The following is a 56,430-nucleotide window of genomic DNA, read 5'->3' on the forward strand; positions in this document are numbered from 1 at the left end:
GCTATCCCTGAACCCGGGCGCGGTTGGTGTCGACCAAGCAGATGTGCTTGTTTGCGTGGACGTCAATGGGCGGATTTGTCATGAGATCAGTGCTTTCGGCAACCTTGATGGTCGCAGCCATGGCCGGTCCCTTGGGCACTGCGCAAGCCCAGACGACCCCGCCCGCGGCCGGGATCAAGCCGAAGACGGTGACCACCGTGCCGATCCGCCCGGCGGTGCAGAAGCCGGAGGATACCGCTGGCGGCATGACGCAGGCCGAGCGGCTGGCGCTGCAATCAGATCTCGCCTGGGTCGGCGAATATAACGGCGCGATTACCGGCGACGTCAGCGAGCGCATGGTCAATGCGATCAAGGAATTCCAGAAGAAGCGCGGCGGCAAGCCGACCGGCGTGCTGAACCCGCAGGAGCGCGGCGCGCTCGCCGACGCCGCGCGCAAGCGGCAGGACAATGTCGGCTGGAAGATCGTCACCGAGCCCGCCACCGGCGCGCGGTTGGGCGTTCCGACCAAGCTGGTGCCGCAGCTCACCAGCGACGCCTCAGGCGCGAAATGGACGTCGCCGACGGGAACCGTCCAGGTGCTGCTAACGCGGCGCAAGGAAGCGGGCCCCGTCACCGCAAAGCTCGCCGAGCAGGAGAAGAAGGAGCCGGCCGGCCGCACCGTCGACTACACCGTGGTGAAGCCGGATTTCTTCGTGCTGTCGGGCACGCAGGGGCTGAAGAAGTTCTATCTGCGCGGCACCTTCAAGGGTGACGAGGTGCGCATCCTGACCATCCTCTACGACCAGGCGATGCAGACCAGCGTCGAGCCAATCGTGATCGCGATGTCGAGCGCGTTCAACGCGTTTCCATCGGGCGTGGTGGCCGGCCCGCCGCCGCGCAAGACGGTGGAATACGGCACCGGCGTCGTGGTCAGCGATGACGGCGCGATCGTCACCGATCGCGTGGCGACCGCGGACTGCATCGCGCTGACGATCCCACCCTACGGCAATGCCGACCGCATCGCCGAGGACAAGGAGCACGATCTTGCGCTGCTGCGCATCTACGGCGCGCGCGGACTGAAGCCGCTCAACATCGCCGGCACTGCGACGCAGACCGCGCTCGACATCACCGGCATCGCCGATCCGCAGAGCCAGGGCGGCGGCGCCGCCGCGAGCAGTGTGAAGGCCGCAGTCGCGCAGCTCGGCGGCGGAGGAGATTCGGCATTGTCACCAGCGCCGGCGGTCGGCTTCTCCGGCGCGGCAGCCCTCGACGGCGGCGGCAAGTTCGCCGGGATCGCGGTGCTCAAACCGGTACTCGTCGCAGGCCCCGCGGGTGCGACGCCGCCGGCGCAGGCCGCGCTGGTGCCGGCCGATACGGTGCGCGGCTTTCTGAAAGCCCACGGCGTCGACGCGTCGGGCGGATCGGCCGACGCCAAGGCCGCGGTGGTACGAGTGATCTGCGTCAGGAAGTAAGAATTCCGTAGCCCGGATGGAGCGAAGCGCAATCCGGGGCAGCTCTCACGAGTGGCAGGACCGGTCCCGGATTTCGCTTCGCTCCATCCGGGCTACGAAGGCTCACTTCACCTCGCCCCGCTTGCGGGGAGAGGTCGGATTGCATCACCAGATGCAATCCGGGTGAGGGGGTACAGGTCTCACCACGCTCACAACTCGCGGAAACAGCCCCTCACCCCACCCTCTCCCCGCATCCGCCTTCGCCCGAAGGCGGGCTTCGGCGGACAAGAGCGCGGGGCGAGGGAGCCCGACCAGCTTTGCTCACCGCAACGCGAACCTGACCCCGGCGCGCGCCAGACCGCCCGCGATGCCGACCGGCGTGCCGTCGGCGCGCCAGCAGGCTGCGCCGGACATCGTGCCGTCGGCGTGGAACTGGATCGCATTCATGCCGCCGGCGACCGTCGCCACCACCTGCACCTTGTGGCCCTTCGCAGCGAGCGCGGCGCGGACCGCCTCCGGCACCGCCTGCTCGACCTCGAGCGCGTTGCCTTCGGTCCAGACCCGCGGCGCCTCGACCGCTTCCTGCAGGCTCATGCCGTGATCGATCAGGTTGATCAGCGCCTGCATCGCACTCGGGAAGATGCGCTTTCCACCCGGCAGGCCGAGCGCATAGACGAGCTTGCCGTCGCGCAGCGCCATCATCGGTGACATCGAGGTGGTGACGCGCTTGCCGGCGGCGAGCGACAGCGCGTGCCCCGGCCGCGGATCGAACAGGTTCATGTAATTGTTCGGCACCGTACCGAGACCCGGGATCAAGATCTTGGCGCCGAACAGGTTGTTGATGGTCTGCGTGGTCGCGACCACATTGCCGAACGCATCCGCCGCGGTCATGTGCGTGGTGTGCGCGCTTTCGAGCTGCGCGACGCCGGCGCCCCAGGCCTGCGCGCGGTCAGCATCGATCGCACTACGACGCTCTTCGGCATAGGCCTTCGAGGTCAGCCGCTCGACCGGCACGTTGATGTAGGCGGGATCGCCGCTCGCCGCCTCGCGATCGGCAAAGGCGATCTTCAGCACCTCGGCAAGGTAATGGATCGTCTCAGTCGTGCCGAAGCCGAGCTGCGCGACGTCGTAGCCTTCGAGGATGTTGAGCATCTGCGTGATGTGCACGCCTGACGCGGCCGGCGGCGGCGGCCCGAGGATTTCCCAGCCGCGATAATCGGCGCGGATCGGCGCGCGCTCGACGGTCTTGTAGCTGGTGAGATCCTCGCGCGCGATGAAACCGCCATTCTTTTTCATGTAGTCGACGAGGATATCGCCGAGCGGCCCTTCATAGAGCGCGTTATCGCCATGGTCGGCGATGTATTTCAGCGTCTCGGCATATTCCGACTGCACCACGCGCTCGCCGGGCTTCAGCGGTGTGCCGTTGGGCAGGTAAATCGCCGAGATCGGCTTGTCCTTGCGCATCTCCTCGGCGCCGTCGGTGATGCATTCATGCAGGTAAGGCGTCGCTGCATAGCCGCGCGCGGCATGCTTGATCGCGGGCTGCATCACGTCGGCGAGACTCATGGTACCGAAGCGGCGCAGCGTCTCACACCAGGCTTTCAGCGAGCCCGGCACGGCAACCGCTTTCGGCCCGTTCAGATTCTCGTTGCCGACCGTGTCGAACACGTCATGCGCCGAACCAGGCTTCGACGTGTAGGTATCGGGCCGCACCGCCTTCGGCACCGTGCTCTGCCCGTCGATGAAGCGATGGCTGCCGTCGGCGAGGCGGATATGCGCCATGCCGCCGCCGATGATTCCGACCATCATCGGCTCGACCACCGTCAGCGCGAACAACGTCGCAATCGCCGCATCGATGGCGTTGCCGCCGGCCGCGAGCATTTCCGCGCCCGCAGCCGAGGCCAGCGGATGATTGCTCACCACCATGCCGCGGCTGCCGGACGCCGTTTGCTTCTGGCACTCGAAACTCGTCGCCGCGCGATCCCGCCAGTCGCCGCTCATGGTTCGATCTCCCTTGTTGTTGTTATTGTTGTTGCAACGAACCTACTTCTGGCACTTCGGGCACCAGAACGTCGAACGGCCGTTCTGAACGAAGCGCTTGACGATGCCTTCGCAGCCCTTGCTTCGGCACGTCTCGCCCTCGCGGTCGTAGACCTGGAACGAATGCTGGAAATAACCGAGATCGCCGTTGGTCAATCGATGGTCGCTGATCGAGGAGCCGCCGGCCTTGATCGCCTGGTTCAGCACCGCATGGATCGCGTCGACCAGCCGCTTGGCGTGGTCGGTGGGCTCGGCCTTCTTCGTTGCCAACGTCGCGGCCAATCGACGCGGCGACAGGTGAGCGCGAAACAGCGCCTCGCAGACATAGATGTTGCCAAGTCCCGCCACCACGCGCTGGTCGAGCAGCGCCGCCTTCAGGCTGGTCTTCTTGTTGTGGCAGGAGCGCGCCAGCATCGCGGCGTCGAATTCATTGCCGAGCGGCTCGGGGCCGAGCCCCTTCAGCAGCGGCTCGTCCTCGATCGCGTTGCGGGCGATGATCTTCATGTAGCCGAAGCGGCGCGGATCGTTGAACACGATGGCCGCGCCCGACGACATGTGGAACACGACGTGATCATGCGCGCGATCGTCGCTGCGCGGATGATGGAATTGCCCCGGCGTCGCGCCGGCGTCTTCCTTATGCACGCGGAACGAGCCGGACATGCCCAGATGCATCAGCAGCACGTCGCCGGAGGTCAGGTCCGCCATCAGGTATTTGGCGCGGCGGCCGAGCCCGGTGACGGTCTGGCCCTCGAGGCGGGCGATAAAGTCTTTTTGAAAGGGAAACCGCAAATCCTTGCGGCGGGCCTCGGCCTTGACGATTTTTGCGCCTTCCATGGCCGGTTGCAGGCCGCGGCGGACAGTCTCGACTTCGGGTAATTCCGGCATGGAGGCATTCACCTTTTGGAAGTGACGTGATAGCGCCATTGCGGCCGCCGCGCTATGGTTTGGCTGGAGCGTTTTCGAGCGAAGTGGACACCGGTTCGCGTGAAGAAAACGCGACCAAAAAGGTAAGAGTAAAGCGTTGATGGATCGGCCGGATCAAACCACCCATTTTGGCTTCAGGGACGTGCCCCTGGGCGAGAAGCAGACGCTGGTGAACGACGTGTTTCACAGCGTGGCGTCGCGCTACGACCTGATGAACGACTTGATGTCGGCAGGCCTGCACCGGGTCTGGAAGGACATCATGATCACGGCGCTCGATCCGCCGAAGGGCGACCGGCCATTTGCGCTGCTCGACGTCGCCGGCGGCACCGGGGATATTTCGTTCCGCGCCGCCAAGGCGGCGGGCGCCGGCTTCCGCGCCACGGTCTGCGACATCAATGGCGACATGCTCGCGGTCGGCCGCGAGCGCGCCGCCAAGCGGCATCTCGACGACCGCGTGTCGTTCGTCGAAGGCAACGCCGAGCAGCTCGGCTTTGCCGACCGCTCGTTCGACGCCTACACCATCGCCTTCGGCATCCGCAACGTGCCGCAGATCGACCTCGCCCTGCGCGAGGCCTATCGCGTGCTGAAGCCGGGCAGCCGCTTCCTGTGCCTTGAATTCTCCACCGTCGACGTGCCCGGTCTCGACCGGATCTACGATCTGTTCTCCTTCAAGGTGATCCCGCCGCTCGGCCGCGCCGTCACCGGCGATGCCGAGTCCTACCAATATCTCGTCGAGTCGATCCGCAAATTCCCGCGGCCGAGCGCGTTTGCCGAGATGATCGGCGCCGCCGGCTTCGCCCGCGTGAAGTGGCAGAGCCTCTCCGGCGGCATCGTGGCGCTGCATTCGGGCTGGCGTTTGTGATCTCCGCACTGACCCACATTACGCGCCTCGCCCGCGCCGGTTTCGTGTTTGCGCGCGAGGGCGTGTTCGGTGTCGTCGATCCCTCGCTGGTGCCGCCGCCCGGCCAGCTCGCGCTGAAGCTCGCGCGGCTGGTGGAGCGCCGCACCGCCAAGTCCGGCCCGCGGCTGACGCGCGCGCTGACCCGGCTCGGGCCCGCCTATCTCAAGCTCGGACAATTCCTCGCCACCCGCCCCGACGTCGTCGGCGTCGCGATGGCGCGCGACCTCGAAGCGCTGCAGGACCGGCTGCCGCCGTTCTCCCAGGCCGAGGCGGAAGCCGTCGTGACGCAATCGCTGGAACGGCCGCTGTCGCAGGTGTTCGTTCATCTCGGCCCGGCGGTGGCTGCCGCCTCGATCGCTCAGGTGCATCGTGGCGAGGTCGAGCGTAACGGCGTCCGGCACCAGGTCGCGGTCAAGGTGCTCCGGCCCAACGTTGCCTCGCGCTTCCGCCGCGACCTCAGCGATTTCTTCTTCGTCGCACACAATGCCGAGGCGCATTCCGCCGAGGCACGGCGGCTGCGGCTGATCGAGGTCATCAACACGATGTCGCGATCGGTCGCGATGGAGATGGACCTGCGGCTCGAAGCGGCCGCGCTGTCCGAGATGGCCGAGAACACGCGCGACGATCCGGACTTCCGCGTGCCGACGGTGGACTGGGACCGCACCAGCCACAACGTGCTGACGATGGAGTGGATCGACGGCATCGCGCTGAACGACCACGCCCGGCTTGCCGAGGCCCGGGTCGACCTGCCCGATCTCGGCCGCAAGGTGATCCAGAGCTTCCTGCGCCACGCGCTGCGCGACGGCTTCTTCCACGCCGACATGCATCCGGGCAATCTGTTCCTCGACGACTCCGGCCGGCTCGTTGCGGTCGATTTCGGCATCATGGGCCGGCTCGGCGCCAAGGAGCGGCGCTTCCTTGCGGAAATCCTGCTCGGCTTCATCACCCGCGACTATCGCCGCGTCGCCGAGGTGCATTTCGAGGCCGGCTACGTCCCGGGCCATCATTCGGTGGAGAATTTCGCGCAGGCCATCCGCGCCATCGGCGAGCCGATCCACAACCGCACCGCCGAGGAAATCTCGATGGCGAAGCTGCTGACGCTTCTGCTCGAGGTCACCGGCCTGTTCGACATGCAGACGCGGCCCGAGCTGATCCTGCTGCAGAAGACCATGGTGGTGGTCGAGGGCGTGGCGCGCGGCTTCGATCCCAAGCTCGACATCTGGAAGATCGCCGATCCGGTGGTGCGGGAATGGATCGCACAGAATCTCGGCCCGCTCGGCCGCATCCAGGGCGCGATGGCGGGCGCGGGCGAACTCGGCCGGGTGGCAGCGAGCCTGCCGTCAATCGCGACCCGCGCCATGACGGTGCTCGAGCAGCTCGAGACCATGACCCGCGAGGGTCACATGCTGTCGTCGGATACGATCGACGAGATGGCCCGCGCCGAGGCGCGCAAGGCACGGCTGCAGACCGTCGGCCTGTGGGTCATTGCGGTCGCCCTGATCGGCATCTTCTTTGCGATCCGCGGCCACTAAGATCTGATTGCATTGCATGCATACCGTGCTAGCATCGCTAGCACATCTGAGGGCGCATGCCATGGCCAGCCTGACCATCCGCAAACTCGACGACGAGCTGAAGGCCTATCTGCGGCTGCGCTCCGCCAGAAACGGCCGTTCGGTCGAGGAAGAGGTCCGGGTCATCCTCCGCGACCTTGCGGATGGCCGCGTCGAGCCCGCTGAGGGCATTCCCGCCGTAAGTACTGCCCCAGCGCCACGGCCCGCCAGCTCGGCCGGGGAACCCCGCATCACCCTGATCATCGGCGGCGGCATCGCGGCCTACAAGGCGCTGGACCTGATCCGGCGGCTCAAGGAGCGGCACATCGAGGTCCGCTGCGTGCTGACCAAGGCGGCCCAGCAATTCGTCACGCCGCTGGCGGCCAGCGCGCTGTCGCATGAGCGCGTCTACACCGACCTGTTCGATGCCGAGAGCGAGTTCGACGCCGGCCATATCCGCCTAGCGCGGGAGTGCGACCTGATCGTGGTGGCGCCGGCGACTGCCGACCTGATGGCCAAGATGGCGCAGGGCCATGCCGACGATCTCGCCAGTGCGATCCTGCTCGCCGCCAACCGGCCGATCCTGCTGGCGCCGGCGATGAACCCGCTGATGTGGAATAACCCGGCGACACGCCGCAACGTGCTGCAGCTGCGCCGCGACGACGTCCACACCGTCGGCCCCAATGCCGGCGAGATGGCGGAGGCTGGCGAGGCTGGCGTCGGGCGGATGGCTGAGCCGACCGAGATCGCCGCCGCTGCCGACCGCATGCTGCGGCCACCGAAGGCACAGCCGCTCTCCGGCAAGCGCGTGCTGGTCACGGCAGGCCCGACCCATGAGGCGATCGACCCGGTGCGCTACATCGCCAACCGCTCCTCCGGCAAGCAGGGCTTTGCCATCGCCGCCGCGGCACACGCCGCCGGCGCCGACGTCGTGCTGGTCGCCGGCCCGGTCGAGCTCGACGATCCCTCCGGTATCGCGGTGATGCGGGTGGAATCGGCGCGCGACATGCTGCACCGGGTCGAGGCGGCGCTGCCGGTCGACGTCGCGATCTTCGCCGCCGCGGTCGCCGACTGGCGCGTCGCCAGCGAGGGCAGCCAGAAGCTGAAGAAGACCACCGCCGGCATGCCGCCGCTGCAGCTGGTGGAAAATCCCGACATCCTCGCCACCATCTCGAAGCTGAAGGAGAAGCGGCCGCCGCTCGTGATCGGCTTCGCCGCCGAGACCGAGCACCTGATCGAGAACGCCAAGGCGAAGTTCGCGCGCAAGGGCTGCGACTGGATCGTCGCCAACGACGTCTCGCCCGCCACCGGCGTGATGGGCGGCGACCGCAACACCGTCCATCTGCTGGCGCGTGAGGGCAAGGAGGTCACCGTCGACTCCTGGCCAGTGATGACCAAGGAAGAAGTCGCGGCCGCGTTGGTGTCGCGGATCGCAAGAAGCGTGGGGACCGCATCGTGAGCGCCATCGTCAAGGTCGAGGTCCACCAGCTGCCGCACGGCTACGATCTGTTGCTGCCGGCCTACCAGACCGCCGACGCAGCCGGGCTCGACCTGCTCGCCGCGGTACCGCAATCGGCGCCGCTGATCCTCTTGCCCGGACGCTACGAGATGGTTCCGACCGGGCTGACCATCGCGTTGCCGCCCGGTTACGAGGCGCAGGTGCGGCCGCGCTCCGGGCTTGCCGCCAAGCACGGCATCACCGTGCTGAACTCGCCCGGCACCATCGACGCCGACTATCGCGGCGAGATCAATGTGATCCTGATCAATCACGGCCAGGCGGCGTTCTCGATCCGGCGCGGCGAGCGCATCGCGCAGATGGTGATCGCGCCGGTGACCCGTGCCGAGCTGGTTCCGGTCGACGTGCTGTCCGCAACCGCGCGCGGCAGCGGCGGCTTCGGCTCGACCGGGCGCTAGCGCAGGCCGACTCCGCGCAAATACGGAGTCAATTCGCGTAAAATTTGCGCCGCGATGCGCATTTTTTCACAGCCGATTCTGCGTTCACGGTCTGGACTCTTACTCGCCGAGTCCGCTTGGGACTATTCTGGTTTGATTCGAGCACGACGGGGGGTCTTCGTCGGGTTATTTGGGTCCTGCCTGGGCACGATCCTCGCACAAGCGCTACGCGCTGGTCGTGCGGGAATACCGGTCTCTCTTTTCCGGATCGTGCCAGGGAATTGTGCGTCTGGGGCAACATATGTCGGGCGTAGTCGCGGCGATGCGTCGAACCCTGCTGTCATGCACCTCACTGGCGCGCGACGGCATGATCGGGCTCGCCACCGCCGCATTGCTGCCGGTCACATCGGCCTACGCCGCCGATGACGCCGCGCAGGGGTTTTTGACCCAGGCGATGTCGAACTATTTCGGGCTCAACCACCAGGAGGTCGCGGTGCTCGCGACCTCGTTCGCGCTGGTCGGCTTCTCCGCGGTCGCCGCGATCCTGCTGATGCGCACCCGGGTACGCGCCACCCGCAGCGACGAGCGGCTGCGCTCCGAGATCTCGGACCTGCAGGCGCAGACCGACCGGCTGCGCGCGCTGCTGTTCGTCGAACCGCAGGTGCTGATCTCCTGGGCCGCCGGCGACAACCGCCCGCAGATCTCGGGCGACATCTCGCTGGTGATGTCGCAGGAGAGCTCGCCGCAACGCATCCTCGCCTTCGGAACCTGGCTGCCGCCGGAGCCGGCGCTGCAGATGGACCACGCCGTCGACGCGCTGCGCGACAAGGGCGAGGCGTTCCTGCTCAACCTCTCCACGTCCGCCGGCCGCGCCATCGAGGCGATGGGCCGCGCCATCGGCGGCCAGGCCATCGTCCGGATCCGCGAGCTCGGCGGCCTGCGCCGCGACCTCGCCGAATCCAACCTGCGCTACAAGACGCTGCAGGAAGAGACCGAGCTGCTGCGCGACTTCGCCGCCGCCGCGCCGTGGCCGATCTGGGCCAGGAGCCTCGAAGGCCAACTGCGCTACGCCAACACCGCCTATGTCCGCGCCACCGAGGGCAAGAGCGTCAGCGACGCGCTGCAGCGCAATCTCGAACTGCTCGAAAGCGAGCAGCGCACCGAGCTGGCGCGCGCGCTCAACGACAATGCGAGCTATGCCGCGCGGCTGCCGATCGTCGTCAAGGGCGAGCGGCGGATCTACGACGTGCAGGCGCTCAAGCTTGGCGGCGGCAGCGCCGGCATCGCCATCGACGCCAGCGAGGCGGCGGCGCTGCGCGCGGCGATCGTGCGGATGGTCGAGGCGCACCGCCGCACGCTCGACCAGCTGTCGTCGGGCGTTGCGGTATTCGACGCCGACCGGCGGCTCACCTTCTACAACGAATCCTACCGGCGGCTGTGGGGGCTCGACCAGGCCTTCCTTGACAGCAACCCCGACGATTCCAGCATCCTCGACCGGCTGCGCGCCAACCGCAAACTGCCGGAGCAGCCGGACTTCCGCGCCTGGAAGGCCAAGTTGCACGAGGCCTATCGCGCGGTCGAATCCGAGACCTACACCTGGTTCCTGCCGGACGGCCGCGCGCTCAGCGTCGTCACCACGCCGAACCTCGAGGGCGGCGTCACCTATCTGTTCGACAACGTCACCGAGAGCCTCGACCTCGCCCGCCGCTTCGACCGCCTGACGCGGGTACAGCGCGAGACCCTCGACAATTTGGCCGAAGCCGTCGCGGTGTTCGGCAGCAACGGCCGTGCCGAGCTGTTCAACCCCGCCTTCGCCAAGATGTGGAAGCTGTCGGCCGACGCGCTGAACGGCGAGCCGCATATCGATGCGGTGGAAGCGCTGTGCAGGCCGATGTTCGACGACATGCTGGCCTGGCGGACGCTGCGCGAATCGGTGACCACGATCGAGAACCGTGCCCAGGTCGCGCTCAAGCTGGAGCGCAAGGACGGCAGCGTCGTCGACTGCATGACGATTCCGCTGCCCGACGGCAAGACGCTGCTCACCTTCCAGGACATCACCGACACCGAGAATGTCGAGCGCGCGCTGCGCGAGCGCAACGAGGCGCTGGAGGCGGCCGACCAGATGAAGGTGGATTTCGTCCACCACGTCTCCTACGAGCTACGCGCCCCGCTCACCACCATCATCGGTTTCGCCCACTTCCTCAGCGATCCCTCGACCGGGCCGCTGACGCCGAAACAGGCGGAATATCTCGACTACGTCACCAAATCGACCAACGCGCTGCTGGCGCTGACCAACAACATCCTCGACCTCGCCACCATCGACGCCGGGGCGATGAAGCTCGAGCTCGGCCCGGTCAATATCGCCCAGGCGATCGAGGCCGCTGCCGAAGGCATCCAGGACCGGCTCGCGACCGATCGCATCGCGCTCAAGGTCGATGTTGATCCGAATATCGGCGGCTTCGTCGGCGACGAGCGGCGCGTGGTGCAGGTGCTCTATAACCTGCTCGCCAACGCGGTCGGCTTCTCGCCGCACGATGCCACCGTCACGATCAGCGCGCGGCGCACCGAGCACCGCGTGACGTTCTCGGTGACCGATGCCGGCCCCGGCATCCCGCCCGAGATGAAGGACAAGGTGTTCAACTGGTTCGAGAGCCATTCGCACGGCTCGCGGCATCGCGGCGCCGGGCTCGGGCTGTCGCTGGTGCGCTCCTTCGTCGAACTGCATGGAGGGCGTGTGCGCGTCGATTCCATCGTCGGCAAGGGCACCACCGTGACCTGCGACTTCCCGGTCGACCAGACCGCGCACCGCAACGCCGCGGAATGATCGCGACCTCGACATTCTCGGTGCCGCTCGCGAACGAAACCGCGACCGCCGACCTGATGGCCGATCTCGCGCTCCTGATCGGCGCCGGGGACGTCATCACGCTGTCCGGCGATCTCGGCGCCGGCAAGACCGCCGCGGCCCGCGCGCTGATCCGCTATCTCGCCGACGACGCGACGCTGGAGGTGCCGAGCCCGACCTTCACGCTGGCGCAGAGCTACGAGCTGCCGTCATTCGCGCTGCTTCATGCCGACCTCTACCGCATCAACGATGCCAGCGAGCTCGACGAGATCGGGCTGTCGCCGCTGCCCGACGACATCGTGGCGCTGATCGAATGGCCGGAGCGCGCGCCTGACGCGATGCCCGATGACCGTATCGACATCGCGTTGACCCATCGTCCGGCGCTCGGATCGACCGCCCGCGCGGCCGAGATCACCGGATACGGCAAGGCGGCGACCAAGGTTGCGCGGCTCCAGGCACTGCGCCAGTTCATGGATCAAGCGGGGTTTCTTGCCGCCCGCCGCGAACGCATGCCGGGCGACGCCTCGACCCGCTCCTATGCGCGGCTGCGCACCGGGGACGGCAGCGTCATCCTGATGAACTCGCCGCGCCGTCCGGATGGCGCGGCGATCTACAACGGCAGGTCCTATAGCGCCGCAGTGCATCTCGCCGAGGACGTCACGCCGTTCGTCGCGATCGGAAACGGGCTGCGCAAGCATGGCTTCTCCGCGCCCGCGATCCGGCACACCGATCTCGACTCCGGCTTCCTCATCACCGAGGATTTCGGCCGCGAGGGCGTGATCGAGGGCGAGCCGCCGCAGCCGATCGCCGAGCGCTACGAGGCCGCGACCGACATGCTGGCGGCGCTGCATCGCGAGGCGTTGCCGGACACGCTGCCGGTAACATCGGAGGCGAGCTACGACATCCCGGTGTTCGACATCGATGCCTGGCTGATCGAGATCGGCTTGATGCTGGAATGGTACCTGCCCGACCGCGGCGTCGAGCCGACCGAGGAGCTGCGTGCCGAATTCCTCGGGATGTGGCGCGGGCTGCTGGAAAAGCCCGCCACAGCGGTGCAGACCTGGGTGATCAGGGATTTCCACTCGCCGAACATCATCTGGCTCGCCGAACGCACCGGCATCCTGCGCGTCGGCATCATCGACTTCCAGGACGCGGTGCTGGGCCCGGCCGCCTATGACGTGGTGTCGCTGCTGCAGGACGCGCGGATCGACGTGCCCGAACACCTCGAGCTGCAGCTCCTGACCCGCTACATCAAGACGCGGCGCGCCACCGACGACCGCTTCGACCCGGCGGGGTTCGCCGAGCTCTATGCGATCATGTCGGCGCAGCGCAACACCCGCCTGCTCGGCACCTTCGCCCGCCTCAACCGGCGCGACGGCAAGCCGCAATACCTCAAGCACCAGCCGCGGATCTGGACCTACCTCAACCGCTCGTTGGCGCATCCGGCACTGGCCACATTCCGCGACTGGTACGAGGCCAACGTCCCTCCCCCGTTACCATAGGTTTACCGGTTGTTAGCCGCCCGCCGCCTAAGCTCGGAACTGGCACTTGCCATGGCAACGGGGCCAGATCTGGAGCGGGACCAAATGGCGGCGGAACGACGCAGGGGCGATCGTGTCACGTTCGAGCGTGGCATTCCGGCGCACATGATGGCCATCGACGGCACCTGGCGCCGCGACTGCATCATGGAAGACGTGTCCGAGACCGGCGCCAAGCTCTCCGTCGATGGCTCGATCGAGGGTTTGAACCTGAAGGAGTTTTTCCTGCTGCTGTCGTCCACAGGATTGGCCTATCGCCGCTGCGAGCTGGCATGGGTCAATGGCGACCAGATCGGGGTCAATTTTCTGAAACAAGGCGATAAGAAGAAAAAACCTGCCAGACGCGGCGCACAAGCCGTCGACGTCTAGGCATCTCGCCGGCCGGCGTCTTACTGACGTCACGTCCGGTGACTATGGCGTCGGGTTATGTGTTTGCCGAATCGCCGTGATATGATCGGCGCCGAGAGATGATGACCGAGAATATCCGGAAGATGCCCGTTACACCCCATAAAGCCATGGTGCTCGCTGCGGGCCTCGGCGTGCGCATGCGCCCGCTGACCAACACGATGCCCAAGCCGCTGGTGAGCGTGGCCGGCCAGCCGCTGCTCGACCATGTGCTCGACAAGCTCGCGGGGGCCGGTGTGAGCGAGGCCGTCGTCAACGTCCACTACCTGCCCGACCAGATCATCGAGCACGTCAAGCCGCGCAACCACCCGCGCGTGATCATCTCCGACGAACGCGACCAGGTGCTCGGCACCGGCGGCGCGGTCGTGAAGGCGCTGCCGCTGCTCGGCGAGGCGCCGTTCTTCCATCTCAACGCCGACACGATGTGGATCGACGGCGTGCGCTCCAACCTGGCACGGCTCGCGGAAGCCTTCGATCCGGAGCGGATGGACATCCTGCTGCTGATGGCGCCGACCGCCTCGAGCATCGGCTATAGCGGCCGCGGCGACTATTCGATGTTGCCGGACGGCGCGCTGCGCAAGCGGCGGGAACACCAGGTGGTGCCGTTCGTCTATGCAGGTGCCGCGATCATGTCGCCCGCGCTGTTCGCCGATGCCCCGGCCGGCGAGTTCTCGCTGACCAAGATGTTCGACCGCGCCAATGAGCAGGAACGGCTGTTCGGCCTGCGCCTCGACGGCGTCTGGATGCATGTCGGAACCCCCGACGCGATCCAGGCCGCGGAAGAGGCGTTCCTGGAAAGCGTGGCCTAGCCAATCCGCCGCCACGCCGGCGACGACAGTGGGGAACGGGGATGGCGCGTCCCTCACCCATGACGGGGAACGGGGATGGCGCGTCCCTCACCCATGACCTTCCCTCCATCGCTCCCTATATTGGCGCCTGATTCCGAATCAGGTTGTCATGCGCGTCTTCAGCGTTCCGCTCTCTGCACCGTTCCTGCGTACCGTCATCGCCGCTTTGGTCGATGGCCGGCTGGTCGCGGGCTTCGATGCCCGGAACGATCCCGCGAAACTCGCCAGCGCCACGCTCTATCTGCCGACCCGCCGCGCCGGGCGGCTGGCGCGCGAGATATTCCTCGACGTGCTCGACAGCGACGCCGCGGTGCTGCCGCGCATCGTCGCGCTCGGCGACATCGATGAGGACGAACTCGCTTTCGCCGATCAATCCGACGAGGTCGGCGGCGCCGCACCGCTGGAGATTCCGCCGAAGCTCGGCGAGCTCGAACGCCGGCTGACGCTGGCGCATCTGGTCGCGGCCTGGGCCAAGACGCCGGTGTCGGCGCCGCTGGTGGTCGGCGGACCGGCCTCGACGCTGCAACTCGCCGGCGATCTGGCGCGGCTGATGGACGACATGGTGACGCGCGGTGTCGACTGGCGTCAACTCGACCGCCTGGTGCCGGACCAGCTCGACAAATACTGGCAGCACTCGCTCGACTTCCTGCGCATCGCGCGCGACGCCTGGCCGAACTATCTGAAGGAGATCGGCAAGATCGAGCCGGCGGCGCGCCGCGATCAACTGATCGAGGCGGAGGCGGCACGGCTGACCAAACACCATGCCGGCCCGGTGATCGCGGCCGGCTCGACCGGTTCGATGCCGGCCACCGCAAAATTCCTGCATGCGGTGGCGAAGCTGTCGAATGGCGCGGTGGTGCTGCCGGGGCTCGACACCGATCTCGACGAAGAGTCCTGGAACACGATCGGCGGCGAACGCGGTGACGATGGCAGGTTCACCACGCCACCATCCTCGAACCATCCGCAATACGCGATGCATGCTCTGTTGCATGACCGCTTCGGAATCAGGCGCCGGGATGTCGAGAGTCTCGCAGCGCCGGCACCGCTCGGCCGCGAGGTGCTGGTGTCGGAGACGATGCGCCCCTCGACCGCGACCGCGCAATGGCATGACCGGCTGGAGCGGCCCGAGATCGTCGCCCGTATTTCCGCCGGGATGACCAATCTCGTCGTGGTCGAGGCGCCCAATCCGGAGATGGAGGCGCTGGCGATTGCGGTGGCGATGCGCGAGGCGCGGCATCTCGGCAAATCGGCAGCGCTGGTGACGCCGGACCGCGCGCTGGCGCGCCGCGTGATGGCCTCGCTGACGCGCTGGAAGCTGGAGTTCGACGATTCCGGCGGCGATGCGCTGATGGAGACCGCGGCTGGCGTGTTCGCCCGCCTCACCGCCGAAGCCGCAGCCCGGGGACTGGAGCCGCCGACCTTGCTGGCGCTGCTCAAACATCCGCTGTTTCGTCTGGGCGGCGCGCACGGCGCGCTGAAGCGCGCGATCGAGGTGCTGGAGATCGCGCTGCTGCGCGGCACCCGGCCGCAGCCGGGAACGGCCGGCATCGCCCGTGACTTCGCACGCTTCCGCGCCGAACTCGTCAAGCTCAACAGCGGCGAGACTTCGTCGCTGCACAAGGCCGAGCAGCGCGCGCGGTTGCGCGACAGCGATCTCAATCTGGCCGAGGTGCTGATCACAAAGCTGCAGACGGCGCTGGCGCCGCTCGAGGGCATGTCCTCGTCCAGGCCGTATGATTTCGCCGAGCTGGCTTCGCGTCACCGCGAGGCGGTGATGGCGCTGTCCAGCGACCAGCACGGCGTCGCCGCCGTGTTCGAGGAGCGCGCCGGCGCCGTGCTGGCATCGGCGTTCGATGAGCTGCTGAACAAGCAGCAGCCGAGCGGACTGATGACGCCGCTCGCTGACTATCCCGACGTGTTCCAGACCGCATTCGCCGACCGCATGGTGCGGCGGCCGGAATCGGCACGGGCGCAGCTCAACATCTTCGGCCAGCTTGAAGCGCGCCTCACCGAATCCGATCGCATCATCCTCGGCGGGCTTGTCGAGGGCGTCTGGCCGCCGGCGCCGCGGATCGATCCGTGGTTGAGCCGGCCGATGCGGCACGAGCTCGGGCTCGATCTGCCTGAACGGCGCATCGGCCTCTCCGCGCATGACTTTGCGCAGCTACTCGGCAACGACGAGGTGATCCTCACCCACGCCGCCAAGGTCGGCGGCGCGCCGGCGGTCGCCTCGCGCTTCCTGCACCGGCTGGAGGCCGTCGCCGGCGAGGCGCGCTGGAAGACGGCGACGGCGGCCGGCGACATCTATGTCAAGTATGCCGCGGAGCTCGACCGACCCGACAAGGTCGAGCCGATCCCGCAGCCGGAGCCCCGGCCGCCGCGCGAGGCGCGGCCGCTGAAGATGTCGGTCACCGCGATCGAGGACTGGCTGCGCGATCCCTACACGATCTATGCCCGCTACATCCTGCGGCTCGATCCGCTCGATCCCGTCGACATGCCGCTGTCGGCGGCCGATCGCGGCTCGGCGATCCACGAGGCGCTCGGTGAATTCACGCAAACCTATGCCGACGCGCTGCCGGCAGACACGGTACGCACGCTGCGCGAGATCGGCGGCAAGTACTTTGCGCCGCTGATGGAGCGGCCCGAGGCGCGCGCGCTGTGGTGGCCGCGTTTCCAGCGCATCGCGACATGGTTCGCCGAGTGGGAGCAGGCCCGGCGCGGCCAGATTGCCGCGATCAAGGCGGAGATCCAGGGCGATCTCACCATCCATCTCGACGAGAACAGGGCCTTCACCCTCTCCGCCCGCGCCGACCGCATCGAGCGGCGCGATGACGGCAGCTTTGCGATCCTCGACTACAAGACCGGCCAGCCGCCGACCGGCAAGCAGGTGCGCATGGGCCTGTCGCCGCAGCTCACGCTGGAGGCCGCGATCCTGCGCGACGGCGGCTTCACCGGCGTTCCGGCAAACTCCTCGGTCGGCGAACTGGTTTATGTCAGGCTGAGCGGCAACAATCCGCCCGGCGAACAGCGCACGCTGGAACTGAAGATCAAGAACGGCGACACGCCGCAGCCGCCGGATGAAGCCGCCGACAGCGCCCGGCGCAAGCTGGAGGCGCTGATCCGCGCCTTCGACGACGAAAGCCAGGCCTACACCTCGCTGAACCTGTCGATGTGGGCGAACCGCTACGGCGCCTATGACGATCTCGCGCGCATCAAGGAATGGTCCGCCGCCGGCGGCCTGGGGATCGAGGAATGGTGAAGGCGCTCCGACCGATCCCGCCGCAGGTCCGCGAGGCGCAGGCACGCGCGTCCGACCCGAAGGCGTCGACCTTCGTGTCGGCCAATGCCGGCTCGGGCAAGACCCACGTGCTGGTGCAGCGCGTGATCCGTCTCTTGCTCGATGGCGTGCCGCCGGAAAAGATCCTCTGCATCACCTTCACCAAGGCCGCCGCGGCGAACATGGCCGAGCGCGTGTTCACGACGCTCGGCCACTGGGTGACGCTCGACGATGCCGGGCTCGATGCCGCGATCCGCGAGGCCGGCATCGCCTATCCGAATGCCAAACTGCGGCGCGAGGCACGCAAACTGTTCGCCTGCGCGCTCGAGACGCCGGGCGGATTGAAGGTGCAGACCATCCACGCGCTGTGCACCCGCCTGCTGCAACAATTCCCGTTCGAGGCCAACGTGCCGGCGCGCTTCGCCGTGCTCGACGACCGCGACCAGACCGAGATGATGGAGCGCGCCAATCTCGCCGTGTTCCTGGAGGCGTCACGCAATCCCGACAGCCCGATCGGCCGCGCGCTGATGACGGCGATGGCAAATGCCGCCGACGTCACCTTCAAGGACGTGGTCCGCGAAGCCTGCCTCAGCCGCGATCACTTCATGGCCTGGACCGACACCGCCGGCAGCGCGGCAGCCGCCGCCGCACAGATGTCGGCTGCGCTCGGCGTGTCGCCGGACGATCGCATCGAGGATGTCGAGCGCGAGATCGTCGATGGACCAAATCTGCCGCGATCGAGCTGGAAGGAGATGGCCTCGCTCCTCGATACCAGCAGCAAGGCGGATCAGAAGCAGGCCGACAGGCTACGGAGCGCACTGACATTTACCGGCGCGGCCCAGGTCGACGAATATCTCGGCGTCTTCCTGACCGATGACCGCGCGCCCCGCGCAGCGGTCGTCACCAACAACTTCATCAAGAAGAACTCTGTCGCGGGCCACCGGTTCGAGGCTGAGGCCGACCGCCTTGGTCCGCTGATCGAGCGCCGCCGCGCCGTGGTCACCCGCGACCGCACCGCGGCCTTGATCCACATCGCGACAGCGGCGGCGGCAAACTACCGCCGCGAGAAGCTGGAGCGCGGCCTGCTCGATTATGACGACCTGATCGACAAGACGCTTGCGATGCTCGACCGTGTCTCCTCGGGCTGGGTGCATTACAAGCTCGACCGCGGCGTCGATCATGTGCTGATCGACGAGGCGCAGGACACGTCCCCGCGGCAATGGGACATCGTCGCGCACATCATCTCCGAGTTCACTTCCGGCGCCGGCGCGCGCGACGGGCTGGTGCGCACGGTGTTTGCGGTGGGCGACGAGAAGCAGTCGATCTTCTCGTTCCAGGGCGCCGAGCCGCGCGAATTCGACCGGCGCCGCCGCGATCTGAAGCAACGGTTCGAGAAAGCCGGGCTGAAATTTGATCCGGTGTCGTTCACCTATTCGTTCCGCTCGGGTCCGGTGATCCTGCATTCGGTCGATTACGTGTTCCGCGAGCAGGAGATCTTTCGCAGCATCCATGCGGTCGAGAACGGCTATCCGATCCACAACGCGATGGCCGACGCCGGTCCGAGCACGATCGAGCTCTGGGATCTCGCGGTGGCCGACGACCGCCAGGACATCGAGGGCTGGCGCGCGCCGTTCGACGGCGTCTCGGTGACCAGCCCCGAGGTGAAGCTGGCGCGGCGCATCCAGGCCGAGATCAAGCACCTCGTCACCAGCGGCACCATGACCGGCAGCGAAGGTTCGCGCCGGCCGCTGCGCTATGGCGACATGCTGATCCTGGTGCGGCGGCGCGGCAATGCCTTCGATGCGGTGATCCAGGCGCTCAAGCACGCGGGCATCCCGGTCGCGGGCGCCGACCGGCTGAAGCTGACCGAGCACATCGCGATCATCGACCTGATAAACCTCGCCGATGCGCTGCTGCTGCCGCAGGACGATCTCGCGCTCGCGGTGGCGCTGAAGAGCCCGCTGTTCGGTCTCGACGACGACGATCTGTTCAAGCTGGCGTACCAGCGGCGCGGCTCGCTGCGCGAGGCGCTGACCGCGCAGGCGCCGGCCGACGATCGCTTCGCGGCGGTGCTGCATCGGCTCGAACATTGCGAGTGCCGCTTCACCCAGGAAACGCCGTTCGCGTTCTACGCCTGGCTGCTCGGCGGCGACGGCGGACGCGCGCGCATCCTGCGCCGGCTCGGGCACGAGGCCAATGACGCGCTCGACGAGTTTCTGGAGCTCGCGCTGGGCTATGAGCGCAAGGCGCCGGCCTCGCTGCAGGGCTTCATCGCCTGGCTGCGCGCCGCCGACACCGAGGTGAAGCGCGACATGGAGATCTCGCGCGACGAGGTCCGCGTCATGACCGTGCACGGCGCCAAGGGCCTCGAAGCGTCGGTCGTGTTCCTGGTCGACACCACGACCTCGCCATCGGACACGCAGCGGCTGCGGCTGATCCATCTGCCGCAGGGCAACGCCGCACCGCATGCACCCGGCGTCGTGGTGTGGGCCGGCAAGAAGGCCGAGGATCCGCCCGGCGTCGCCGAGGCCCGCGAGGCGATGCTCGGCGACACCGAGGACGAATATCGCCGCCTGCTCTATGTCGCGATGACGCGCGCCGCCGACCGCCTGGTGGTCGGCGGCTGCATGCCCGGCAACATGAAAACGGTGCGGAAATCGTCCTGGTACGATCTGATCACGCGAGGCCTCGCCGGTGCCGGGCTCGAGCTCGAGGAGCTGGAGACGCCGGCCGGCAAGGTGATGCGCTATTCGCGGCCGGACGACGTCACTGAGCTTGCCGGCGCGGCAGCGCCTCCGGCCGCGGCGCCGGTCGAGCTGCCGTCGTGGCTGCGCACGCCGGCCGCGCCCGAGGTTTCGGCGGCCGGCTTGCTGCGTCCGTCCGATCCCGCCGATGACGAGCGCCACCATGTGCGGACCGGCGATTCCGTGCTGCTGCGCGCCCGCGCCCTGCAGCGCGGCACGTTGGTGCATCGCCTGCTGCAGTCGCTGCCCGATGTCGCCGCCGAGCGACGCCGTGACGCTGCGCTCGGCTATCTCGCGCGCAATGCCGACGGCTGGAGCGAGGAAGAGCGCGCCGCACTGGTCCGGCAGGTGCTCGCCTTGATCGTGGACCTGCGCTTTGCGCCGGTGTTCGCGCCGGGCAGCCAGGCCGAGGTTTCGATCGTCGGGCGGCTGGAGCGGCCGGGCCGGCCGAAGACGCTGGTGTCGGGCCAGATCGACCGGCTGGTGGTAACGCCGAACGACGTCCTGATCGTCGATTTCAAGACCAACCACGCCCCGCCGAAGACCGCCGCCGAGGCGCCCAAGGGCTATGTCCGGCAGCTCGCCCTGTACCGCGCGGTGCTCACCAGACTGTACCCCCAGCGGCTCGTTCACGCCGCCCTGCTCTGGACCGAAACCGCTGAAATCATGGAGATTTCCGCCCCCGCGCTGGACGCTGCCCTGCCATAAGGTCAGCTCAGTGTGAGCGAGCTTGACCCGGCAAGGGGGCGTTCATAGGTTTGACCCATGCTCCCGGGCGCGATTCCTTCAGGTCGCGCCTTTCTCAACCGAACGAGGTACTTCCATGGCCGTTGGCAAGGTTTCTGACGCCGATTTCGAAGCCGAAGTGCTCAAGGCGACCGGGCCGGTGGTCGTCGACTTCTGGGCCGAGTGGTGCGGCCCCTGCCGCATGATCGCGCCCGCTCTCGATGAGATTTCCGGCGCGATGGGCGACAAGGTCAAGATCGTGAAGCTCAACGTCGACGAGAGCCCGAAGACCGCGTCGAAATATGGCGTGATGTCGATCCCGACCCTGATGATCTTCAAGGGCGGCGAGATGGCCTCGCGTCAGGTCGGCGCCGCGCCGAAGGCGAAGCTGCAGCAGTGGATTTCCGCTGCGGTCTGATCCCGCTTCGAATTAGCTGATTTACGAGACGGCCGGCGCTGAGCCGGCCGTTTTGTTTTGTCGTAACGCGTAGCAGCTCGTAGCCCGGATGCAGCGAAGCGAAATCCGGGGCCGTTCTGCCCGCGGATGCACCGCCCCGGATTGCGCTGCGCTCCATCCGGGCTACGGATTACCCGATCCATCCCGTCGCCAGCGCTGAAGCGAGTTCGGCCTCGCCGTTCCGCCGCGCCAGTGCCGCGATCGCTTGGTGATCGTAGGGGATATGGCGGAAGGTCACGTCCCAATCGCCATCGGCCTGCTGAAGGATTGCATAGCGCGCATCGGGCGACCCCGCCTCGACGACATGCGGATGCGGCTTGCCGGCCCGATAGCCGGGCGAGCCGACGGCACCGGGATTGACGATCAGCCGGCCGTCGCGCAGCCGTACCGCGCGCGCAAGATGGGTGTGGGCGCAGAGGATCAGCGATTGCGTCACGCCGACGGCCCTCGCCTCGATCGAGTCCAGTGCAGACATCAGGACCTCGCCGCCCGGCAGCACGGTGTCGAGCCAGTAGGTCTCGTCATCCTGCGGCGTCGCATGGCAGAGGAAAATCTCGTCGCGATAGACCGAAGTCGCAGGCAGCGTGCGTAGCCAGTCGAGATGCCGTGGCTCGAGTTGCGTGAAGGTCCGCCGCTCCCAGGAGCCCATCTTCTCATGCGGGCGATCGATCAGATAGCGGTCGTGATTGCCGAGCAGATGGACCGCATCCATGCTCATCAGCATGTCGATGGTCGGCCGCGCGTCGAGCGGCCCGCTGACCATGTCGCCGAGATCGACGATGTCGGAAATGCCTTGCGCGCGAATGTCCGACAGCACCGCTTCGAGGGCGAGGTGATTGCCGTGGATGTCGGCGATCGCAGCAAAGCGCATCGTACCTCTCGTACCCTTGTAGCCCGGATGCAGCGAAGCGTAATCCGGGGCAGGTCCATCCGCGGTCACAGCGGCCCCGGATTTCGCTTCGCTTCATCCGGGCTACGGTCTGCCTATGCAGGAGGCGTGCCGTTGGCAGCGAGCACGGGGCCGGCGAGATAGAGCGAGCCGGTGATCAGGATGCGCGGCGGCACCTCGTAGGCGAGCGTGGCGAGTCGCTGCAGCGCCGCGTCGACGCCGCCGGCGATCTCGACGCGCATGCCGAGCGCGCGCGCCGCGTCAGCGAGTCGATCCGGCGCCATGCCGTTGTCGCGTCCCGGCACCGGGACCGCGATGATATGGCGGGTCAGCCCGGCGAAATTGGCCAGGAACGCATCCGCGTCCTTGTTGGCCATCATGCCGGCAATGACGACGAGTGGCCGCGACACCCGCTCCTCGAGATCGCCGAGCGCGGCTGCCGCGACGCGGCCGCCTTCGGCGTTGTGTCCGCCGTCGAGCCAGATCTCGCTGCCCTGCGGGCCTTGGGCGACCAAGGCACCGGCGGCCAGCCGCTGCATCCGCGCCGGCCACTCCGCGCACACGATGCCGGCCTCGTAGGCCGACATGTTGAGCTTGAATGCGTCGATCGCGCGCAGAGTTGCGATCGCGAGCCCGGCATTGTCGAACTGGTGGCGCCCGAACAGCTTTGGCGCGGCGAGATCCATCAGGCCGCGCTCATCCTGATAGACCAGCCTGCCGCGCTCGATGCTGACGTGCCATTGCTGGCCGGCCGCGTGCAGCGGCGCGCGCATCCGGCTGGCCTGCGCCTCGATCACCGCCATCGCTTCCGGCGCCTGCTCGGCCGAGATCACCGGCACCTTGCGCTTGATGATTGCGGCCTTCTCGCCGGCGATGTCAGTCAGCCTGTCGCCGAGGAATTCCATGTGATCCATGCTGACCGGCGCGATCACCGAGGCGAGCGGCGCCTCGACCACGTTGGTGGAATCGAGCCGGCCGCCGAGTCCGACCTCGAGCAGCGCGACGTCGGCCGGATGCTTTGCGAACAGCGCGAACGCAACGGCGGTTTCCATCTCGAAGATGGTGATCGGGTTGCCGGCGTTGACGCGCTCGCAATGCTCGAACGTTTCGCGCAGCTCGTCGTCGCCGACCAGTCTGCCGCCGAGCCGGTAGCATTCGTTGATCCGCACCAGATAGGGCGAGGTGAACACGTGCACCTTGAGGCCGGCGGCCTCCAGGATCGCGCGCAAATAGGCAATCGTCGAGCCCTTGCCGTTGGTGCCGGCGACGTGGATCACCGGCGGCAGCTTGCGCTCGGGATGATCGAGCCGCTCCATCAGGCCGAGCATGCGATCGAGGCTGAGATCGATGCGCTTCGGATGCAGCGCCGCGATCCGCGCGAGCAGCGCCTCGAACGAGGGCTGCGATGGGGCGGCGCTTGCGGTCACGCGTGCGGCGCGGCCGGCGCGGTTTCCGGTGCCGTGACGATCTGGGCCGGCTCGGTCACGGCGGCCGCGGGCTTCGATGCGGATTCCAGCGCCGGCGACTTGGTGAACAGGCGGCACAGCCGCGCCAGCGTCGCCTTCATGTCATGACGGTGCACGACCATGTCGACCATGCCGTGCTCGCGCAGATATTCGGCGCGCTGGAAACCGTCGGGAAGCTTTTCGCGAATGGTCTGCTCGATGACGCGGGCGCCGGCAAAGCCGATCAGCGCGCCGGGCTCGGCAATGTGGACGTCGCCGAGCATCGCATAGGACGCGGTGACGCCGCCGGTGGTCGGATTGGTCAGCACGACGATGTAGGGCTGCCGCGCCTCGCGCAGCATCTGCACGCCGACGGTGGTGCGCGGCATCTGCATCAGCGACAGGATGCCTTCCTGCATCCGCGCGCCGCCGGATGCGGCAAACACGATGAAGGGCGACTTCTTCTCGACCGCGAGTTCGAGCCCGCGCACGATCGCTTCACCCGCGGCCATGCCGAGCGAGCCGCCCATGAAATCGAAATCCTGCACCGCGACCACGGCGGCGGCGCCTTCGAGCTTGCCGTAGCCGACCTTGATCGCGTCGTTCAGCCCGGTCTTTGCGCGGGCATCCTTGATGCGGTCGACATATTTGCGCTCGTCACGGAACTTGAGCGGATCGGCCGTCACCTCGGGCAGCGCCACGTCGAACCAGGTCTCGTTGTCGAACACCGACTTCAGCCGCGCCACCGCGCCCATGCGCATGTGATAGTTCGAGCCGGGGATGACGAACTGGTTGGCCTCGACGTCCTTGTAGAACACCAGCTGTCCGGAATCCGGGCACTTGATCCAGAGGTTCTCCGGCGTCTCGCGGCGCAGGATGTTGCGGATCTTCGGCCGGACGACATTGGTGAGCCAATTCATGGTTCGCTCCGAAATGCGGGGTCGGTTCCGCATGAAGTGAGTATATGGCGGGCCGGGCCAAGCCCGGCAAGCCGCCGCCCGCGGCCTAGTTGCCGCAAATTGTGGCCTATTCGGCCGCCTGCTTGGCGCCCCGGACGCCCTGGGCCAGGGCGGACGCGAGATCGGCCACCGCGGTCACCGTCCTGGCCGTGGCGCGGCCCTCTGCATCGAGGCTGCCCTTGAGCGCGTCGACCAGCGCAGTGCCGACCACCGAGCCATCGGCGTTCTCGGCGATCGCGCGCGCGGCCTCCGGAGTGCGGATGCCGAAGCCGACACAGACCGGCAATTTGGTGTGCTGCTTGATGCGGCCCACCGCCGCGCCGACAACTTTCGAATCGGCCGCGGCAGCGCCGGTGATGCCGGTGACCGCGACGTAGTAGACGAAGCCCGAGGTGTTGGCGAGCACGGCCGGCAGGCGCTTGTCGTCGGTGGTCGGGGTCGCCAGCCGTATGAAGTTCAGCCCGGCCTTCATCGCGGGGATGCAGAGCTCGGTATCTTCCTCCGGCGGCAGGTCGACGATGATCAGGCCGTCGACGCCGGCGGCCTTGGCGTCGGCCAGGAACGCATCGACGCCGTAGATGTAGATCGGATTGTAGTAGCCCATCAGCACGATCGGCGTTGAATCGTCGTCCTTGCGGAAGTCGCGGACCAGCTCCAGCGTCTTCTTCAGCGTCATGCCGCCCTTGAGCGCGCGCAGGCCCGCGGCCTGGATCGACGGGCCGTCGGCCATCGGATCGGTGAAGGGCATGCCGAGTTCGATGATATCGGCGCCGGCCTTCGGCAGCGCCTTGATGACCTCGAGCGCGGTCTTGGCGTCGGGGTCGCCGGCCATCACGAAGGTGACGAAGGCGGAGCGGCCCTGCCGCTTCAGCTCGGCGAAACGTGCGTCGATACGGGTGGTCACTTCTTCCTGCCCTTCAAGATGTCGCCGACCTGCGGCACGTCCTTGTCGCCGCGGCCCGAGAGGTTGACCACCATCAGGTGATCCTTCGGCCGCTGCGGCGCGAGCTCGGACAGTTTGGCGATGGCGTGCGCAGATTCCAGCGCGGGGATGATGCCTTCGAGCCGCGACAGCAGCTGGAATGCGGCCAACGCCTCCTCGTCGGTCGCCGACAGATATTTCACGCGGCCGCTCTCATGCAGCCAGGCATGCTCCGGGCCGATGCCGGGATAATCGAGGCCCGCCGAGATCGAATGCGCTTCCTCGATCTGGCCGTCGGCGTCCATCAACAGATAGGTGCGGTTGCCATGCAGGACGCCAGGGCGGCCGCCGGCGAGCGAGGCGGCGTGAAGTTGCGTCAGCCCGTGGCCGGCCGCCTCGACGCCGAAGATCTCGACCGAGGGATCGTCGAGGAACGGATGAAACAGGCCCATCGCATTGGAGCCGCCGCCGATGCAGGCGACCAGCGAATCCGGCAGGCGGCCCTCGGCCTCCTGCATCTGCTGGCGCGTCTCGTTGCCGATCACCGACTGGAAGTCGCGCACCATCATCGGATAGGGGTGCGGGCCCGCGACCGTGCCGATGCAGTAGAACGTATTGTGCACGTTGGTGACCCAGTCGCGCAGCGCGTCGTTCATCGCGTCCTTCAGCGTGCGCGCACCCGACTGCACCGGGACCACCTTGGCACCGAGCATCTCCATGCGGATCACGTTCGGCTGCTGCCGCTCGACGTCGACCGCGCCCATATAGACCACGCATTCGAGCCCGAAGCGCGCGCACAGCGTCGCGGTGGCAACGCCGTGCTGGCCGGCGCCGGTCTCGGCGATGATCCGCTTCTTGCCCATCCGGCGCGCGACCATGATCTGGCCGAGCACGTTGTTGACCTTGTGCGAGCCGGTGTGGTTGAGCTCCTCGCGCTTCAGATAGATCTTGGCGCCGCCGAGATGCGCGGTAAGCCGCTCAGCGAAATACAGCGGCGAGGGCCGGCCGACGTAGTCCTTGAGATAGCCGTTCATCTCGGCCTGGAACGATGGATCGGCCTTGGCCTCGGCATAGGCCTTTTCCAGATCGAGGATCAGCGGCATCAGCGTTTCCGCGACGAAACGGCCGCCGAAAATGCCGAAATGCCCGCGCTCGTCGGGGCCGCTGCGGAAGGAATTAGGCAGGTTTGGATTCATCGAATCATCAGTTCTTGGGTTGCGCGCGCGGCGCGGATGAAGGCGCGGATCAACTCGGGATCCTTGACGCCGGGCGTGGCCTCGACGCCCGAGGAGACGTCGACACCGCCGGCGCGGGTGATGCGCACGGCCTCGGCGACGTTGCCGGCGTTGAGCCCGCCGGAGACCATGTACGGCAGAGCGAGATCGAGATTTTCCAGCACTTGCCAATCGAACGGTGCGCCGAGGCCGCCGGGCCGCGTGGCGTCCTTCGGGGCGCGGGCATCGAACAGGATGCGGTCGGCGACGCCGGCATAGCCGGGCAGCGGCGCCAGATCGGACGCAGTCTCGACCGGCAGCGCCTTCATCAGCGGCAGGCCGAACTTCTGCTTGAGGTCGCGCAGCCGCGCCGTCGTCTCCTTGCCGTGCAGCTGCAGGATATCCGGCCGCAGCGTCTCGACGATGTTCTCGAGCGTCGCATCGTCGGCATCGACAGTCAGGGCGACCTTCACCGCACGGCCCTTGGCGCGGCTGCCGAGATCGCGGGCGGTCTCGAGGCTGATGTGGCGCGGCGACGGCGGAAAGAACACGAACCCGACCATGTCAGCGCCAGCCTCGAGCGCGACGTCGAGCGTCTCGCGCGTGGACAGGCCGCAGATTTTGACGAGCAGGGACATGGTCTCTCAGAACAGGCTCTCGGGACGGATTTTCGGGCGGCCGGAGCCGGGGTGTATCCGGGGCCGACGGGGCGGGTTCTACAACGTCGCGCCCTGCTTGTCTCGCCCGGCGGACCCGTAAAAACCGAGCTGGGCCGGGGCCGCGGCCGGGCGGCGCTTGGCGTCGTCCCGGGCGGCGGCGGCCCTGATGTCGGCGATCTCGGCGCGCGCCTGGCGGGCGTCGGCCTCGTGCCGCCGGGCAGCGCGGCGCCAGCGCCCCTGCCGGAGCCAGGTGGTGACGCCGCCGGCGATCACGCCGAGGATGGCGGAGGCGATGATCACGACGAACAGCGGCAGTGTGACCGCGACTGCGGGCGTCACGGAGTTGAACGGATCAAACGACACCGTCACCCAGTGCCGGTTGGCGACCGCGAAGATGATGAAAATCAATCCGAGTGGAATGAGCACGACTGCCGTGAAGAACTTTCGCATGACCATCTCTCATAGCGATGGAGAAAGCGCGGGCCCGCGGCCCGCAGCACGGCAGCAACCCAGAGCGCGCTACGCGTCGGCCTCGGACGCGTCGACCTCTTCGACGTCACCGCCCTCGCGATTGAGGCGTTCGCGCATTTCCTTGCCGGTCTTGAAGAACGGCACGCTCTTCTGATCGACCGGCACATGCTCGCCGGTGCGCGGATTGCGGCCGGATCGCGCCGGCCGGTGTTTCACGGAGAATGCGCCAAAACCTCTGAGCTCGACACGGTCGCCACGCGCCAGCGCTGCGACAATCTCATCGAGAATCGCATTCACAATGTTCTCGACATCCCGCTGATAGAGGTGCGGGTTGTGCTCGGCGATACGCTGAACAAGTTCGGATTTGATCATCGAAAGTGGGATCCGGGCTCTTGCGGATGTCCATTTCCGTGAAAATGCCGTGCACTGTCAAGACGCTAAATCAATGATCGGCATCGTCAATTAGCGTGACAAATAGCCCGATTGGGGCTTGTGGTGATTCCCGCACAGCGAGAACACCTCCAGGATCACGCGCTGCCAACGATCAATTTGTTCCGCCGGGTGTCCACAGCGCCAGCATGCCGTCCAGACCGAACCGATCGACCGCCTGCACCATGCCGCCCTGCTCGATCTGCCGCGCAAAGGCGCCAAGGCCCAGGGCGTCGAGGGTAACGGAGGCCGCAGTGCGCAGGAATGTCAGGTCGCCGAACCGCGGATTGAGCTTGTAATTGCGCACGGGCAGGTCGCTCTTGACCTTCTTTTCCGCGACCAGCCAGGCGATCGCGGTTTTCTCGTCACCCAGTTGGTCGATCAGCTTGAGATCGACCGCCTGACGGCCGGTGAAGACGCGCCCGTCCGCGACCTTCTCCAGCAGGGCGTCGTCCATGCCGCGGCGCTCCTTCACCAATCCACGGAACCATGCATAGGAATCCTTCACCAGCGCGTCGATTGCGGCGCGGGCTTCGGGGCTGGTCGGCTCAAAGCCGTTCGGCGCGGCCTTCAGCGGCGAGGATTTGATCTCTTCCATCTTCACGCCGACGGTCTTGAGCAATTCCGAGACGTTGGGAAACTGGAACAGCACGCCGATCGATCCGACCAGCGAGCTCTGCTGCGCGACGATGTGATCGGCCGCGATCGCGGTGATGTATCCACCCGAGGCAGCCAGTCCCTCGACGACGACGACGAGCGGCTTCTTGGCCTTCAGCCGCACCAGCGAGTCATAGAGCTGCTCGGAGCCTGCGGTGGTGCCGCCGGGCGAATTGATGTGCACGACAACGGCCGCGTAGTTCGACTTCTCCAGCCGCTCGAACGCCTCGACGCGCTCCTGGTTGCTGCGGATCAGCCCCTCGATGTTGACGCGCGCAATCGCGCCCGACCCGGCGATCCCGTCGCGGCCACTGGTGGCGACCAGGCCGACGCCGACGATGGCTGCGATCGCAACCACCGCCGCGGCGACGCGCCAGAACGTCAGCTTGCGCCTGATACGGCGGCGATCGACGATCACATCTGAATCCAGCGACATCGAATTTCTCCAGGAATGATCCGCGCGTTTTGCAATCGCAGCGTCACCACGGTGTTAGCCAAATATATCAATTGCGACGCAATATGAAAAAAACAAGGCCCCTATTCGTAGCCCGGATGGAGCGCAGCGCAATCCGGGAAAGTCTTGCTGCGGACGCAGGGTCCCCGGATTTCGCTTCGCTCCATCCGGGCTACCAGGCCGCAAAAGCAAAAAAGCCCCGGCTTTCGCCGGGGCTTTGATCACGTCGATTGAACGAACGCTTACTTGTCGGTGCCGCGGTTCTTGAGCGCGGTGCCGAGGATGTCACCGAGCGTCGCTCCCGAATCGGAGGAGCCGTACTGCGCGATGGCTTCCTTCTCTTCTGCGACTTCCAGCGCCTTGATCGAGACCTGCACCTTGCGGGCCTTCTTGTCGAACTGGATGACGCGGGCATCGACCTTCTCGCCGACGGCGAAGCGCTCGGGGCGCTGGTCGTTGCGGTCGCGGGCCAGCTCGGACCGCTTGATGAAGGTGGCGAATTCGGTGCCCGAGATCTTCACCTCGATGCCGCCTTCCTTCACCTCGAGCACTTCGCAGGTCACGACGGCGCCCTTCTTGACGTCGCCCGGCTCCGCGAAGGGGTCGCCTTCGAGCTGCTTGATACCGAGCGAGATACGCTCCTTCTCGACATCGACATCGAGCACCACGGCCTTGACCATGTCGCCCTTCTTGAAGTTGTCGATCACCTGCTCGCCCGGCAGCTTCCAGTCGAGGTCGGAGAGATGGACCATGCCGTCGACGTCGCCCTCGAGACCCAGGAACAGACCGAACTCGGTCTTGTTCTTGACCTCGCCCTCGACCACCGAACCGACCGGGAACTTCTCGACGAAGACCTCCCAGGGATTGCGCATGGTCTGCTTGAGGCCGAGCGAGATACGGCGCTTGACGGAATCGACTTCCAGCACCTGCACTTCGACTTCCTGCGAGGTCGAGACGATCTTGCCGGGGTGCATGTTCTTCTTGGTCCACGACATCTCGGAGACGTGGATCAGGCCTTCGATGCCCGGCTCGAGCTCGACGAACGCGCCGTAGTCGGTGATGTTGGTGACGCGGCCGGTGAAGCGGGCACCCAGCGGGTACTTGGCTTCGATGCCCTGCCACGGATCGTCCAGCAGCTGCTTCATGCCGAGCGAGATGCGGTGCGTCTCGTGGTTGATCTTGATGATCTTGACCTTCACCGTCTGGCCGATGGTCAGCACCTCGGTCGGGTGGTTGACGCGGCGCCAGGCGATATCGGTGACATGCAGTAGGCCGTCGATGCCGCCGAGATCAACGAACGCACCGTAATCGGTGATGTTCTTGACCACGCCGTCGATCACCTGACCCTCTTCGAGGTTCTGCACCAGCTCCTGGCGCTGCTCGGCGCGGGTCTCTTCGAGAACCGTGCGGCGCGACACCACGATGTTGCCGCGGCGGCGGTCCATCTTGAGGATCTGGAACGGCTGCGAATTGTTCATCAGCGGCGCAACGTCGCGGATCGGACGGATGTCGACCTGCGAGCGCGGCAGGAAGGCCACCGCACCGTCGAGGTCGACCGTGAAGCCGCCCTTGACCTGGTTGAAGATGACGCCGTTGACCTTTTCGTTGTTCTGGAACGCCTTCTCGAGCTTGCCCCAGCTCTCCTCGCGGCGCGCCTTGTCGCGCGACAACACGGCTTCGCCGAGCGCATTCTCGATACGGTCGAGGAACACCTCGACGGTGTCACCGACCTTCAGATCGCTGTCACGGCCGGGGCCGGCGAATTCGCGCAGCGCGACGCGGCCTTCGGTCTTCAGGCCGACGTCGATGACGGCCATGTCCTTCTCGATTGCAACAACCTTGCCCTTGATGACCGAGCTTTCCTGCAAATTGCCGCCGGCAAAGGACTCATCAAGCATCGCCGCGAAGTCGTCGCGGGTGGGAGTATAGGAAGACGCAGAATTCGAAACCATTTGATCTCCAGATGCGGAATCTCGCCGGCCGTTCGGGTTGATGGGCGTACCGCACGTGAAGTGTCAGGGCTCCGCAAACCCTGACGACCGCTCGTTGCAGGAGGCGCAACAGCGGGCCGGCAGCAGGACTGCACGTTCGGTACGTATTGATGATCCGGACCCGAAACGAAATATCGCCTTCAAGACCTGGGAGCGGGCGTTCCTCCAGATGCGGCGAGGGTTCAAACCCATCACCGGCCCGCTTCAGACACAGCCTCGACATGATCGATGGTGGTCCGGACGGCGCTGATATAGCCCCGAGGCCCCCTTTCGGCAAGCAAAAACGGCCTGATTTACGGGTCTCCGAGGCCGTCGCGGGAGCTCGGCTACGGCTCGGAAACCCTAAATCGCAAGGCCGTATTGACCGCACCACGGGAAATGCCCGTCACGGCGCCGCGGCCGGAACCTGTTCTTAAGCCGACCCCGGACAACATCGCCGCATTAAAAAAACGGGGAGACGAAATTCATGAAGAGCTTTGTGGTGCTGGCGGCGGTTGCCATCGTGACGATTGGAAATGCCATTGCCGCGATGCCCGGCACCGGTTCAGCCCAGCGCGCCGCATCGGTCCAGGCCGAGCAGCCGATCCTGAGCATGGCCGACCAGGAACTGCCCTTCGACCGCTATTGGTCCAAAAACTGACCTAAAAAATCGACTGATCCGGAGCGCGATGGCATCGTCATCGCGCTCTTTTCTTCGTCCGGACGTCAGCGTCTGGCGCGGGCCGCTTCGACAATGGCGATGGCGGCGCGGACGCCGGCCTCGATGTCGAGGTTGGAATTGTCCAGCGTGTGGGCGTCTGCGGCCGGACGCAGCGGCGCGATCGGGCGGTTCTGGTCGCGCTCGTCACGCTTGATGATGTCGGCCAGCACCGCTTCCTCGTCGGCGTCCTCGCCGCGGGAGCGGGCCTCCAGGGTCCGCCGCCGCGCCCGCACCCGGGGATCGGCGACCACGAAGATCTTCACGTCGGCATTCGGACAGATCACCGTGCCGATATCGCGCCCGTCCAGCACCGCGCCGGGCGGATCGGCGGCGAACTGGCGCTGAAAATTCACCAGCACTTCGCGGACCTTCGGAATCGCCGACACCACCGAAGCGGCGTCGCCGACCTTCTGGGTCTTCAGGATCGGATTGCCGAACTTCTCGGGGTCGAGCTCGAGCGCCGCAGCCACCGCCAGCACCTCATTGTCGAGCTCCGCGCCGGCTTCGATCATGGCGTAGGCCACCGCGCGATAGATCACGCCGGTGTCGAGATGGCGGTAGCCGTAGTGATGGGCGAGCCGCTTGCCGAGCGTGCCTTTGCCCGAGGCGGCGGGTCCGTCGATAGCGATGATCATGCGAAGTCAGCTCCGAGCGAGCGCATCATCGGAATGAAATCCGGGAAACTGGTGGCGATGAAGGCGGTGTCGTCGACCTTGACCGGCCGATCCGACGCGCAGCCCATCACCAGCGCCGACATCGCGATGCGATGGTCCATATGAGTGGCGACGAGGCCGCCGCCGGGAACGTGGCCACGGCCTTCGACGATCAGATCATCGCCGGCGATCTCGACCTTGACGCCGTTGACGCGCAGCATCGCCGCGGTGGCCTCGAGCCGGTCGGATTCCTTGACGCGCAGCTCGTGCAGGCCGCGCATGATCGTGGTGCCTTCGGCATAGGCCGCGGCCACCGCCAGCACCAGATATTCGTCGATCATCGACGGCGCCCGCTCCGGCGGCACCTCGACGCCGCGCAGCTTCGAGCCGCGCACGCGCAATTGCGCCATCGGCTCGCCGGCATCGCCACGCAGCTCGCTCTCCTCGATCGAGGCGCCCATTTCGCGGAGCGTGGTGAACAGGCCGGTGCGCAGCGGATTGGTCATCACGTCCGAGAAGACGACGTCGGAGCCGTCGACGATCAGCGCGGCGACGATCGGGAATGACGCCGATGACGGATCGGCGGGCACCACGACCTCGGCGCCGCGCAGTTCGGGCTCACCCGACAGGGTGATCCTGCGGCCATGGCTGCCTTCGTTCTCCGAGGTGATCTCGGCGCCGAAGTGCTTCAGCATCAGCTCGGTGTGGTCGCGGCTCGCCTCCTGCTCGATCACGGTGGTGATGCCGGGGGCCGACAGCCCCGCCAGCAGCACCGCTGACTTGATCTGGGCCGAAGCGACCGGGGTCTTGTAGACGATCGGCACCGGATAGCGGGCCCCGTGCAGCGTCAGCGGCAGCCGGCCGCCTTCGCGGATATCGCTGGTCCTTGCCCCCATCAACTCAAGCGGATCGAGGATGCGCCGCATCGGCCGCGAGCGCAGCGAGGCGTCGCCGTCGAACACAGCCGCGATCGGGCAGCCGGCGACCGCACCCATCACCAGCCGGCAGCCGGTGCCGGAATTGCCAAAATCGAGAGTTTCGGAGGGCTGGGCAAAACCTCCGACCCCAACGCCGTTGACCGTCCAGGCAAAAGGCGCCGTCCGCTCGACCCTCGCGCCCAATGCGCGCATGGATTTGGCGGTGTTGAGCACGTCCTCGCCTTCCAGAAGTCCGGAAATGCGGGTTTCGCCGACAGAAAGCGCCCCCAGGATCAGGGCGCGGTGGGAGATCGATTTGTCGCCGGGAACGCGCACTTTGCCGGCCAGCGGGCCGCAGGCACGGGATTCGAGTGGTGTCGGGGGGGCAGATTGGGCCAAGATTGTGTCCTCTCGCGCCGCGGCAGGTACCACATAGGCAACACCGCGTCACGCGCCCGTCAAATGCGCGCAGACTTCTATTGACAGCGGCTCCTCAACTAGCCAAGTGAAGCACCGTTTTCAGGAAATTCTGGGATTACCACGTGGCCAAGTCCGACCTCGGAACCAAGCGCATTTGCCCGACCACGGGCAAGAAGTTCTACGATCTCAACAAGAACCCGGTGATCTCGCCCTACACCGGCGAGGTCGTGCCGATCGCGCCCGTGGCACCGCCGCGGGGCCGCAGCGCACCCGTCCATTCGCCGTCGACCGCAGCCGAGATGCCGGAGACGGCCGAGAGCGAAGAGACGGTCTCGCTCGAGGAGGCCGATGCCGAGGAGAACACCGGCAAGGTCAAGGCCCAGGTTCCCGAATCCGAGGACGACATCGAGGTCGACGAGACCCTGGATGACGATGACGACGACGATTCGACCTTCATCGCCGACGAGGAAGAGGGCGATGAGGACGTGACCGACATCATTGGTGACGTCGGCGGCGACGAAGAGACTTGAGATCGGCGCCGATCTGTGATCAACGGTGCTGCCGCGCGAGTCGACTAGGCTCGGCGGCAGGGATTTGATCCCCCAGGATCGTCCCATTTGGATTAGGGGCCATAGCTCAGCTGGGAGAGCGCTTGCATGGCATGCAAGAGGTCGGCGGTTCGATCCCGCCTGGCTCCACCACGCTTCGCCCTTCGGGCTACGCGTGGCGCAGCCGCGCGGAGCCTGAGGGGCGAAGCGTGGTGTCCGGCGTAGCCCGAAGGGCGAAGACGGACTGCAAGGGGCGCTAATGCCTCGTTGCCGGAATGTGGATGCAAATGTGGTACGTCTACATCATCCGCAGCATCAATTTCCCCGATCAGGAATACGTCGGCGCCACTGAAGACCTGAAGCGGCGGCTGCCCGAGCACAATGCCGGCAAGTCCGCGCACACGTCAAAATTCAGACCGTGGCAACTCGTCTGGTACTGCGCGTTTCCCGACAAATATAAAGCTCTGGCCTTTGAGAAATATCTGAAGAGCCACTCCGGCCGCGCCTTCGCCAAGAAGCGCCTCTAACCGCCGCCCCCCCTACTCCCCCAGCACCGCATTCAGCCTGTCGCGCAGCGACACGATCTCATCTTTCATCGCCAGCAATTCGCCGACCGAGCAGGCCGAGGCCGCGAGGATCGATTGCGGCACTACTTTCGCCTTTTCGCGCAGCGCCTGGCCCTGCGCGGTGAGCGCGATCAGCACCAGCCGCTCGTCCTCGGTGCTGCGGGTCCGCCGGATCAGCTCCGCCGCCTCCAGCCGCTTGAGCAGCGGCGTCAGCGTGCCGGAGTCCAGGAACAGGCGCTCGCCGAGATCCTTCACCGGCACGTCGTCGCGCTCCCACAGCGCCAGCATGACGAGATATTGCGGATAGGTCAGGCCGAGCCGGTCGAGCAGCGGCTTGTAGACGCGGTTGAACGCGTGCGCGGTCGAATAGACCGCAAAGCAGATCTGGTTGTCGAGCCGTAGCGCCTGGTCGGCCGCCGTCTGTTTCCTGGCCATGATGATTCCCATCGAATCCATCGCACTTCCGGGTCATTGTGGGCGCGCGGGACCGCAAATTCAATTGCGGACAATTAAATGTGAGGCCGCATAATTCATATTGCGCACAATCTAATTTTGCGCAATAGATATGCCCGTCGAATTGAAGACCCCGTCCAAAACCCAAGGGAGACCACCATGTCTGTGAACGTGCTCTACAAGACCAGCGCCAAGGCAACCGGCGGCCGCGACGGCCATGCGGCGACGCTCGACGGCGCGCTCGACGTCAAGCTCGCGACCCCGAAGGAGCTCGGTGGCGGCGGCGGCGCCGGCAACAATCCGGAGCAGCTGTTCGCGGCCGGCTATGCCGCCTGCTTCATCGGCGCCATGAAGTTCGTGGCTTCGCAGGGCGGCCCGAAGGTTCCCGCCGACACCACCGTCACCTCGACGGTCGGCATCGGCCCGCGCTCGGAAGGCGGCTTTGGTCTTGCCGTCGAGCTCGCGGTCTCGCTGCCCGGCGTGCCCCGCGCCGAGGCCGAGGCGCTGGTCGAGAAGGCGCACCATGTGTGCCCGTATTCCAACGCCACCCGCGGCAATGTCGACGTCAAGCTGACCGTCGTCTGATTGATCGCAACCTGCGCGCTTCCGGATGGTCCGCCACCAATCGTGGCGGACCATTCGTTTTTCCGCCACCCGGTTTGCACAGCGACCGCGCGGCGGCCGGCTGCATGGCCCTGCGCCGACGAGGGCATTGCTGCCCCGCCCGACAACCGTTAGCTCTGGGACCCTTACGTCCATCCGAGCGAAGGTTGCTTCCATGAATACCCCAGCAGCTGCGGGCGCGATGACCGGACTGCGCGTGATCGATCTGACGCGCGTGCTCGGTGGCCCCTATTGCACGCAGATCCTTGCCGACCACGGCGCCGACGTGATCAAGGTCGAGCCGCCCGCCGGCGACGAAGTACGCGACTGGGGTCCTCCCTTCCACGAGGAGGACGCGGCCTATTTCGTCGGCATCAACCGCAACAAGCGCTCAATCGGCCTCGACCTCGCCTCCGAGGGCGGCCGCGTCGTGCTGCTGAAGATGCTCGAGACCGCCGACGTGCTGATCGAGAATTTCAAGCCGGGCACGCTCGACAAATGGGGCATCGGCAACGACGTGCTGCGCGCAAAATTTCCGCGCCTCGTGCATTGCCGCATCTCCGGCTTCGGCGGCGACGGCCCGCGTGGCGGCAATCCCGGCTATGACGCGATCATCCAGGCGATGACCGGCATGATCGCGGCGACCGGCTCGCCCGAGAGCGGCCCGATGCGGATCGGCGTGCCGCTGGTCGACATCACCACCGGCCTCTACGCGGCGATCGGCATCCTGATGGCACTGTCGGAGCGGCAGCGCTCGGGGCTCGGCCAGTTCCTCGAAACGACGCTGTACGAGACCGGGCTTGCGATCATGCATCCGCACACCGCCAACTATTTCATGCACGGCAAGCCGCCGTCGCTGACTGGCAACGAGCATCCCAACCTCGTTCCTTACGCGATCTTCCCGACCAAGACCGACAACATCTTCATCGGCGTCGGCAATGACGGCACCTTCCGCAAACTCGCCAAGGAGATCGGCAAGCCCGAGCTCGGCACCGATCCGCGCTTTGCCCGCAACAAGGACCGCATCGCCAACCGCGACGCGCTGCGCGTCGAGCTCGCCGCGGTGTTCAGCCAGCATGAGGCCGAGCCGCTGTGCAACCGGCTGCTCGCCGCCGGCCTGCCCGCCGGCCCGGTGCAGAAGATCGACCAGGCGCTGACCAACCCGCACACCATCCATCGCGGCGATATCATCGAGAAGGATTGGTACAAGGGCGTCGCCTCGCCGGTGCGGCTCGAGCGCACCAAGCCGAGCCTGCGGCGCACCCCGCCGAAATTCAGCCAGCATGCCGCGGAGGTGCTCGGCGAGTTCGGCTACTCGACGGACGAGATCAAGGCCCTCGTCGAAGAGGGCGTGGTCTGCGGTCCCGAGCGCAAGCGCTGAGGCCATAGCCGGCAAGATCGTTGACGGAATGCCGCACTGCGGCGCGGGCACAGGCTCGCGCCGCAGGGCGGCCGCGCGTGCCTGCATCTTCGCCTATTTTCCGGCTTCCATTTTCTTGCGCTTGCCGCTTTCGTTTGGGCCGCTTACACAAGTCATGTGAACGTCACAGGGCGCTGCTAGCGCAAGCGCACATTTTTGACGGCCGAGGGGAGGGATTCTTGATGGCACTTCGACAATTTGGTGCGGCTGCTGCACTTGCAGTCACGCTCGCGTTCGGCGCGTCGCCGGCGTTTGCGGTGACCGAGATCCAGTGGTGGCACGCGATGACCGGCGCCAATAACGACGTCATCGTCAAGCTGGCCAACGATTTCAACGCCGCACAGAGCGACTACAAGGTCATCCCGACCTACAAGGGCGGCTACGCCGACACCATGAACGCCGGCATCGCCGCGTTCCGCGCCGGCAACGCCCCGCACATCATGCAGGTGTTCGAGGTCGGCACCGCGACCATGATGGCCGCCACCGGCGCCGTCAAACCGGTCTACAAGCTGATGGCCGACGCCGGCGAGAAGTTCGATCCGAAGGTCTATCTGCCCGCGATCACCGGCTACTACTCGACCTCGAAGGGCGAGATGCTGTCGTTCCCCTTCAACTCGTCGTCGACGGTGATGTGGGTCAATCTCGACGCGCTGAAGAAGGCCAACATCGCGGAGATCCCGAAGACCTGGCCGCAAGTGTTCGAGGACGCCAAGAAGCTGAAGGCCGCCGGCTACAACACCTGCGGCTTCTCGGGCTCCTGGGTCACCTGGGTCAATCTCGAGCAGCTGTCGGCCTGGCACAACGTGCCGCTCGCCAGCAAGGCCAACGGCCTCGACGGCTTCGATACCGTGCTGGAGTTCAACGGCCCGCTGCAGGTCAAGCATCTCGAGAACCTGGTCGAGTTGCAGAAGGACAAGACCTACGACTATGCCGGCCGCACCAACACCGGCGAAGGCCGCTTCACCTCCGGCGAATGCCCGATCTACCTGACCTCCTCGGCGTTCTTCGGCAACGTCAAGGCGCAGGCCAAGTTCAACTTCACCGCCGCGCCGATGCCCTATTATCCTGACGTCAAGGGCGCACCGCAGAACTCGATCATCGGCGGCGCCTCGCTCTGGATCATGGGCGGCAAGTCGCCCGAGGAATACAAGGGCGTGGCCAAGTTTCTGACCTTCCTGTCGGACACCGACCGCCAGGTCTGGATCCACAAGGCCTCGGGCTATCTGCCGATCACCAAGGCCGCCTATGCCAAGGCCAAGGAAGAGGGCTTCTACAAGGACCAGCCCTATCTCGAGACCCCGCTGCTGGAATTGACCAACAAGGAGCCGACGGAGAATTCCCGCGGCCTGCGCCTCGGCAACATGGTTCAGCTGCGCGACATGTGGTCGGAGGAGATCGAGCAGGCGCTGGCCGGCAAGAAGACCGCCAAGCAGGCGCTGGACGCCGCCGTCGAGCGCGGCAACCAGATGCTGCGGCAGTTTGAAAAGACCGCCGTCCGCTGACATGATGGGCTAAGACCGGCAGGCCGCATCCCGCGGCCTGCCACCCTCCCGAGATCATGCAAAAGAACGCGATCTTCCAGTCAAAGCTGCTGCCTTACGCGCTGGTTGCCCCGCAACTCGCGATCGTGCTGATCTTTTTCTATTGGCCGGCCGTGCAGGCGGTGATCCAGTCCTTCCTGCTGCAGGACGCCTTCGGCCTCTCCACCAGCTTCGTCTGGTTCGAAAACTATCTCGAGCTGTTCAAGGATCCGGCCTATTTCGCCGCGATCGTCAGGACCTTTGCGTTCTCGTTCGCGATCGCCGTCTCCTCGCTGTCCTTCGCACTGCTGCTCGCCGTGATGGCCGACAAGCCGCTGCGCGGCTCGATGCTCTACCGCACGCTCTTGATCTGGCCCTATGCGGTGGCGCCGCCGGTGGTCGGCGTGCTCTGGGTGTTCATGCTGCATCCTTCGCTCGGCGTGCTGTCGCGCTATCTGCGCACGTTGGGCGTCGACTGGAATCCGCTGCTCAACGGCGACCAGGCTGCGCTCCTGATCATCCTCGCGGCGGCCTGGAAGCAGATCTCCTACAACTTCCTGTTCTTCCTCGCCGGGCTGCAGAGCATCCCCAGAAGCGTGATCGAGGCCGCCGCGATCGACGGCGCGCGCCCGATGCGGCGGTTCTGGACCGTGATCTTCCCGCTGCTGTCGCCGACCATCTTCTTCCTCTTGGTCATCAACATCGTCTACGCCTTCTTCGACACCTTCGGCATCATCGACACGATGACGCGCGGCGGTCCCGGCAAGGCGACCGAAACGCTGGTCTACAAGGTCTACACGGACGGCCTGCTCGGCGGCAATCTCGGCTCCTCGGCGGCGCAGTCGGTGATCCTGATGGTCATCGTCATCATGCTGACGGCGATCCAGTTCCGCTTCGTCGAACGCAAGGTGACCTACTGATGGTCGAGGAAGAGGGCTTCCAGCGCTATCTGGCTCACGTCATCCTGTGGATCGGGATCGCGATCGTCGCCTTCCCGGTCTATCTCGCGCTGGTCGCCTCGACCCAGGACAACGCCGTCATCGCCAACGGCCAGATGTCGCTGCTGCCCGGCGGCCATTTCTTCGAAACCTACTACCAGACGCTGTTTGTAGGCACGAGCGGCTCGACCCGCGAGCCCGTGCTCAACATGATGCTGAACTCGCTAATCATGGCGCTGTTGATCGCGATCGGCAAAATCGCGATCTCGATCATCTCGGCCTATGCGATCGTCTATTTCCGCTTCCCGTTCCGGATGGCGATTTTCTGGATCATCTTCATCACGTTGATGCTGCCGGTCGAGGTGCGCATCTATCCGACCTACAAGATCGTCGCCGATCTGCATCTGCTCGACAGCTATGCCGGCCTGTCGCTGCCGCTGATCGCCTCCGCCACCGCGACGCTCTTGTTCCGGCAGTTCTTCATGACAGTGCCGGATGAGCTGCTGGAAGCCTCGCGCATCGACGGCGCCGGCCCGTTCCGCTTCTTCTGGGATACGCTGCTGCCGCTGTCGCGCACCAACATGGCGGCGCTGTTCGTGATCCTGTTCATCCTCGGCTGGAATCAATATCTCTGGCCGCTGCTGATCACGACCCGTGACGACATGCAGACCATCCAGGTCGGCATCCGCAAGATGATCACCACCACCGACGCGCTGACCGAATGGCCGGTGGTGATGGCGACCGCGCTGCTGGCGATGCTGCCGCCGGTGTTTGTCGTCGTCGCGATGCAAAAACTGTTCGTGCGCGGACTGGTGGAGACGGAAAAATAATCCATGGCTAACGTCACGCTGCGCAGCGTCCGCAAGACCTATCCCGGCGGCTTCGAGGCCATCAAGGGCGTCGACGTCGATGTCGGCGACGGCCAATTCTGCGTGCTGGTCGGCCCCAGCGGCTGCGGCAAGTCCACGCTGCTGCGCATGGTCGCGGGGCTCGAGACCATCACCGGCGGCGAGATCGATATCGGCGGCCGCGTCGTCAACCAGGTCGAGCCCGCCGATCGCGACATCGCGATGGTGTTCCAGAACTACGCGCTCTATCCACATATGAGCGTCTACAACAACATGGCCTACGGCCTGCGCAATCGCGGCATGGCCGAGGCCGAGATCAAGACCCGCGTCGAGGAGGCCGCGCGCATCCTCGAGCTGGCGCCGATGCTGGAGCGCAAGCCGCGGCAGCTGTCCGGCGGCCAGCGCCAGCGCGTCGCGATGGGCCGCGCCATCGTGCGCCAGCCGAAGGTGTTCCTGTTCGACGAGCCGCTCTCCAACCTCGACGCCAAGCTGCGCATCGCGATGCGGGTCGAGATCCGCAAGCTGCAGCGCCGGCTCAACACCACGTCGATCTACGTCACCCACGACCAGCTCGAGGCGATGACGCTGGCCGACATCCTCGTCGTCATGAATGGCGGCCAGGTCGAGCAGATCGGCAATCCGCTCGACATCTACCAGCGGCCGGCGACCACCTTCGTCGCCTCCTTCATCGGCGCGCCGCCGATGAACCTGATGCCGCTGCATTCGGACGAGCTGTCGTCCCAGGTCACAGGCGCCGACGGCGCCGGGATCGTCGGCATCCGGCCGGAGGATTTCGTCATCTCCGGCGAGACGGCCCCCGGCGGGGTCGCGCTCGGCCTGACGGTCGAGGCGATCGAGCATGTCGGCGCCGAAACCTTCGTCTACGGCAGCCGCCAGCGCGAGGAACAGGGGGTTGCCGCCAACCCCGGCGACCTGCCGCCCGGCGAGGTGATCGTCCGGGTTCCCGGGACCAGCGGGCCGGCGATCGGCGAGCGGATCCGGGCGGTCGCACCGCGCGACAAACTGCATCTATTTACCGCCGACGGACGAAAGCGGGTCGGGCAATAACCGATAGGGAAGAATTTTGCCCCATGTTACCGGCGTTTACGCTGGTTTCGGGGCCGCTTGAACGTTATCCAGCTCGCTCCCATATTCCTCACTGACCGGAAGGCCAAGACGGCCCGCCGGTTGCATGGGGTGCCGCAAGGGCCCCTCAAAGTCGCTTCGAGAGGACTTTGTAATGTCTCGTGTTCCATCGTTGTCCAGTCCGTTCCTTCTGGGATTCGACGAGATCGAGCGTGCGCTCGATCGGGTCGTGAAGGGCGCTGACGGCTATCCTCCCTACAACATCGAGCGGTTCGACCGGTCCAACGGGCAGCCCGAAAGGCTGCGCATCACGCTGGCCGTGGCGGGTTTTACCCGCGACCAACTCGATGTGACCATTGAGGAAAATCAGCTCGTCATCCGCGGCCGCCAGCAGGACGACAAGGCCCGGCAGTACATCCATCGCGGCATCGCCGCGCGCCACTTCCAGCGCACCTTCGTGCTGGCGGAGGGGATGCAGGTGCTGGGCGCGGACCTGAAGAACGGGCTGTTGTCGATCGACCTGGCCAGGCCGGAGCCTGAACGGGTCATTAAGACAATCGCTATCAATGAGCACGAATAATAGAAACCAGGAGCGGACTCGACCGCTTATCTGACTGAGGAGTCGAGACCATGAGTGAACTGAGTACCACCACCATCCAATCGTCCGACAGCGTCACGCCGGAAGCGTTGGCTCATCTGGGCGAAGGCCATATCGCCTATGTGAAGCAGGTCCGCTCCGAGGACGTGCCGGGGCTGTTCCCCGAGGCGCCCCAGATTGCGCCGGGCCTCAAGCTGTTCGCGCTCCACGCCGCCGACGGCACGCCGATCATGCTGACCGACAGCCGGGAAGCTGCGATCGCCAACGCCTGGAGCAACGAGTTGCAGGCCGTCAGCGTCCACTAGACGCCGGCTGAATTTAGCATCCGCGAGTTCAAGTGCGCGGGCATGCCTCGATACAGCTCGAGGCGGCCCGCGCATTTTTCATTTGCGTTATTGTGCTGCGGGCGATGCTGTGATGATCGGCCCCATGCAGAGCTGCACCTCGCCGGGCACGTTGTAGTCGCGCATCAGCATGCGATTGTTGCGCAGCCCGCAAGCCTCTCGCTGCACCACGAACATCCACAGCGCGTGGCCGGCTTCCCTGACCAGAAGACGCCGCGACCGCAGTGTCGATTCTGTCAGGAGTGTCGATTCCGTCAGGCTTGCCTGCGGATGCGCGGCGTCGAACTCGCGCAACCTGGCGAGCGCCGCTTCCAGCGCGCGCCCCATTCGCCCGAGCGCGGACGCCGTCTCCTCGGCAAATTCATAGGCGAGCACATCGACGGGCACTCGATCCAGGCGAAAATCGCGGGACATCAGGCATCCCTTGTTCTCATGCGCGACGCCGCGCCCGCTTGTCTTCCGGCTTGATCGGACGGTTGTCAATAAGCGCTCGGACCACGACGGCGGCCCGGTTCCGCTTCGTGCAATTCCATGCTGTAATCGGTTCCCATGACCAACGGTCACGCGCAGTCATGAGCGTCGTTAGACGCCAACGCGATGAGAGGAATTTCCAGCAGAACCTTTGCCCGCGGCCAAAATCGAATGAGGGAGATGCGACGATGAGGAAGGACACGTTGATCGGTCTCGTTGCTTCAGTGCCGATCGCCGTTCTGGCGACCGGTGTCGCGATTTCCGCGCAGGACAAGTACAGTCTGCAGGTGCCGGGCGGGCTCGCGTTCTCCGAGTTCAGGGGATACGAGGACTGGCCCGTGATCGCGATCAGCGAGAACGAAGGCGTGATTGCGGTGATCCTGGGGAATCCGGCGATGATCGGCGCATATCGGGAGGGCGTGCCCGGCAACGGCAAGCCGTTCCCGGACGGTGCGAAAATGGCGAAGATTCATTGGCTGCCCAAAAAGCAAGAGGCTTACCCCGGGCAGCCGACGGTCCCGGGCGCCCAGCACGACGTCGATTTCATGGTGAAGGACAGCAAGCGGTTCGCCGACAGCGGCGGATGGGGATACGGCGCGTTCGAGTATGATCCGGCCTCGGATGCGTTCAGGCCTGCCACCACAGCGGATAATCCACCGCAGGAAAACGACGCAAAGTGCGGGTACGCGTGCCACACAGTGGTGCAGAACCGCGATTACGTCTTCACCGAATACGGCAAGCGTTGAAGATCGGATCGCGAGAGCCGGATTCGCACATTCTGCCGCCACTCAGCCGCGCGCAAACCATGCACACGCCTGCCCTCCGGCGTCACAAGCGTCCCGGTCACCGGACCTGATATGATGGTTGCATCGGCTCCGCCGCCCAGACTGTTCGTCATCTTCGCGAAGAGCGCGCATGAAGCGGTGATCTTCAGGCGCGGGCCCGCCAGCTGGTATCACGTCATCAGCTGGAATACGCGCGACGACACTTTCCGGCGCGGTGCCTGGTTCAAGGGACGCATCTATCCCGAGAAATGCGACCTGTCGCCGGATGGCGAACTCCTCCTGTACTTCGTGCATCAATCAAGCCGCGTACGTACCGACTATACTGACGCCTGGACCGCGATCAGCCGCAATCCCTGGCTCACCGCCATCGGGCTCTGGCCTCAGGGAACGACATACGGAGGAGGCGGCCGTTTCACGGACGATCGCAGCGCCGTCATCAGGGGCTGCATGAATGCTCATCCCGATCATCCCGGCGCCGGAATTTCCGTCACTTTCGGCAATGCGCCGCTGCACGGCTCGTCCGAAGACGTCGACGGTTCGGAATGGTCGGGGCGCGATCAAGACGGACGATTGGTGTTCACCCTGAATGGTCGGTTGATGCACCGAAATGCCGCGGGAGATGACATCTGTCTTGCGGACTTCAATGGCTACGCACCCGATCCGCAGCCGGCGCCGGCATCCGCCGGCCGGCCATTGAGTGCGCAGCGACAGCGAGGCCGCCGGCGCGCCGGAAATAGCCGCACCACGGCGTGAGCTAAGGATTCGCCAGCCGCGCCCGGATGTCCGGCTTGACCACCTTGCCGACCTTGGAACGCGGCAGATCGTTCCAGACCTCGATCTGCTTCGGCGTCTTGATGCTGCCGATCTGCTGCTTGACGAAGGCCGCGAGCGCGGCCGTGTCGATGTCGTGGCCGGCGCGCGGCTGCACCACCGCGACGATCCGCTCGCCCCATTTGTCGTCGGGCAGCCCGATCACCGCGCAATCCTGCACCGCCTCATGCGCGCGCAACGCGTTCTCGACCTCGATCGAGTAGACGTTGAAGCCGCCGGTGATGATCATGTCCTTGGCGCGGTCGACGATGTAGAGATAGCCGTCGCCGTCGATATAGCCGATGTCGCCGGTGTGGTGCCAGCCATGCACCGAGGCCTCCGCGGTGGCCTGCGGATTCTTGTAGTACCCGTCCATCACCAGCGAGCCGCGCACCACGATCTCGCCGCGCGCCCCCGCGGGCAGCAGCCTGCCGTCACCATCCATGATGCCGGCCTGCATCAACGGGCTGATCCGTCCCGCGGACGACAGCCGCTCCATCGCGATGCTGCCGTCAGGATTGTAGTGCTCCGCGGGCGCCATCGTCGAGATCATCATCGGCGCCTCGGTCTGACCGAACAGCTGCGCCATCGGCCCGATCCGTTGCAAGGCTTCGGCAAGCCGCGCCGCCGAGATCGGCGCCGCGCCATACCAGAAGCATTGCAGCGAACCTAGATCGGCCGCATCGAGCTTCGGATGGTCGAGCAGCATGTAGATCACGGTCGGCGGCAGGAACGTATGCGTGACGCCGTAACGCGCGATCAGGTCGAGGAACTCGCCGATGTCTGGGTGATGCATGATCACGATGCGGCCGCCGAGCGTCATGATCGGAAAGCACAGCACGCCGGCGGCATGGGTCAGCGGCGCCAGCGCGAGATAGACCGGACGACCCTCGAACGGGTAGCCCATCAGGGTCAGCGCGGTCATCGTCTCGATATTGCGCCCCGACAGCATCACGCCCTTCGGCTTGCCGGTGGTGCCGCCGGTGCCCGGGATCATCGCGAGATCGTCGATTGGCTCGCGCTGAAAGACGTCGTCAGCGAGACGGTCGAGCCACTGGTCGAACGACGGCGCGAACGGCAGCTCGGTATCGAGGCAGACCAGCGCGCGCAGCTTTGGCAGATCCAGCCTGACCGACTCGACCATCGGCGCAAAACTCGAATGAAACAGCAGCAGGCTGCAATCGAACGCATCGAGGATGAATTTATTCTCGGCCGCCTCGTTGCGCGGATTGATCGGACACCACACCGCGCCGGCGCGCGAGATGCCGAACACGCAGGAGAAAGCGATCGGATCGTTACCGGACAGGATTGCGACCTTCTCGCCGGGCGCAATACCTGATCGCTCAAGCCCGCGCGCGATCCGGTAACTCAGCCGCTGCACCTCGCCGTAGCTGAGGTCGCGGCCATCCATGGTGAGGCACGGCGCGTCGGCGCCGAGTGACGTGCCTTTATCGAGATAATCGATGAAGCGCATGGTCGATCCTCGAATTGGACTGCGGGTGACGGGGGCTAGGGCGTCACCCGCAGCAGAAGCGTTTTCGAGCGATGTGCGCATCGGCTCGCCCGAAAACGCGGAAAACCAGGACCTCGGGGCCCCGGCTTTCATCGGAACTAGTCGTGCACCGTCAGGATCGGCTTGCTGACGAGCCCAAAGCTACGCAATTGCCCGAGCAACTCGCGGTGGCCGAACGCCTGGCACCCTGACGCAAAGCCGGCGCGCTTCGGCGGTTGCTGCAGCAGGTACGCCGCGGCAAAGGCCTGCAGCAGGCCGGTCTGCTTGTAGTTGCTGTTGCCGTAGATGATGCAATGCGCGCGGCCGAGCGGGCCGGAGGCATGCACCGAATCCATCGACTTGTTGACGCGCGGATTCTCGCGCGGCGGCATGGTGTTCATCACGCCGGCCGCAGTCTGCGCCAACGCGGCGTAGCGCTCGTCGGGCTTCATGTCCTTGGTCGCCTCCAGCGCGGCAGCGACGATCTGCGGCACGCCCAGCATCAGCGCGCGGTTGAACACGCCGCCCAGCACCTTGACGTTGGCGACGCGCGGATCCTGCTTGAACCACACCGGGTGCGAGGTGCCGCCCCAGGGCAGCGCCAGCGCCAGCTCGTGCTGGCCGGGGATGACGAGGTTGTAGAGGCCGGCATCGGGCTGATGCTCGACGTATTTGTTCTGCTCCAGATAGTACGCCTTGGCCATCGCGGCGTTGACCAGGATGGTCTGGGTCGAGGCGATGGTCGGGCTGCCGCCCCAGAACACCGCGATATCGAGCGTATCGAGGCCGGGTGTCTCGAGGCACAGCTGCGCCGCGATTTCGCCGGTGGTGTACATCTGCGCGATGCCCGGCGCGAGCAGCAGACCGGCATTGGCGAACCTCGCGCCCCACTCATGTTCGAGCGTGATCAGCCAGTCCTGCTCGCCGGTCGTATCGGTGTAGTGGCACTTGGAAGCGAGGCACGCCTGCACCACCTCGCCGCCGAACTTGGCGAACGGTCCCACGGTGTTGAGCACCACCGAGGCGCCCTTGAACAGCTCCGTCAGCGCGGCCACGGTGTGCGGCACCGTCACCACCTCGTAGTCGGCGGTCTCGATGCCGGCGACGTTCGACTTCATCGCGGCGTCGAGCTTCTCGGTGCTGCGGCCGGCGGCGATGAAGGGGATGTTGTATTCGCGCAAATACTCGCAGACCAACCGGCCGGTGTAGCCGGATGCACCATAGACGATGACGGGCTTCTTCTCGCTCATTGCGATCCTCCGAAATGCTTGTTGTCGGCCTTGTTGCTACATGCCCATGCCGCCATCGACGGGCAGGCCGATGCCGGTGATGAATCGAGCATCGTTCGAACAGAGGAACACCGCGGCATCGGCGATGTCGGAGACCTCGGCGAGCTTGCCGAGCGGCGTCTGCTCCACCACCGAGCCGACCGCCGCGTTGACGTCCGGCGCAAGACCGATTCTGACAATGTCATTGGCGAGCTGCATGCCCATGTCGGTCGGGATCAGGCCGGGATAGATGCAGTTGACGCGCACGCCGTAGCCGAGCTTGCCGGCTTCCATCGCGGCGACGCGCGTCATGCGATCGACTGCGGATTTGGTGCCCGAATAAACCGCGATGCTGGGGAACGCGATCGTCGCCGCGACCGAGGCGATGTTGACGATGGCGCCGCCCTTGCCCGCCGGTCCGCCCGGCCGCATCGCGCGGAAGGCATGCTTCATCCCGAGCACGGTGCCGACGACGTTGACGTCGCACATCCGCCGCGCGTCCTCGGCCTTGATCTCGCTGACCAGCGAGGTGATCTCGATGCCGGCATTGTTGATCAGGATGTCGTAGCCGCCGAGCGTTTCGACCGTCGCGGCCACCGCCCTCTCCCACTGCGCGTCATCGGTGACGTCGAGCTTGGCAAAGCCGGTCTTGACGCCGGCCTTGGCGATCTCAGCGGCGGTGGCCTTGCCGGCGTCGTCGAGGATGTCGCCGATCATGATCGCGGCACCTGAGCGCGCCAGCGCCTGCGCGATCGCCGCGCCGATCCCCCGGGCGCCGCCGGTGACCAGGGCTCGCCTGCCTTCAAGGCTCTTTCCGCTCATGACGTCGTCCTCCCTTTGCTGCTGACTTGTTGGTGCTTGCGATGGGCAGCGGTGCCGGCGGGCTGCGGCGCGCTCAGGCGCCGGGCAGCCGGACTCGGCATCGGCGGAGCGCATATCGGCGCCCCGGCGATCACGTCTCCTCCCTGTCTGATCGGTTTGGTCAGCCGTCTTGACGGTTGTCCAAATTTCTTGGGCCGAGCCTCGTCCAGGAACTTGACACTTGTCAAGCCAAAATTTGACAAGTGTCAAAGAGAGTGGTTGTGAGGGATGGAGCACGCTGCGACCGGCGCGCTATAAGTCGGTGCAGGGAAGGACGAGGAAAGGCACGAGATGGCGCGGCGAGCGACAGGAGCGGCCCAACGGGTGGTCGCGGCGGCCGAGGTGCTGCGCGACGAGAAGTTCAATGCGCGGCGGATCGAGCTTGCGGAAGCTGCGCTGGAGACGCTCGGCGAGCTCGGCTTCGCTCGCACCAGCCTGCGCGAGATCGCGCAGAACTCCGCATTCACGCACGGCGTGTTTCACTACTACTTCAGCGACAAGCTCGACCTGATCTGCTGCTGCGTGCGCCACTACAAGGCGAAATGCGTGACGCGCTACGACGAGGTGGTCGCGTCGGCGCAGAACCGCGATGAACTGATGGAAGGCTTCCTCGCCAAGCTCACGGCGACGCTCGAGACCGAAGCGCGCATGCACCGGCTCTGGTACGACCTGCGCTCGCAGGCGATGTTCGAGGCCGCCTTCCGCAAGGACGTGCTCGAGATCGACAAGAGCCTGGAAGCAATGATCTGGCGCATTGCCTCGCGCTATGCCGAGCTGGGCAACAAGCGGCCGGCGTCGTCACCGGCGGCGCTCTACGCGCTGTTCGACGGCCTGTTCCAGAGCGCGCTGCTCAGGCACCTCGCCGATGACAAGAAGGCGGTGCCCGATCTGCTCGACGAAGTGCGACGGTTGCTGCCGACGATCTGCTGAGAACGGCGCCGCATACGCAACCGCGTAGCCCGGATGCAGCGCAGCGAAATCCGGGATTCGCGCCAGTTGCAAGACTTTCCCGGATTACGCTTCGCTCCATCCGGGCTACGAAGTGATGATCGACGGCGCATCGCGGCGCACCGGCTCGTGACGAGCCGGCTATGCACCTATGACAGTTGCGCGAATGAAAATTTACGCCGCGCTCGCCGGCGGCAGCGCGAGCACCGAGTAGATCGCCTGTGCATCGCGGGAGGCGCGCAGCTTCTTGGCGACGTCCTGGTCGCGCAGCAGGCGGGCGATGCGCGCCAGCGCCTTGAGATGATCGGCGCCGGCGCCTTCGGGCGCCAGCAGCAGGAAGATCAGGTCGACCGGCTGGCCGTCCATCGCCTCGAAGTCGATCGGGCGGTCGAGGCGGGCGAACAGGCCGAACAGCTTCTCCAGCTTGGGCAACTTGCCGTGCGGAATGGCGACGCCGTAGCCGACAGCGGTGGTGCCAAGCTTCTCGCGCTGCAGCAGCACCTCGAACACGGCGCGCTCGTTCTGCCCGGTCAAGGCGGACGCACGCGCGGCAAGTTCCTGCAGCGCCTGCTTCTTGCTGATGACTTTCAAAGCCGGGAGAATCGCCTCGGGTGCGACCAAATCGGTAATCGGCATTGGGACGTTCCGAGGTGAATGAGACCGTCAGGTTGCGAAATAGGGTTTACAGCGGCGGCGTCAAGAAGATGAGGCGGGATGCGGGCTTAGCCCGGGTCCATTGGAAGGGCTTCTACTCCAACGCATCGGCGGTGCCAACACCGGCAAAACCCTGTTCCGCCCCCTTAGTCCTTGGGGCGGCGGACCATAAGCAGGGCTGGCTTCCGACGTCAATGCCATCCGCCAACTATCCTCAGGGGGTCACCGAAGGCGGGTCGACCCACCCCACATTGCCGTCCGTACGGCGGTAAATGATATTCACCCGGCCGCTGCCGCCATGCTGGAATACCAGGCAGGAGGCACCGCTCAAATCCAGCTCCATGACCGCTTCGCTGACCGACAGCTGCTTCAGCGCCGTGGTTGCCTCGGCAATGATCACCGGGCTGTATTCGGTGACCTCGTCCTCGTTCTCGGGCGCCTCGATGACGTAGCTCGGGACACCGTTCAACTCGGCGAGCGCGGCGTTCGCGGCGTAGGCCTTGCGGGCCGAGCGGTCCTTCAACCGGCTCTTGTAGCGGCGCAGGCGCTTCTCGATCATCAGCAGCGCCGCGTCGGCGCTGGCATAGGCGTCGGTCGCGTTGGAGTCGGCTTCCAGCGTGATGCCGGAATCCAGATGCAGCGCGCAATCGGTCCGGAAGCCGAAGCCATCCTTGCTCAGCGTGATGTGACCGGAGTAGTTGCCATCAAAATACTTTCGCAGGACCTCGTCGGTGCGCTCGCTGACGCGCGCCCGAAGCGCCTCGCCGATGCTGATGCTCTTTCCCGAGATTCGAAGGGTCATTTGATGCCTCGATTGCTGGATGCTTCGCTTACTCTCTTGCCGGAGCATGATGGTTTCTGAATTTCCGCCAACCTTCCTTTCCGGGTCATGCTGATTAGGGCAAAGATTGAGACTATCGCGATTCAGGACGAACGCAACGACAGCCTGATCCCGACGATCGGCTAGTGGGGTCACCCTTGAGAGGTACCCTAAACTGCAGCCGTGTCGCGGGACCGGTCGTTTGAAGAGGCGGGAGACGAAAGGGCATTGCCGAGCATGCTCTGTTTGTCGCGGCGGCGTTGCACCGAAGATGGTATCCGCATCGCCTCGCGATACTTGGCGACGGTGCGGCGGGCAATATCAATGCCGGACGCGCGCAAACGTTCCACGATCGTGTCGTCGGACAGGATCGCGGTCGGCGCCTCGGCGTCGATCAGCTGCTTGATGTGGTGACGCACCGCTTCGGCCGAATGCGCCTCGCCGCCGTCGGCGGAGGCGATCGACGCGGTGAAGAAATATTTCAATTCAAAACTGCCGCGGTTGGTCGCCATGTATTTGTTGGCCGTGACACGCGACACCGTCGATTCATGCATCTGGATCGCGTCCGCCACCGCTTTCAGATTGAGCGGCCGCAAATGCGCGACGCCGTGGGTGAAGAAGCCGTCCTGCTGGCGCACGATCTCGGTTGCAACTTTCAGGATGGTGCGGGCGCGTTGATCGAGCGCGCGCACCAGCCAGGTCGCGTTCTGCAGGCAGTCGGTGAAGTACGACTTGTCACCGTCCTTTCGGATCGTCTTTGACAACTCGGTGTAATAGGTCTGGTTGACAAGGACGCGCGGCAGAGTGTCGCTGTTCAATTCGACATGCCAGCCGCCGTCTGGGCCCGGCCGTACATAGACGTCGGGCACCATGGTCTGGGCGCGCGCGGTGCTGAACTTCAATCCCGGCTTCGGATCGAGCCTGCGGATCTCCGCGATCATGTCGGTGATGTCTTCGTCGTCGACGCCGCACAGCTTCCGCAAGCCGGCGATGTCGCGCTTGGCGAGCAGGTCGAGATGCTCGACCAGCGCCTGCATCGCGGGATCGTAGCGGTCGAGCTCGCGGAGCTGGATCGCCAGGCATTCGCTGAGGTTACGCGCACAGACGCCGGGCGGATCGAATTTCTGCAGCACCGCGACGACCTCGTCGACCGCGGCCTGCGACGCGCCGAGCCGCTCGGCGGCCTGGCCGAGATCGGCCGGCAGATAGCCGGCGTCATCGACCAGGTCGATCAAGTACTGGCCGATCATGCGCTGCGCCGGCGCGGAGAACGCCACCGCGAGCTGCTCGGCGAGGTGATCGGCGAGCGTCATCTCGGCGGCGACGAAGGCCTCGAGGTTGTATTCGTCGTCGCTGGAGGCGCCGCCGCCCCATTCGGTGTAGACGGAGGGCGCCGCGTCCTGCGCGGCGTGCGCGGCCGCTTCGGCCGGCTCCTCCGTGAAGACGTTGTCGAGGCGGGTGTCGAGCGTCTGCTCGATCTCGGCGCGGCTGCCGAGGTCGCGGTTCAGCCACTCCTCCTGGCCCGGCTCGAACCCGCTGTCGCCGATGGAACCGCCGGCCATGTCGGCATGGTCGCCGCCGTCGTCGCCGCTGGAACCATCCCCATCCGCGTAGTCCGACCGCTCCATGGCCGGCTCGCCCGCGACCGGAGGCTCCGGGCCGTCGGCCGCCCGCTCAAGCAACGGGTTGCGCTCGAGTTCCTCCTCGACGAAGGCCGATAAATCGAGGTTCGACAGCTGCAGCAGCTTGATCGCCTGCATCAACTGCGGCGTCATCACCAGCGACTGCGACTGGCGGAACTCTAGTCTCTGCGTCAGTGCCATGGAGGCAAGATCGATCCCAAAAGTTGGCTCGATTCTTGCTTATCTTAGTCCAGGACAGATGTATATGGGGGGGCGGCTCAGAAAGTTGCGCTAGAGGCGGAACTCTTCCCCAAGGTAAAGGCGCCGCACGTCCGGATCGTTAACGATCTCCTCCGGGCTGCCCTCGGTCAAGATCTCGCCGGCATAGACGATATACGCACGGTCGGTGAGGCCGAGCGTCTCGCGGACATTGTGGTCGGTGATCAGCACGCCGATGCCGCGGTTGGTCAGATGGCGCACCAGATCCTGGATGTCACCCACCGCGATCGGGTCGATGCCGGCGAACGGCTCGTCCAGCAGCATGTAATTGGGACGCGTGGCCAGCGCCCGGGCGATCTCGACGCGGCGGCGCTCGCCGCCGGACAGTGCGATGGACGGGCTTTTCCGCAATCGCGTGATGTTGAACTCGTCGAGCAGCGAATCGAGCTCGTGCTCGCGCTTCTTCTTCGAGGGCTCGACCACTTCGAGCACCGCGCGGATATTCTGCTCGACGGACAATCCGCGGAAGATCGAGGCTTCCTGCGGCAGATAGCCGATGCCGAGGCGCGCGCGCTGGTACATCGGCAGCTTGGTGACGTCGTGGCCGTCGAGCTCGATGGCGCCGCGATCGGCCTTGATCAGGCCGGTGATCATGTAGAACACGGTGGTCTTGCCGGCGCCGTTCGGCCCGAGCAGGCCGACCGCCTCGCCGCGGCGAACGTAGATGCTGACGCCGCGCACCACCTGGCGGCTGCCGAAGCTCTTTTCCACGCTATGCACAGCCAGGTAGCCCGGCCGGCCGATCAGCTGCGGGGCGGCGGCGCTGGTTTTCGCGCGTCTCGGGCGCGCCGGGGCCGGCGCGGGGGTGGGTTGCGGCCGCAGTTCGACGCCGGGGACCGGAGCGGCACGCGCCATCGGCGGTGCGTCGCGCACCGGACTCGCCAGCATGTCGCCGAACTGATCCTCGAGCGCGGTGATGTCGTCATGCGCACGCGCAAAGCCGTGACCGCGTTTCGCGGGGCGCCGTCGGAACATGCCGAGAAAATCCACCATCCCCGCTTCGCTTCCAGCCTCTTACGATGATCCCGCGACACGCGCGCGATGCGCGTTTTGCGCAAGAGATCATGCTCAAACAATGACGCAAGGCGCGATGACCGCGCCTTGAAATGCGTGGATGCCCCTGGCCCGGCCGACGTCACAATCCCCCACGGGCGCGTCCGAACCGTTGTTGTAGATACAATCTCGCCCCGCGCGCTTCAACCTCGCGATCGCAGCTTATTGTCTAACATATTGATTTATTGAGAGTTACTTTGACTTCCCCGAAACCGCCAACGGCGGCGCGGGCGCGGGGCCGGCCGGCGGGCCGCAATCCTGCCCCCCACCGCCCGTGGTCGCCGTCACCTTGCCCGTGCCGCTCTCGGAGTCCACGCGCGAGACGCCGGTGGTCATGTCGACGCGCAGGCGGTCGCCGCGCAGCACGTTGTTGCACTGGGTCAGCACCACCTGGACGCCGCCGCCGCCGAGCATCGTGATCAAGTTGGCCTTGGCGTCGAAGATCGCGGTCTCGCCGGTGACGGTCTGATCGTTCTTGGTCACGACGACGCTGCCCTTCGCCTCCAGCCGCTTGATCGAGGAGGCGCCGCCGGGGCCGGGCGGGGCCGCTTGCGTCGCCGCATTCGCCGCGCCCGTGGTCGCCCTGTCCCCCTTGTCTCCCTTGGCCCCCTTGGTGTTGCCGGCGGGCGCCGACGGCTGGGCGGATTTGTCCTCATAGAACACCACCAGGACCTTCGAGGTCATCGTGGTGTCGCCCTGCGTCACCTTCACATTGCCGGAGAAAGTCGCCTCCTTCTTCTTGTCGCGCATCTCCAGCACGGCGGCTTCGATCTTGACCGGCTGATCGCGGTTCTGGACAAAACCCTGCATCGCGTTGGGCACCGACCCGCCGCCCTGTCCGTAGACCTTCTCGAACGCAAGCGGCGCGAGAACGATGGCCGCGATCGCGGAAACCCGCGACAGCAGCATCGTCATTGTCCGTCCTCTGGTCATGTCACGCCGCTGCAACTGAACCGCCGCCGTTACTTCGGCTTGCCTGCGCCTGGAATCAGCGACGGAAGTGCCGGGCTTCCGCCGGGTGCGGCCGGCGTTCCGCAGCCGCCTTGCGCGTTCTTGTCGGTCTGAATGAACAGGCCCTGCACCTTGCCGTTGTCGGACTCCACGCGCGAGACGCCGGTGGTCATGTCGACCAGCAGGCGGTCGCCGCGCAGCACGTTCTGACACTGGGTCAGAACCACCTGGGCACCGCCGCCGCCGAGCATCGTGATCAAATTGGTCTTGGTGTCGAAGATCGCGGTCTCGCCGGTGACCACCTGATCCTTCTGGGTGACGACGACGTTGCCCTTCGCCTCCAGCCGCTTGATCGAGGACGCGCCGCCCGGACCGGGCTTCGCCGACTGCATCGGCGCGCCCTTCGCGCCCTTTGCTCCCTTGGCCGGCGCCGCCGGCTGGGAGGATTTGTCCTCGTAGAACACGTCGAGCGACTTCGAGGTCATCGTGGTGTCGCCCTGCACGACCTTCACATTGCCGGCGAAGGTCGCCTCCTTCTTCTTGTCACGCATTTCGAGCGTGGCGGCCTCGATCTGGATCGGCTGGTCGCGATTCTGCGAAAAGCCCTGCATGGCGTTCGGAACACCGCTCATCTTGCTCTGCGCGTCCGCCGTGGTCGCGGCGGACAGCGCGAGCATGAAGGCGGCGGTCGCGATGCCGGGAGAACGTCTCATCATCAACATCATTTCGGGTTGGCGGATTTGCGCGCCTTCTGCGGCGCCGGTGGTGGCGGAGGCGGCGCAGGCTCGGGCTGACTGGTCGGCGCGTCGCCGAGCTTGTCGAGATTCATCACCACATTGCCTTCGAAGCGCACCAGCTCGCCGCTGTTGAAGATCCTGAGCTTGTCGGCGGTCAGCGTGCCGTCGAGCAGCTTGACGTCGACATGCTCGTCCGACGACACGTTGCCCTTGTTGATGTCGACGAACGCCTGGGTCATCTTGGCCTCATAGCCGGTCGACGACTGCAGGAAGATGTCCTGGCGCAAATCGAGCAGCTGCTTCTTGTTGTCGAAGAAGCCGGTGCGGGCATCCATCATCACGGTCGACTGGTCCTCCATCGCCACCTTGGCGCGGATCGTCTTCAGCTCGACATGATCGG

General features: G+C 65.9%; 52 protein-coding genes and 1 tRNA gene (1 of these 53 cut by a window edge). 27 read left to right on the plus strand and 26 right to left on the minus strand.

The annotated features are described in order from the left end of the window. The first annotated feature begins 80 nt into the window (after nt 1-80). A complete protein-coding gene (locus tag JQ633_RS14440) occupies nt 81-1,451 on the plus strand; it encodes a peptidoglycan-binding protein (protein WP_211985708.1) in 1,371 nt (456 codons plus the stop codon). 300 nt (nt 1,452-1,751) lie between these two features. On the opposite strand, the gene ggt is transcribed toward JQ633_RS14440, so the two are convergent. Continuing rightward, nucleotides 1,752-3,431: a gamma-glutamyltransferase gene (gene ggt, locus JQ633_RS14445; RefSeq protein WP_211985709.1), complete on the minus strand. Its 1,680-nt coding sequence runs from the start codon at nt 3,429-3,431 to the stop codon at nt 1,752-1,754. Between the two features lie 42 nt (nt 3,432-3,473). Then, nucleotides 3,474-4,355, minus strand: coding sequence for a bifunctional DNA-formamidopyrimidine glycosylase/DNA-(apurinic or apyrimidinic site) lyase (mutM, locus tag JQ633_RS14450; protein WP_211985710.1), 882 nt, complete (start codon nt 4,353-4,355; stop codon nt 3,474-3,476). 139 nt (nt 4,356-4,494) lie between these two features. Between mutM and ubiE the strand changes: the two genes are divergently transcribed. From ubiE to trxA, 11 genes are all read left to right on the plus strand, one after another. Beyond that, entirely contained in the window at nt 4,495-5,256 is a 762-nt protein-coding gene (ubiE, locus tag JQ633_RS14455; RefSeq protein WP_211985711.1) for a bifunctional demethylmenaquinone methyltransferase/2-methoxy-6-polyprenyl-1,4-benzoquinol methylase UbiE, read from the plus strand. Further along, nucleotides 5,253-6,827 carry a 2-polyprenylphenol 6-hydroxylase gene (gene ubiB / locus JQ633_RS14460; protein WP_211985712.1) on the plus strand — a complete coding sequence of 525 codons (1,575 nt, stop codon included), beginning with the start codon at nt 5,253-5,255 and terminating at the stop codon, nt 6,825-6,827. Before ubiE ends, ubiB begins: the two co-directional genes overlap by 4 nt. 61 nt (nt 6,828-6,888) lie before the next feature. Next, on the plus strand, nt 6,889-8,304 hold the full coding sequence (gene coaBC, locus JQ633_RS14465) for a bifunctional phosphopantothenoylcysteine decarboxylase/phosphopantothenate--cysteine ligase CoaBC (RefSeq protein ID WP_211985713.1): 1,416 nt from the start codon (nt 6,889-6,891) through the stop codon (nt 8,302-8,304). Then, nucleotides 8,301-8,759 (plus strand): dUTP diphosphatase, encoded by a 459-nt coding sequence (gene dut, locus JQ633_RS14470; protein WP_211985714.1) that lies wholly within the window; start codon nt 8,301-8,303, stop codon nt 8,757-8,759. The genes coaBC and dut overlap by 4 nt, the downstream gene beginning before the upstream one ends. A 280-nt stretch (nt 8,760-9,039) precedes the next feature. After that, nucleotides 9,040-11,562 (plus strand): sensor histidine kinase, encoded by a 2,523-nt coding sequence (locus JQ633_RS14475; protein WP_211985715.1) that lies wholly within the window; start codon nt 9,040-9,042, stop codon nt 11,560-11,562. Next, on the plus strand, nt 11,559-13,082 hold the full coding sequence (gene tsaE / locus JQ633_RS14480) for a tRNA (adenosine(37)-N6)-threonylcarbamoyltransferase complex ATPase subunit type 1 TsaE (protein ID WP_211985716.1): 1,524 nt from the start codon (nt 11,559-11,561) through the stop codon (nt 13,080-13,082). Before JQ633_RS14475 ends, tsaE begins: the two co-directional genes overlap by 4 nt. An 84-nt stretch (nt 13,083-13,166) precedes the next feature. Then, entirely contained in the window at nt 13,167-13,487 is a 321-nt protein-coding gene (locus JQ633_RS14485) for a PilZ domain-containing protein (protein ID WP_211985717.1), read from the plus strand. A 122-nt stretch (nt 13,488-13,609) separates the two neighbouring features. After that, nucleotides 13,610-14,332 (plus strand): nucleotidyltransferase family protein, encoded by a 723-nt coding sequence (locus JQ633_RS14490; protein ID WP_211985718.1) that lies wholly within the window; start codon nt 13,610-13,612, stop codon nt 14,330-14,332. A 148-nt stretch (nt 14,333-14,480) separates the two neighbouring features. Next, entirely contained in the window at nt 14,481-17,630 is a 3,150-nt protein-coding gene (addB, locus tag JQ633_RS14495) for a double-strand break repair protein AddB (protein WP_211985719.1), read from the plus strand. Beyond that, a complete protein-coding gene (gene addA, locus JQ633_RS14500; protein WP_211985720.1) occupies nt 17,624-21,100 on the plus strand; it encodes a double-strand break repair helicase AddA in 3,477 nt (1,158 codons plus the stop codon). Before addB ends, addA begins: the two co-directional genes overlap by 7 nt. A gap of 115 nt (nt 21,101-21,215) precedes the next feature. After that, nucleotides 21,216-21,536, plus strand: coding sequence for a thioredoxin (gene trxA, locus JQ633_RS14505; protein ID WP_171712798.1), 321 nt, complete (start codon nt 21,216-21,218; stop codon nt 21,534-21,536). A gap of 169 nt (nt 21,537-21,705) precedes the next feature. On the opposite strand, the gene JQ633_RS14510 is transcribed toward trxA, so the two are convergent. From JQ633_RS14510 to rpsA, 10 genes are all read right to left on the minus strand, one after another. Then, complete coding sequence (locus JQ633_RS14510; protein ID WP_211985721.1) at nt 21,706-22,446, minus strand: metallophosphoesterase family protein; 741 nt, start codon at nt 22,444-22,446, stop codon at nt 21,706-21,708. A gap of 113 nt (nt 22,447-22,559) precedes the next feature. Beyond that, complete coding sequence (locus tag JQ633_RS14515; RefSeq protein ID WP_433995657.1) at nt 22,560-23,792, minus strand: bifunctional folylpolyglutamate synthase/dihydrofolate synthase; 1,233 nt, start codon at nt 23,790-23,792, stop codon at nt 22,560-22,562. Between the two features lie 95 nt (nt 23,793-23,887). Then, entirely contained in the window at nt 23,888-24,829 is a 942-nt protein-coding gene (gene accD, locus JQ633_RS14520) for an acetyl-CoA carboxylase, carboxyltransferase subunit beta (protein WP_211985723.1), read from the minus strand. Between the two features lie 106 nt (nt 24,830-24,935). Then, a complete protein-coding gene (trpA, locus tag JQ633_RS14525) occupies nt 24,936-25,772 on the minus strand; it encodes a tryptophan synthase subunit alpha (protein WP_211985724.1) in 837 nt (278 codons plus the stop codon). Continuing rightward, nucleotides 25,769-26,986, minus strand: coding sequence for a tryptophan synthase subunit beta (gene trpB, locus JQ633_RS14530; protein ID WP_211985725.1), 1,218 nt, complete (start codon nt 26,984-26,986; stop codon nt 25,769-25,771). Before trpB ends, trpA begins: the two co-directional genes overlap by 4 nt. After that, nucleotides 26,983-27,642, minus strand: a complete 660-nt coding sequence (locus JQ633_RS14535) for a phosphoribosylanthranilate isomerase (protein WP_211985726.1) — start codon at nt 27,640-27,642, stop codon at nt 26,983-26,985. Before JQ633_RS14535 ends, trpB begins: the two co-directional genes overlap by 4 nt. A 78-nt stretch (nt 27,643-27,720) precedes the next feature. Next, entirely contained in the window at nt 27,721-28,113 is a 393-nt protein-coding gene (locus JQ633_RS14540; protein WP_211985727.1) for a lipopolysaccharide assembly protein LapA domain-containing protein, read from the minus strand. Between the two features lie 69 nt (nt 28,114-28,182). Beyond that, nucleotides 28,183-28,506 (minus strand): integration host factor subunit beta, encoded by a 324-nt coding sequence (locus tag JQ633_RS14545; RefSeq protein ID WP_211985728.1) that lies wholly within the window; start codon nt 28,504-28,506, stop codon nt 28,183-28,185. 172 nt (nt 28,507-28,678) lie between these two features. Then, a complete protein-coding gene (sppA, locus tag JQ633_RS14550; RefSeq protein WP_211985729.1) occupies nt 28,679-29,656 on the minus strand; it encodes a signal peptide peptidase SppA in 978 nt (325 codons plus the stop codon). 260 nt (nt 29,657-29,916) lie between these two features. After that, nucleotides 29,917-31,626 (minus strand): 30S ribosomal protein S1, encoded by a 1,710-nt coding sequence (rpsA, locus tag JQ633_RS14555; RefSeq protein WP_211985730.1) that lies wholly within the window; start codon nt 31,624-31,626, stop codon nt 29,917-29,919. Between the two features lie 505 nt (nt 31,627-32,131). Between rpsA and JQ633_RS14560 the strand changes: the two genes are divergently transcribed. Then, a complete protein-coding gene (locus tag JQ633_RS14560; protein WP_211985731.1) occupies nt 32,132-32,305 on the plus strand; it encodes a hypothetical protein in 174 nt (57 codons plus the stop codon). 65 nt (nt 32,306-32,370) lie between these two features. Here the strand turns inward: JQ633_RS14560 and cmk are convergent, their stop codons facing one another. Both cmk and aroA read right to left on the minus strand, forming a co-directional pair. Next, complete coding sequence (gene cmk / locus JQ633_RS14565; RefSeq protein ID WP_211985732.1) at nt 32,371-33,000, minus strand: (d)CMP kinase; 630 nt, start codon at nt 32,998-33,000, stop codon at nt 32,371-32,373. Continuing rightward, the gene (gene aroA / locus JQ633_RS14570) at nt 32,997-34,334 is read right to left on the minus strand and encodes a 3-phosphoshikimate 1-carboxyvinyltransferase (RefSeq protein WP_211985733.1); all 1,338 of its coding nucleotides are present in this window, start codon (nt 34,332-34,334) and stop codon (nt 32,997-32,999) included. Before aroA ends, cmk begins: the two co-directional genes overlap by 4 nt. A 143-nt stretch (nt 34,335-34,477) precedes the next feature. Here aroA and JQ633_RS14575 point away from each other — a divergent pair, with 143 nt between their 5' ends. The 3 genes from JQ633_RS14575 to JQ633_RS14585 all read left to right on the plus strand — a co-directional run bounded on the left by JQ633_RS14575 (nt 34,478) and on the right by JQ633_RS14585 (nt 35,430). After that, entirely contained in the window at nt 34,478-34,885 is a 408-nt protein-coding gene (locus JQ633_RS14575; RefSeq protein ID WP_211985734.1) for a TIGR02300 family protein, read from the plus strand. Nucleotides 34,886-34,980: 95 nt separating this feature from the next. After that, nucleotides 34,981-35,056 (plus strand) — tRNA-Ala (locus JQ633_RS14580). Between the two features lie 134 nt (nt 35,057-35,190). Beyond that, the gene (locus JQ633_RS14585; RefSeq protein WP_211986064.1) at nt 35,191-35,430 is read left to right on the plus strand and encodes a GIY-YIG nuclease family protein; all 240 of its coding nucleotides are present in this window, start codon (nt 35,191-35,193) and stop codon (nt 35,428-35,430) included. A gap of 12 nt (nt 35,431-35,442) precedes the next feature. On the opposite strand, the gene JQ633_RS14590 is transcribed toward JQ633_RS14585, so the two are convergent. Beyond that, on the minus strand, nt 35,443-35,904 hold the full coding sequence (locus JQ633_RS14590) for a MarR family winged helix-turn-helix transcriptional regulator (protein ID WP_211985735.1): 462 nt from the start codon (nt 35,902-35,904) through the stop codon (nt 35,443-35,445). A gap of 177 nt (nt 35,905-36,081) precedes the next feature. Between JQ633_RS14590 and JQ633_RS14595 the strand changes: the two genes are divergently transcribed. From JQ633_RS14595 to JQ633_RS14630, 8 genes are all read left to right on the plus strand, one after another. Further along, a complete protein-coding gene (locus tag JQ633_RS14595; RefSeq protein ID WP_211985736.1) occupies nt 36,082-36,507 on the plus strand; it encodes an organic hydroperoxide resistance protein in 426 nt (141 codons plus the stop codon). Nucleotides 36,508-36,700: 193 nt separating this feature from the next. Next, entirely contained in the window at nt 36,701-37,906 is a 1,206-nt protein-coding gene (locus JQ633_RS14600) for a CaiB/BaiF CoA transferase family protein (RefSeq protein ID WP_249159325.1), read from the plus strand. 221 nt (nt 37,907-38,127) lie between these two features. Beyond that, on the plus strand, nt 38,128-39,447 hold the full coding sequence (gene ugpB, locus JQ633_RS14605) for a sn-glycerol-3-phosphate ABC transporter substrate-binding protein UgpB (RefSeq protein ID WP_211985737.1): 1,320 nt from the start codon (nt 38,128-38,130) through the stop codon (nt 39,445-39,447). Between the two features lie 56 nt (nt 39,448-39,503). Beyond that, nucleotides 39,504-40,385, plus strand: coding sequence for a sn-glycerol-3-phosphate ABC transporter permease UgpA (gene ugpA, locus JQ633_RS14610; RefSeq protein ID WP_211985738.1), 882 nt, complete (start codon nt 39,504-39,506; stop codon nt 40,383-40,385). Further along, the gene (ugpE, locus tag JQ633_RS14615) at nt 40,385-41,233 is read left to right on the plus strand and encodes a sn-glycerol-3-phosphate ABC transporter permease UgpE (RefSeq protein ID WP_211985739.1); all 849 of its coding nucleotides are present in this window, start codon (nt 40,385-40,387) and stop codon (nt 41,231-41,233) included. The genes ugpA and ugpE overlap by 1 nt, the downstream gene beginning before the upstream one ends. Before the next feature lie 3 nt (nt 41,234-41,236). After that, nucleotides 41,237-42,319, plus strand: coding sequence for a sn-glycerol-3-phosphate import ATP-binding protein UgpC (locus JQ633_RS14620; RefSeq protein WP_211985740.1), 1,083 nt, complete (start codon nt 41,237-41,239; stop codon nt 42,317-42,319). 172 nt (nt 42,320-42,491) lie between these two features. Next, on the plus strand, nt 42,492-42,917 hold the full coding sequence (locus tag JQ633_RS14625) for an Hsp20 family protein (RefSeq protein ID WP_139479436.1): 426 nt from the start codon (nt 42,492-42,494) through the stop codon (nt 42,915-42,917). A 50-nt stretch (nt 42,918-42,967) separates the two neighbouring features. Continuing rightward, nucleotides 42,968-43,240 carry a DUF1150 family protein gene (locus JQ633_RS14630; RefSeq protein ID WP_211985741.1) on the plus strand — a complete coding sequence of 91 codons (273 nt, stop codon included), beginning with the start codon at nt 42,968-42,970 and terminating at the stop codon, nt 43,238-43,240. Between the two features lie 87 nt (nt 43,241-43,327). On the opposite strand, the gene JQ633_RS14635 is transcribed toward JQ633_RS14630, so the two are convergent. Then, the gene (locus JQ633_RS14635; RefSeq protein WP_211985742.1) at nt 43,328-43,693 is read right to left on the minus strand and encodes a hypothetical protein; all 366 of its coding nucleotides are present in this window, start codon (nt 43,691-43,693) and stop codon (nt 43,328-43,330) included. A gap of 245 nt (nt 43,694-43,938) precedes the next feature. On the opposite strand from JQ633_RS14635, the gene JQ633_RS14640 reads away from it, so the two are divergent. Beyond that, nucleotides 43,939-44,496, plus strand: coding sequence for a cytochrome P460 family protein (locus tag JQ633_RS14640; protein WP_211985743.1), 558 nt, complete (start codon nt 43,939-43,941; stop codon nt 44,494-44,496). Nucleotides 44,497-44,607: 111 nt separating this feature from the next. Beyond that, a complete protein-coding gene (locus tag JQ633_RS14645; protein ID WP_249159326.1) occupies nt 44,608-45,288 on the plus strand; it encodes a hypothetical protein in 681 nt (226 codons plus the stop codon). 1 nt (nt 45,289) lies between these two features. Here JQ633_RS14645 and JQ633_RS14650 read toward each other — a convergent pair whose 3' ends face one another. From JQ633_RS14650 to JQ633_RS14660, 3 genes are all read right to left on the minus strand, one after another. After that, nucleotides 45,290-46,819, minus strand: a complete 1,530-nt coding sequence (locus JQ633_RS14650) for an AMP-binding protein (RefSeq protein ID WP_211985744.1) — start codon at nt 46,817-46,819, stop codon at nt 45,290-45,292. 137 nt (nt 46,820-46,956) lie between these two features. After that, the gene (locus JQ633_RS14655; RefSeq protein ID WP_211985745.1) at nt 46,957-48,087 is read right to left on the minus strand and encodes a DUF5938 domain-containing protein; all 1,131 of its coding nucleotides are present in this window, start codon (nt 48,085-48,087) and stop codon (nt 46,957-46,959) included. 36 nt (nt 48,088-48,123) lie between these two features. Beyond that, nucleotides 48,124-48,927, minus strand: coding sequence for an SDR family NAD(P)-dependent oxidoreductase (locus tag JQ633_RS14660; RefSeq protein WP_211985746.1), 804 nt, complete (start codon nt 48,925-48,927; stop codon nt 48,124-48,126). Nucleotides 48,928-49,257: 330 nt separating this feature from the next. On the opposite strand from JQ633_RS14660, the gene JQ633_RS14665 reads away from it, so the two are divergent. Continuing rightward, a complete protein-coding gene (locus JQ633_RS14665; protein ID WP_211985747.1) occupies nt 49,258-49,896 on the plus strand; it encodes a TetR/AcrR family transcriptional regulator in 639 nt (212 codons plus the stop codon). A gap of 192 nt (nt 49,897-50,088) precedes the next feature. Here the strand turns inward: JQ633_RS14665 and ptsN are convergent, their stop codons facing one another. The 7 genes from ptsN to lptC all read right to left on the minus strand — a co-directional run. Continuing rightward, on the minus strand, nt 50,089-50,550 hold the full coding sequence (gene ptsN, locus JQ633_RS14670) for a PTS IIA-like nitrogen regulatory protein PtsN (protein WP_211985748.1): 462 nt from the start codon (nt 50,548-50,550) through the stop codon (nt 50,089-50,091). 232 nt (nt 50,551-50,782) lie between these two features. Then, a complete protein-coding gene (gene hpf, locus JQ633_RS14675; RefSeq protein WP_211985749.1) occupies nt 50,783-51,370 on the minus strand; it encodes a ribosome hibernation-promoting factor, HPF/YfiA family in 588 nt (195 codons plus the stop codon). Nucleotides 51,371-51,558: 188 nt separating this feature from the next. After that, nucleotides 51,559-53,211 (minus strand): RNA polymerase factor sigma-54, encoded by a 1,653-nt coding sequence (gene rpoN, locus JQ633_RS14680; protein WP_211985750.1) that lies wholly within the window; start codon nt 53,209-53,211, stop codon nt 51,559-51,561. A 90-nt stretch (nt 53,212-53,301) separates the two neighbouring features. Continuing rightward, nucleotides 53,302-54,282, minus strand: coding sequence for an LPS export ABC transporter ATP-binding protein (lptB, locus tag JQ633_RS14685; protein ID WP_211985751.1), 981 nt, complete (start codon nt 54,280-54,282; stop codon nt 53,302-53,304). Nucleotides 54,283-54,534: 252 nt separating this feature from the next. After that, nucleotides 54,535-55,257 (minus strand): LptA/OstA family protein, encoded by a 723-nt coding sequence (locus JQ633_RS14690; protein WP_249159327.1) that lies wholly within the window; start codon nt 55,255-55,257, stop codon nt 54,535-54,537. Between the two features lie 47 nt (nt 55,258-55,304). Beyond that, nucleotides 55,305-56,018: an LptA/OstA family protein gene (locus tag JQ633_RS14695; RefSeq protein ID WP_211985753.1), complete on the minus strand. Its 714-nt coding sequence runs from the start codon at nt 56,016-56,018 to the stop codon at nt 55,305-55,307. Next, on the minus strand, nt 56,015-56,430 hold the 3' portion of the coding sequence (lptC, locus tag JQ633_RS14700) for an LPS export ABC transporter periplasmic protein LptC (protein ID WP_211985754.1). 316 nt of this gene lie beyond the right edge of the window; the window shows 416 of its 732 coding nt (coding positions 317-732); its start codon lies beyond the right edge, outside the window; the stop codon is at nt 56,015-56,017. The genes JQ633_RS14695 and lptC overlap by 4 nt, the downstream gene beginning before the upstream one ends.

It is taken from the genome of Bradyrhizobium tropiciagri, assembly GCF_018130505.1.
In the GTDB taxonomy this organism is placed as follows: Bacteria; Pseudomonadota; Alphaproteobacteria; order Rhizobiales; family Xanthobacteraceae; genus Bradyrhizobium; species Bradyrhizobium tropiciagri_B.

Bases quoted from the DNA above. Each gene is read 5' to 3' on its own strand.
- rpoN (WP_211985750.1), bottom strand. From the start codon at position 53,211: ATGGCACTGACGCAGAGACTAGAGTTCCGCCAGTCGCAGTCGCTGGTG.
- trpB (WP_211985725.1), bottom strand. From the start codon at position 26,986: ATGAATCCAAACCTGCCTAATTCCTTCCGCAGCGGCCCCGACGAGCGC.
- ptsN (WP_211985748.1), bottom strand. From the start codon at position 50,550: ATGCCGATTACCGATTTGGTCGCACCCGAGGCGATTCTCCCGGCTTTG.
- JQ633_RS14510 (WP_211985721.1), bottom strand. From the start codon at position 22,446: ATGCGCTTTGCTGCGATCGCCGACATCCACGGCAATCACCTCGCCCTC.
- JQ633_RS14660 (WP_211985746.1), bottom strand. From the start codon at position 48,927: ATGAGCGGAAAGAGCCTTGAAGGCAGGCGAGCCCTGGTCACCGGCGGC.
- JQ633_RS14695 (WP_211985753.1), bottom strand. From the start codon at position 56,018: ATGATGTTGATGATGAGACGTTCTCCCGGCATCGCGACCGCCGCCTTC.
- rpsA (WP_211985730.1), bottom strand. From the start codon at position 31,626: ATGGTTTCGAATTCTGCGTCTTCCTATACTCCCACCCGCGACGACTTC.
- coaBC (WP_211985713.1), top strand. From the start codon at position 6,889: ATGGCCAGCCTGACCATCCGCAAACTCGACGACGAGCTGAAGGCCTAT.
- JQ633_RS14630 (WP_211985741.1), top strand. From the start codon at position 42,968: ATGAGTGAACTGAGTACCACCACCATCCAATCGTCCGACAGCGTCACG.
- JQ633_RS14485 (WP_211985717.1), top strand. From the start codon at position 13,167: ATGGCGGCGGAACGACGCAGGGGCGATCGTGTCACGTTCGAGCGTGGC.
- sppA (WP_211985729.1), bottom strand. From the start codon at position 29,656: ATGTCGCTGGATTCAGATGTGATCGTCGATCGCCGCCGTATCAGGCGC.
- JQ633_RS14600 (WP_249159325.1), top strand. From the start codon at position 36,701: ATGAATACCCCAGCAGCTGCGGGCGCGATGACCGGACTGCGCGTGATC.
- ubiE (WP_211985711.1), top strand. From the start codon at position 4,495: ATGGATCGGCCGGATCAAACCACCCATTTTGGCTTCAGGGACGTGCCC.
- ugpA (WP_211985738.1), top strand. From the start codon at position 39,504: ATGCAAAAGAACGCGATCTTCCAGTCAAAGCTGCTGCCTTACGCGCTG.
- cmk (WP_211985732.1), bottom strand. From the start codon at position 33,000: ATGATCATCGCTATCGACGGACCCGCCGCCTCGGGCAAAGGCACGCTC.
- JQ633_RS14665 (WP_211985747.1), top strand. From the start codon at position 49,258: ATGGCGCGGCGAGCGACAGGAGCGGCCCAACGGGTGGTCGCGGCGGCC.
- JQ633_RS14440 (WP_211985708.1), top strand. From the start codon at position 81: ATGAGATCAGTGCTTTCGGCAACCTTGATGGTCGCAGCCATGGCCGGT.
- JQ633_RS14655 (WP_211985745.1), bottom strand. From the start codon at position 48,087: ATGAGCGAGAAGAAGCCCGTCATCGTCTATGGTGCATCCGGCTACACC.
- JQ633_RS14690 (WP_249159327.1), bottom strand. From the start codon at position 55,257: ATGACGATGCTGCTGTCGCGGGTTTCCGCGATCGCGGCCATCGTTCTC.
- JQ633_RS14595 (WP_211985736.1), top strand. From the start codon at position 36,082: ATGTCTGTGAACGTGCTCTACAAGACCAGCGCCAAGGCAACCGGCGGC.
- JQ633_RS14640 (WP_211985743.1), top strand. From the start codon at position 43,939: ATGAGGAAGGACACGTTGATCGGTCTCGTTGCTTCAGTGCCGATCGCC.
- JQ633_RS14645 (WP_249159326.1), top strand. From the start codon at position 44,608: ATGATGGTTGCATCGGCTCCGCCGCCCAGACTGTTCGTCATCTTCGCG.
- JQ633_RS14515 (WP_433995657.1), bottom strand. From the start codon at position 23,792: ATGCTCGGCCTGATGGAGCGGCTCGATCATCCCGAGCGCAAGCTGCCG.
- JQ633_RS14620 (WP_211985740.1), top strand. From the start codon at position 41,237: ATGGCTAACGTCACGCTGCGCAGCGTCCGCAAGACCTATCCCGGCGGC.
- JQ633_RS14560 (WP_211985731.1), top strand. From the start codon at position 32,132: ATGAAGAGCTTTGTGGTGCTGGCGGCGGTTGCCATCGTGACGATTGGA.
- ugpE (WP_211985739.1), top strand. From the start codon at position 40,385: ATGGTCGAGGAAGAGGGCTTCCAGCGCTATCTGGCTCACGTCATCCTG.
- tsaE (WP_211985716.1), top strand. From the start codon at position 11,559: ATGATCGCGACCTCGACATTCTCGGTGCCGCTCGCGAACGAAACCGCG.
- mutM (WP_211985710.1), bottom strand. From the start codon at position 4,355: ATGCCGGAATTACCCGAAGTCGAGACTGTCCGCCGCGGCCTGCAACCG.
- trxA (WP_171712798.1), top strand. From the start codon at position 21,216: ATGGCCGTTGGCAAGGTTTCTGACGCCGATTTCGAAGCCGAAGTGCTC.
- accD (WP_211985723.1), bottom strand. From the start codon at position 24,829: ATGAATTGGCTCACCAATGTCGTCCGGCCGAAGATCCGCAACATCCTG.
- JQ633_RS14635 (WP_211985742.1), bottom strand. From the start codon at position 43,693: ATGTCCCGCGATTTTCGCCTGGATCGAGTGCCCGTCGATGTGCTCGCC.
- JQ633_RS14650 (WP_211985744.1), bottom strand. From the start codon at position 46,819: ATGCGCTTCATCGATTATCTCGATAAAGGCACGTCACTCGGCGCCGAC.
- ggt (WP_211985709.1), bottom strand. From the start codon at position 3,431: ATGAGCGGCGACTGGCGGGATCGCGCGGCGACGAGTTTCGAGTGCCAG.
- JQ633_RS14490 (WP_211985718.1), top strand. From the start codon at position 13,610: ATGCCCGTTACACCCCATAAAGCCATGGTGCTCGCTGCGGGCCTCGGC.
- ugpB (WP_211985737.1), top strand. From the start codon at position 38,128: ATGGCACTTCGACAATTTGGTGCGGCTGCTGCACTTGCAGTCACGCTC.
- addA (WP_211985720.1), top strand. From the start codon at position 17,624: ATGGTGAAGGCGCTCCGACCGATCCCGCCGCAGGTCCGCGAGGCGCAG.
- JQ633_RS14475 (WP_211985715.1), top strand. From the start codon at position 9,040: ATGTCGGGCGTAGTCGCGGCGATGCGTCGAACCCTGCTGTCATGCACC.
- lptB (WP_211985751.1), bottom strand. From the start codon at position 54,282: ATGGTGGATTTTCTCGGCATGTTCCGACGGCGCCCCGCGAAACGCGGT.
- JQ633_RS14590 (WP_211985735.1), bottom strand. From the start codon at position 35,904: ATGGCCAGGAAACAGACGGCGGCCGACCAGGCGCTACGGCTCGACAAC.
- JQ633_RS14540 (WP_211985727.1), bottom strand. From the start codon at position 28,113: ATGCGAAAGTTCTTCACGGCAGTCGTGCTCATTCCACTCGGATTGATT.
- addB (WP_211985719.1), top strand. From the start codon at position 14,481: ATGCGCGTCTTCAGCGTTCCGCTCTCTGCACCGTTCCTGCGTACCGTC.
- JQ633_RS14625 (WP_139479436.1), top strand. From the start codon at position 42,492: ATGTCTCGTGTTCCATCGTTGTCCAGTCCGTTCCTTCTGGGATTCGAC.
- hpf (WP_211985749.1), bottom strand. From the start codon at position 51,370: ATGACCCTTCGAATCTCGGGAAAGAGCATCAGCATCGGCGAGGCGCTT.
- JQ633_RS14585 (WP_211986064.1), top strand. From the start codon at position 35,191: ATGTGGTACGTCTACATCATCCGCAGCATCAATTTCCCCGATCAGGAA.
- JQ633_RS14545 (WP_211985728.1), bottom strand. From the start codon at position 28,506: ATGATCAAATCCGAACTTGTTCAGCGTATCGCCGAGCACAACCCGCAC.
- JQ633_RS14535 (WP_211985726.1), bottom strand. From the start codon at position 27,642: ATGTCCCTGCTCGTCAAAATCTGCGGCCTGTCCACGCGCGAGACGCTC.